The organism is Rhodanobacter panaciterrae (assembly GCF_014651895.1).
In the GTDB taxonomy this organism is placed as follows: Bacteria; Pseudomonadota; Gammaproteobacteria; order Xanthomonadales; family Rhodanobacteraceae; genus Rhodanobacter; species Rhodanobacter panaciterrae.
Window position 1 is genome coordinate 1024061 of the sequence record NZ_BMXT01000001.1, and the last position, 57215, is coordinate 1081275.

A 57215-nucleotide genomic window follows, 5' to 3' on the forward strand; every position below is an offset into this window, starting at 1 on the left:
GTTCGTCGGTGTCGGCGCCAGCCGCGTGCGCGACATGTTCGAACAGGCCAAGAAGCACGCGCCGTGCATCATCTTCATCGACGAGATCGACGCGGTCGGCCGCCATCGCGGTGCCGGCCTCGGTGGCGGTCATGACGAGCGCGAGCAGACGCTGAATCAGTTGCTGGTCGAGATGGATGGTTTCGAGGGCACTGAAGGCATCATCGTGATCGCCGCGACCAACCGTCCCGACGTGCTGGATCCGGCGCTGCTGCGGCCGGGTCGCTTCGACCGTCAGGTCGTGGTGGGTCTGCCCGACGTGCGTGGTCGCGAACAGATCCTCAAGGTGCACATGCGCAAGGTGCCGACCGCCAGCGACGTGAACGCGATGACCATCGCACGCGGTACGCCGGGCTTTTCAGGCGCCGATCTGGCCAACCTGGTCAACGAGGCGGCGCTGTTCGCTGCGCGCGAGAACGCCCGCGAAGTGCGCATGATTCATCTGGACAAGGCGCGCGACAAGATCCTGATGGGCACCGAGCGCCGCTCGATGGCGATGAGCGAAGACGAGAAGAAGCTGACGGCGTATCACGAAGCCGGCCATGCCATCGTCGGCCGGTTGGTGCCCGAGCATGATCCGGTCTACAAGGTCACGATCATTCCGCGTGGGCGTGCGCTTGGCGTCACCATGTACCTGCCTGAAGGTGACAGGTACAGCATCAATCGCGTGGCGATCCAGTCGCAGCTGTGCTCGCTGTACGGTGGTCGCGTGGCCGAGGAGTTGATCTTCGGCGCCGACAAGGTCACCACCGGCGCCTCCAACGATATCGAGCGGGCCACCAAGATGGCGCGCAACATGGCGACCAAGTGGGGTCTGTCCGACGAACTGGGTCCGATCACCTATGGCGAAGACGAGGACGAGGTATTCCTCGGTCGCTCGGTAACCCAGCACAAGAGCATCTCCAACGAGACGGCCAGCAAGATTGACGAAGTGGTACGTGGCATCCTCGATCGCGCCTATGCGCGCAGCAAGGAACTGCTGACGGAGAATCTCGACAAGCTGCATGCGATGGCCGACGCGCTGCTGCAGTATGAAACCATCGACGCGCACCAGATCGACGACATCATGGCTGGTCGCGAACCCGGTCCGCCGGCGGACTGGACCAAGAGCGCTTCGACCGGGGCGACACCGCCTCCGCCGCCGCCAAGGGGAGACGCTGGCTCGACAGTAGGCAAGGTGGGCGATCCAGCACCACAGAGTCGCAGCGGGCTGGAAGGCTGACCCAAATTTGGACGGCCATAACCGTTTCGTCATGAAGTAGCCGAAGAGGGCGGCCGTTGGCCGCCCTCTTCGTGTATTCCGCCAGCAGCTCGTCGCGTGACACGAGCATTGCGCGTGCCTGGCATGGCAAATATCAGGCTGTATTTTTTGCTGTGTGGTGAATCGCCATGAATAATTTTCAAGAAAAGGGTTGACGCACGGGGGCGGAGTCTGAATAATTCCGCTTCTTGCTTCACCGCCTTGATGCCCAGACATCGAAGCGTCGAAGTAAAAAGTTTTTTCAGTGCGCCCGTAGCTCAGTTGGATAGAGTACCTGGCTACGAACTAGGTGGTCGGGAGTTCGAATCTCTCCGGGCGCACCATTTTTATACGGCGAGGCGGGGTGCTTGCACCCCGTTTTGTTTTCACGGAGAAGTGGCTTTTACTCTGTGGAGACGATGATTCAGAAACATGTGGTGTGCTTCGACACGGATTGACTGAGCGAGGCGTCACCCGTAACATTTCAAGGCTCCGGTGCTGCATGACCGGGGATTCGAAAGCGGGGTATAGCTCAGTCTGGTAGAGCGTTGCGTTTGGGACGCAAAAGTCGGGGGTTCGAATCCCTCTGCCCCGACCAGCGACACGTTCTATCGACAGGGACTGCGCCTGTAGCTCAACCGGATAGAGCATCGGCCTTCTAAGCCGACGGTTGCAGGTTCGAGTCCTGTCGGGCGCACCAGTTACAAGATTTATGGTGGGTGTAGCTCAGCTGGTTAGAGTCCCGGATTGTGATTCCGGTTGTCGTGGGTTCGAATCCCATCATCCACCCCAGTTTCAAAACCAGTTTTCCTGGGCCGTTAGCTCAGTTGGTAGAGCAGTTGACTCTTAATCAATTGGTCGAAGGTTCGAATCCTTCACGGCCCACCAACGCAAAGCAAAACGCCGATCGCTCGCGATCGGCGTTTTGCTTTGCGTTGAAAGCACGGGCATGCGGAACAGATGGTGGATCGGGCTACGCCAAGCAGTTCGCCGGTGTTGCTGGAGCATGCGCAACCTCTCTTTCGGCGCGCTTGTGCTGCAAGGTAGTGCAACCGTAAAATGGTCCGCTTTCGTATAAGGGAATCATCGACTTAGACGGATGTGGCTGGAGGGGGTTGATGTGACTGTCCGGTTTCGTTTGGCAGGCCGGAAATTGGCTTCAATGTCCTGTAGTTACGTGCGTTTGATAAGAATGGCAAGGCGATAGTGGCGGAATTGGTAGACGCACTGGATTTAGGTTCCAGCGGGTAACCCCGTGGGGGTTCGAGTCCCCCCTTTCGCACCATGCCCCGGTGGTTTTCCTTGTTTTTTCAGGCGGCGTAGCCGCCATGGCGCCTGTGGCAGGCCCACAACATCAGGTAGTACCAGGAGACGTCATGCAGGTTTCGGTTGAGAACATCGGCACGCTCGAGCGCAAGCTCACGGTGAAATTTCCCGCGGAGCGGTTCGAGACGCAGGTGAGCGCGCGTATTGCGGAAATGGGCCGCACGGTTCGCCTGAAGGGTTTCCGCCCGGGCAAGGTACCGACGACGGTGATCAAGCAGCGCTTCGGCGATCAGGTTCGTGGCGAGGTGCTGTCCGACCTGATCGGCAGCACGTTGCGTGAGGCGGTGGAGCAGGAGAAATTGCAGCCGATCGCGAATCCGGCGATCAACACCACCGGCCGACCGGAAAACGGCGAAATCGCCTACACCGCGACGTTCGAGATCATGCCGGAGTTCCCCGTGGTTGATGTGGCCGCGCTCGAGATCAACCGCCCGTCAGCGGTGGTGACCGATGCCGACATCGACAAGATGCTGGAGACCCTGCGTCAGCAGCGCCGCAGTTTCGACGAGGTCGATCGCGCCTCGGTCGAAGCTGACTTCGTGATGTTCGAATACGCAGCAGAAGCCGGCGACTACCGCTTCCCGGCCGAAGGTCTGGAGCGTGCCGGCAGCGTGCTCGGCTCGGGTACCCTGTTCAAGGCGCTGGACGAGGCACTGGCTGGCCGCAAGGCTGACGACAGCTTCGATACCGAAATCACCTTCCCGGAAGATTTTCGCAACGAACAGCTGGCTGGCAAGACCGCCAAGGTCAGCTTCAAGATCATCAAGGTGCAGGCGCCAAAACTGCCCGAGATCGACGGCGAGTTTGCCAAGTTGTTCGGCATCGACGACGGCAACCTGGAGACCTTCCGCAAGGAAGTTCGCGCAAATCTCGAACGTGAATTGAAGGCGGCGCTGATGGGTCGCCTGAAGTCCGAAGTGGCCGAAAAGCTGGCGGATACGCACGCTGAGCTGGACGTGCCGAAGCTGCTGGTGCAGGGCGAGGCGCGCAACATGGCCGCCGGCAGCGTGCCGCAGGGTCAGCAGCCGCCGCCGCAGTTGATCGAGGCCGCCATGCCGATGGCGCGCAAGCGCGTGATCGCCGGTCTGCTGATGGGCGAGATCGCCCGCAAGCAGGAGATCAAGATCGATCGCAAGCGCATTGCCGAGCAGCTGGCCGCGATCGCCTCGACCTACGAGGAGCCGGAGAAGGTCATTGAACTCTACAACGGCGACCCCCAATTGATGTCTGGGCTGCAGAACCGCGTGATGGAAGATCAGGTGGCCGAGTGGGTGGCGGAGCATGCCAAGACCACCAACCTGGATCTGAGCTTCGATGACGTGATGCGCCCAACCGGTGCCTGATTGATTCAGGCACCAGGTCAATCGGGCTCGATCTGATCGGGCCCGATGCCATACTTCAGGCACATCAACCGGAGAGCTTTAATGGCCATGGATCCGATCCAGAACCTCAATTTGATTCCGATGGTCGTCGAACAGACGGCTCGCGGCGAGCGCTCCTATGACATCTACTCGCGCCTGTTGAAGGAGCGGGTGATCTTCCTGGTCGGCGAAGTCAACGACCAGGTCGCCAACGTGATCGTTGCGCAGATGCTGTTCCTTGAGTCGGAGAATCCGGACAAGGACATCCATTTCTACATCAACAGCCCGGGTGGCGCGGTGACCGCGGGCCTGGCGATCTACGACACCATGCAGTTCATCAAGCCGGACGTCAGCACCATGTGCATCGGTCAGGCGTGCAGCATGGGTTCGCTGCTGTTGACTGCGGGTGCCAAGGGCAAGCGTTTCTCGTTGCCGAACTCCCGCGTGATGATCCACCAGCCCTCTGGCGGCGCGCAGGGGCAGGCGACCGATATCGAGATCCAGGCGCGCGAGATCCTGTACATGCGTCAGCGCCTGAACCAGATCTACGTCGAGCATACCGGTCAGCCGATCGAGAAAATCGAGCTGGACATGGAGCGCGATCGCTTCATGAACGCCGTCGATGCCAAAACGTATGGCCTGATCGACGAAGTGCTCGACAAGCGCGCTGGCGAGACGGTGAAATCGGCCTGATTCCCAGGTTCTACCCCCGAGTCACGAGATGGGCTCTGCGTCTGCAGGCAGACGCGGAGCCCTGTGCTATTCTCGCGACGCATTCAGATTTGTCAGTGGGACCGAAAGTATGAGCGACGACAGGCAGGGGCGTTCCAGCGATAGCGGCAAGATTCTCTATTGCTCCTTCTGCGGCAAGAGCCAGCATGAGGTGCGCAAGCTGATCGCGGGTCCATCCGTGTTCATCTGCGACGAGTGCGTGGAGCTGTGCAACGACATCATCCGCGAGGAACTGGAAGAGAAGGCCGCTTCCGGGCGCACCCAGTTGCCCAAACCGCGTGAGATCCGCGAGTCGCTGGATCAGTACGTGGTCGGTCAGACCCGTGCCAAGAAAGCGCTGGCGGTGGCGGTTTACAACCATTACAAGCGGATCGAGTCGCGCCAGAAGAGCGACGATATCGAGCTGGGCAAATCCAACATCCTGCTGATCGGTCCGACAGGTTCGGGCAAGACGCTGCTGGCCGAAACGCTGGCGCGCCTGCTCAACGTGCCGTTCACGATCGCTGACGCCACCACGCTGACCGAAGCCGGTTACGTGGGTGAGGATGTCGAGAACATCATCCAGAAGCTGCTGCAGAAGTGCGACTACGACGTCGAGAAGGCGCAGTCGGGCATCGTCTACATCGACGAGATCGACAAGATCTCGCGCAAGAGCGAGAACCCGTCGATCACCCGTGACGTGTCGGGCGAAGGCGTGCAGCAGGCGCTGCTGAAGCTGATCGAAGGCACGCTGGCTTCGGTGCCGCCGCAGGGCGGACGCAAGCATCCGCAGCAGGAATTCCTGCAGGTCGACACCAAGAACATCCTGTTTATCTGCGGTGGTGCGTTTGCCGGGCTGGAGAAGGTGATCCAGCAGCGTTCCGAAAATACCGGCATCGGTTTCGGCGCCGAGGTGCGCAGCAAGGAGCGCACCCAGAACCTCGGCAAGGTGCTGGCCGACGTGGAGCCGGCGGATCTGGTGCGTTTCGGCCTGATTCCGGAATTCGTCGGGCGTCTGCCGGTAGTGGCTACGCTGGATGAGTTGGACGAAGCGGCGCTGGTGAAGATTCTTACCGAGCCGAAGAATGCTGTCACCAAGCAGTTCAAGAAATTGTTCGAGATGGAAGAGGTGGAGCTGGAGTTCCGCCCGGAAGCGCTGCAGGCGATCGCCAAGAAGGCGCTCAAGCGCAAGACCGGCGCGCGCGGCCTGCGCACCATTCTGGAGCAGGTGCTGCTCGACACGATGTATGAGCTGCCCTCGCTGGAGCATGTCAGCAAGGTGGTGGTGGACGACGCCGTGATCGACGGTCAGGCCGAGCCTTACCTCATCTACCGCGGCAATCTGCAGCAACGTGTTGCGGGCGACGGCGGCGACGCTGCGGCCTGATCTACCTGTTACTGGTTGCAGTGACGACGGCTCCGGTGATTTCACCGGGGCCGTTCTGCTTCTGGCAACCTGCGCACCTTGACTGAGTGCCGGGTTGCCTCCACTTGACGTGGTAACAGGCCCGGCGCAGTGTCGGGATGAACCCAGATCCGAATTCGAGGGACCCCTCTTCTCATGGCCAAGAACACCCCCAAACCTGTTGCGCTGGACGCCCTGCCGGTGTTGCCGTTGCGCGACGTGGTGGTTTATCCGCATATGGTCATCCCGCTGTTTGTCGGTCGCGACAAATCCATGCGTGCGCTCGAGCGCGCGATGGAAGGCGAACGGCAGATCCTGCTGGTGGCCCAGAAAAGTCCGGATATCGATGACCCGGAGATCGCGGATCTACACCAGGTCGGTACGCTGGCCGGTGTGCTGCAGCTGCTGAAACTGCCTGATGGCACGGTCAAGGTGCTGGTCGAAGGCCAGTCGCGCGTGGCCGTCGAGGACTTCCACGAAGATGGGGGCATGCTGATGGCGCGCTCGCGCCTGATCGAGCCGGTTTACAACGCGAAGGAACGCGAACTCGACGTGGTTTCACGCACGCTGATCTCGTTGTTCGAGCAACTGGTCAAGCAGAGCCGCAAGCTGCCGCCAGAAGTGCTGGCCAGCCTGTCGGGGATCGACGATCCATCGCGCGTTGCCGATTCCATCGCCGCGCACCTTTCCGTGCGCATGGCCGACAAGCAGAAAGTGCTGGAAACCGCCGACGTGGGCCAGCGACTGGAGCTGTTGATCGGACTGGTCGATGGCGAGATGGACCTGCAGCAGGTCGAGAAGCGCATCCGCGGCCGGGTCAAGTCGCAGATGGAGAAGAGCCAGCGCGAGTACTACCTCAACGAGCAGATGAAGGCGATCCAGAAGGAGCTCGGCGACAACGAGGAGGGTCCGAACGAGATCGAGGAACTGCAGAAGAAAATCGAAACCTCCGGCATGCCGAAGGCGGTGCTGACCAAGGCGCGGCAGGAGTTCGGCAAGCTCAAGCAGATGTCGCCGATGTCGGCCGAAGCGACCGTAGTGCGCAACTACCTCGACTGGCTGGTCGGCGTGCCATGGAAGAAGCGCAGCAAGGTGCGCAAGGATCTGCAGATGGCACAGGAAGTGCTCGACGCCGATCACTTCGGGCTGGAGAAGGTCAAGGATCGCATCCTCGAATATCTCGCCGTGCAGCAGCGCGTCTCGGTGATGAAGGGGCCGATCCTGTGCCTGGTCGGTCCGCCCGGCGTGGGCAAGACCTCGCTGGGGCAGTCGATCGCCAAGGCGACCAACCGGAAATTCGTGCGCATGAGCCTGGGGGGTGTGCGCGATGAGGCCGAGATCCGTGGCCATCGGCGCACCTACATCGGCTCAATGCCTGGCCGCATCGTGCAGAACATCAACAAGGTGGGCACCAAGAATCCGTTGTTCGTGCTGGACGAGATCGACAAGATGTCGATGGATTTTCGCGGCGATCCGTCGTCGGCGTTGCTGGAAGTGCTCGATCCGGAGCAAAACCACGCGTTCAACGATCACTACCTCGAGGTCGATCTCGACCTGTCCGAGGTGATGTGGATCGCCACCGCGAACTCGCTGAACATCCCTGGTCCGCTGCTCGACCGCATGGAAGTCATCCGCATCCCCGGCTATACCGAGGACGAGAAGCTCGGCATTGCACAAAAATACCTGCTGTCGAAGCAACTCAAGGCGAATGGCCTGAAGCCTGAAGAGCTCAGCGTGAGCGAAGAGGCGCTGCGCGACATCGTGCGTTACTACACGCGCGAGTCGGGTGTGCGCAGTCTTGAGCGCGAGATCTCCAAGATCTGCCGCAAGGTCGTCAAGGAGTTGACCTTGGCCCAAGTGAAAAAGGCCAAGGCGAAAGCGTCGACCGCCAAGGTCAGCAAGGCGAAGGCCAAGCCGGACGCTGGTCGGGTCAAGGTGGATTCGGCCAATCTGGATCAGTACCTGGGTGTGCGCCGCTTCGATTTCGGTCGCAAGGAACTGCAGAACGAAGTGGGCCTGGTGACCGGGTTGGCCTGGACCCAGGTCGGTGGCGAACTGCTCAGCATCGAAGCCTCGGTAGTGCCCGGCAAGGGCCGATTGGTGAATACCGGTCAGCTTGGCGATGTGATGAAGGAGTCGATCCAGGCGGCGTTGTCGGTCGTGCGTGCACGCGTCGATCAACTCGGTATCGATCCGGAGTTCCACCAGAAACTCGACGTGCACATCCACGTGCCGGAAGGAGCCACACCGAAGGATGGCCCCAGCGCAGGCATTGCGATGTGCACGGCGCTGGTGTCCGTGCTGACCAAGGTGCCGGTGCGTTCCGAAGTGGCGATGACTGGCGAAATCACCTTGCGTGGTCGCGTGTTGCCGATTGGTGGGCTCAAGGAAAAGCTGCTGGCGGCACATCGCGGCGGCATCACCACGGTGATCATTCCGGAGGACAACAAGAAAGATCTGGCCGATATGCCGGCCAACATCACTTCTTCGCTGGAAATCCATCCGGTGCGCTGGATTGACGAAGTGCTGGATATCGCCCTGGAACGTCCGCTGCAGCCAAATCAGGTCAAGGATGAGGCTCCTGCTGCGGTGGCAAGTGATTCAGCGGAAGTGCACTCGCTGACGCATTGATCCGGGCCGCTCGGCATTCGACAGACTTCAAAGATGCCCTGCCTCGCAGGGCATTCTTTTTGCCTTTTTCACCGTCAGTCGGCGAAGTTTTGCCGTAGTCCTCTGGCGCCCGTTTTGCAAGTGATCTCATTGACCGCAGATCTTGCGAAAACGTTGCTGTGGCTTGTGTTGCGGATTCCGGCAAGGCACTGGTATAAAGGCGTTACCGCAGTCCGGCGTTTCTGTCAGCGCAGTGATGCGGGGTTGCGTTACGGCGCCTACCAGAGCCAACCATCCATGCCGGTGTTGTCCCGTCTCCGGACGGAACATGCTGGCGAAATCCGAACAAGGAGTTTTTTCAATGAATAAAACCGATCTGATCAATGCCATTGCCGAAAAGGCCGAGCTGACCAAGGCTGATGCGGGCCGTGCCCTCGAGGCGTATCTGGAGGCTGTGCAGAAGTCGTTGAAGAAGGGCGAGGACGTCTCGGTGGTGGGCTTCGGCACGTTCACTGTGCGCAAGCGCGCTGCCCGTACCGGTCGCAACCCGCGTACCAACGAGGCGATCAAGATCAAGGCGTCGAAAGTGCCCGCGTTCAAGGCTGGCAAGACCCTCAAGGATGCCCTAAACTAAGCGGCTGACGCTTGGTTTCGGGTGCTTAGCTCAGCGGTAGAGCGTCGCCCTTACAAGGCGGTGGTCGTAGGTTCGATCCCTACAGCACCCACCAGAAAAATGCGGAGTGGTAGTTCAGTTGGTTAGAATGCTGGCCTGTCACGCCGGAGGTCGCGGGTTCGAGTCCCGTCCACTCCGCCACAGTTCGCAAGGGCGCCCGTGTGGCGCCCTTGTCATTTGAGCAGGGCGTGTTCGTGTAGCTTCTGAGCGATCGGACACGCGGCTTGCGCCACCCACGCACCACGCGCTTTCAACCACGTTGCGGGAAGATTTCAATGCTGCAGGCAATGCGTAACAAGATGCACGGATGGCCGTCCATCATCCTTCTCGGTCTTTGTGTTTTCGCGATGTCGCTGTTCGGCATGGAGAGCTACTTCACGTCGCGTAACGACACGTTCGTGGCGAAAGTCGGCAAGTTTGAAATCAGCCAGAACGCCTATCAGGATCGGGTGAACCAGTTGCGGCAGCAGATGAGCGCCGAGCAGGGTGAGCATTTCGATGCCAGCATTTTCGAGAAGCCCGAGGCGAAGCAACGCGTGCTCGATGGCATGATCGACCAGCAGCTGCTGCTCCAGGCCAATGCGGATTGGGGCATGCGTGTATCGGATCAGGCGGTGCGTGACTACATTGCCGCGATCCCGGCGTTTCAGGTCAACAACCAGTTTGATTCGACCAGCTATAGCGCATGGCTCAGCAGTCAGCGCAAGACCCCAGGCATGTTCGAGGACGAGGTGCGATCCTCATTGGCGATCCAGCTGTTGCCGGACGCGATCAACGACAGCACCCTCGCCAGCGACGCGCAGGTCGATCAATTCCTGAGCCTGCTTACCCAGCGTCGCGACCTTCGCTACTTCCTGTTGCCGCGGCCCACGCTGGCCGACAGCCAGGTCAGCGATGCCCAGATCGAGACGTATTACAAGGCGCATCTGGCCGACTACATGAATCCCGAGCAGGTCTCGGTGAAGTACATCGAAGTTGTTGGCGCCGACCTCCCGCTGGATGCTGCGCCGAGCGATGACGACCTGAAAAAGCGCTATGCGGACGAAAAGCAGCGTTTCGTGCAGCCGGAACAGCGGCTCGCGTCGCACATCCTGATCAATGTGCCGGCCAATGCCACACCGGAGCAGCAGAAGGCAGCACTGGCCCAGGCCGAAAAAATTGCAGCCGACGCCAATCCAGGTGACTTCGCCAAGCTGGCCGAACAGGATTCACAGGATCTGGGTTCCAAGCGCCAGGGTGGTGATCTGGGCTGGCTGGAAAAGGGCGTGACCGATCCTGCATTTGACACGGCGCTATTTGCCTTGCAGAAGGATCAGATCTCCAAGCCGGTTCTGTCGTCCGATGGTTATCACATCATCTGGTTACGTGATGTGCGCAGCGGTGAGTCCAAGCCGTTTGGCGAAGTACGTGACCAGCTGGCCAAGGAAGCATCGGCTGCCGAGCGCGACCGCAAGTACAACGAAGTCGCCGGCAAGATGTCCGACAACACTTACCAGAATCCGACCTCGCTGGAGCCGGCTTCGGTGGCCTTGAATCTGCCGATCAAGAGCACAGCCCTGTTCTCGCGCAAGGGTGGTGAAGGCATCACCGCGAACCCCAAGTTACTCGCTGCAGCGTTTGGCGACGATGTGCTGGTACAGGGCAACAACTCCAGCTTGATCGACCTGGGCAACAACCACTCGGTGGTAATCCATATCGACAAGCACGTGCCGGCGGCGGCCCGTCCTTTGGCTGAAGTGCACGCTGATGTGCAGAAAAGAATTCTCGACGAGCGCGTCGCGGCGACCGAAAAGAAGCAGGCTGATGATGCACTGGCACGCTTGCGCAAGGGCGAGTCGATGCCGACGGTGGCTGCATCGCTCGGCGCCACGATCACCAGCATGAATGAGGCTGTGCGGCACTCCCAAGTGCCGGCGCCGTTGTTGACGCAAGCGTTCCTGCTGCCGCATCCAGTGGCAGACAAGGCGGAGTTTGCCGCGGTGGATATGCAGGATGGCAGCTATGCCTTGCTCGCCGTGGACAAGGTGCAGGGCGGTGATCTGTCGAAGGTGCCGCCGGAACAGCGCGAGGCACTGCGTCGGCAGATGACTCAGGCCTATGGCTCCGAGACGACACGCGAACTGATTGAGCTGCTCAAGACAAACGTCAAGATCAAGATCAACACGAGCCGGTTGTAAGGGCTGTCGTTGTAATGAGAAACGAAAGGGCGGCCTATGGCCGCCCTTTCGTTTTTGATTCAGATGAGTCGACTCCATTGCTGGCTGAACTAAGTAACAAGATGCGCTACTCAGTTCGCATCACTTACCTGTAGCACCTGGCCAAGCTTCAGCGTGTTTCCGCGCAGATGGTTCCAGCGCTGCAGCTGGGTGACATTTACCGCGTAGTCGTGGGCGATCTGCCACAGGCTGTCGCCTGGTCGGACGGTATGGGTTTTCCGCTGCGTTTTTGCGACTGGCGGTGAAGTCACAGCCATATTCGTAGTGCTGTCACGACGATCATCAGTAGTGGTTGTCTGTGGCTGTGCCAGCAAGGCGTTGCGGAATTGGTCGACGTGACTGGCCGGCAACAGCAGATACGAGGCCGCGCCGGCATCGATCATGTCGCTGCGGAATGCGGCATTGAGATCCTTCAACGTGTTTACTGATATGCCGGCATGATCGGCAGCTCGTGCCATCGGCATCGAATGGGTGATCTTCACCTGCACCAGGTGTTGTTCGTCCGGCAATGTCGGAAGACTGACGTCGAAGCGGGCCGGCTCCCGTACTACGCAGGCCATGGCCAGCAGCTTGGTCAGATGCTCGCGGGTGACGCTGCGAACCGGCCACTTCGGGATCACCGGCTCATCCGCCGGCATGCCATGTTTCTGGATGAATTTCCGCACCGAGAATTCACCGGCGTTGTACGCGTAATCAGCCACTCGCCAGTCATGAAATTGATCGTGATACTGCTTGAGCAGTTTCATCACGGCATTGGCCGCGGCAGGAACATCGAGGCGACCGTCGTAGCGGCCATCGACGCGCAGTCCCATCGATCCGGCGGTGACCGGCATGATCTGCCACATGCCAGCCGGCTGATGGTTGCGGACTGGAGGCGATTGAAAATGACTTTCCACCCACGGCAGCAGCACGAATTCGCCCGCAACGTCGTATTGGGCCGCGACCTGTTGCACGTAGATCAGACGTGGCAGCACTTCCCGCAGTTGATCTTCGAATTGTTGCGGGTTGTGTGTGTAACGCCTGGCCTGGGCCAGCACCGAAGGGTCGGCGTCGCAGTCGGCCATGGCAAAACTGCTGCGCAACTGATCCCACATATTGCCCGACGGTGATACCAGTGGTGGATTAGGGGGTATGACTTCCTCGATCCTGGGAGGGGCAAGCGTCGTCGTCGGTGGTTTGACGATCGGCTGGTACGGTGCGTGTGTCGGTACGCCGGCGCACGCGGCAAGCAGGAGCGGCAGCAGCAGCGGCAAGGGTCGCAGATGCTTCCTCATCCCTGGAATCCATTCTTGGCTTCACGCACCGCTGCAAAACGCGCAGTGCGATCGTCGCCGATGCCTTGCAGCCGGCACCACTCGACAACGGCGTCGGCATCGACGCGCAGGAATGGATTGGTCGCCAGCTCACTGGAGAGTGCTACCGGCAGGGTAGGCTGGAACCGGGCGCGTAATTCGGCGACTTTCAACAGCCGCTGCTGCAGCTCGTGATTGGTCGGTTCGATGGTGCGCGCGAAACGTCCGTTGGCTTCAGTGTATTCGTGGCCTCCGCAAACCAGGGTCTCCCCGGGCAGTGTGGAGAGTCGATCCAGCGAGGCGAGCATCTGGGCTGGCGTGCCTTCGAACAATCGGCCGCAGCCCAGACTGAACAAGGTGTCGCCGCACAGCAGCAAGCCAGCACCGACGTAGGCGATGTGGCTGAGCGTGTGACCGGGAATCGCGATCACCTCGAAGCGGACGCGTGGCAACGTCAGGTCGACCAGGTCGCCGTCGCGCACCTGTTCGGTCGTCTCGACGATGCGTTCATCCACGGGTGCATAGACCGGGACGGCATGCTGCGCGCGCAGCGTGGCAACGCCACCGATGTGATCGTGGTGATGATGGGTCAGCAGAATCGCGCGCAGCGTCAATTGCCGCGCAGTCAACGCCTGCTCGACGACGGCGGCATCGCCCGGATCGACGACGATGGCGTTGCCATCATCGTCATGCAACAGCCAGATGTAGTTGTCGGTCAGTGCCGGTAACGGTATGAGATGCAAGACGAGCTCCGCTGCGTTCATGGAACACCCGACAGGTTGGGTGCTGTTTCCCAGCTCAACGACAGACGCAGCCATCCGGGGCGCGCGTGCAGCGGTCGACTATAAAGTGGCTTTACTGGCCGCTCGTTAGCAGAGCGTTAACAGGCCGAGTCACTGTTCAGCAGCGTGCGACAGTTCCGTCTGACCTGTGATCTGCTGCCAGTAGCCATCAGCCGTTACACTCTCGGCACAGATGGAGAAGTGGGTAAGGCATGCATCATCGCGATGACGACATCTACGCCAGTGCGCCGTTGCGCCGATTGCTGGATGAGCAGACGCGCGTGCTGACACCTGAGCTGCAGCGCTGTTTCGGTACGCATGCGCTGTTGCTGGGTGCGTCCATCGACGATGTGCCGCCAGCGTTGCCGATGCTCGGCTGCTGGACCACCTTGCACTTGGGCAACGGCCGTTATCGGGGTGATCTGCACGCGGCGGCGGATGAGCCGCTGCCGTTCGTCGATGATGCGTTCGAACTGGTGCTGCTGCGGCATGCACTGGAAGTGGCGCCGAGTGCATCGGCCCTGCTTGCTGAAGCCGTTCGTGTACTGGCGCCAGGCGGCGTACTCGCGCTGACCGGCGTGCATCCACTCGGTGGCTGGGCACCGTGGTTCTGCTGGCACGCACGCGGCAAGTCGCAGACATTGCAGATGCCATGGCGGCTGGAGCACAACCTGCAACAGGCGGGGTTGGAGATCGAGCAGGTGCGGCGGATCGGTCGACTGTGGCCGCACCTGACGTCGCCAGGTGCGGCGGCGGCCAACCCATTCGGCGGCGGCTATGTACTGGTCGCACGCAAGCGCCGGCGCATGGCCACGCCGCTGCGGATCAAGCCGGTGCCGGTACGGGTGCCGACCAATAGCCAGCTGTCGCCGGGTACGCGGCGTAGTTCGGCGCTGCGACTTTGAACGGGATACGTGAACAACGATGAGTGAAGTGGAAGCATTTACCGATGGCGCCTGTCTGGGCAATCCAGGCCCGGGTGGCTGGGCCGCGCTATTGCGTGCAAAGGGCAGCGAGCGCGTGGTTGCGGGTGGTGATCCGGATACCACCAATAACCGGATGGAGTTGATGGCAGCGATCGGCGCGCTGGAGGCCTTGAAACGGCCTTGTCAGGTGGTGCTCACCACCGACTCCCGTTATGTGATGCAGGGTATCGAGCAGTGGATGCCGAAGTGGCGCGCCAACGGCTGGCGTACCGCGGACAAGAAGCCGGTGAAGAACCAGGATCTGTGGCAGCGTCTGTCCGATGCGGTCGGCACCCACCAGGTGCGCTGGAAATGGGTGAAAGGCCACAGTGGCCATGCCGAGAACGAACGGGTCGATCAGGCCGCGCGTGAGCAGGCCGAGTTGCTGCGAGGCCGAGCATGAGGCAGATCGTTCTCGATACCGAAACCACCGGCCTGGAAGTGCGCCAAGGCCATCGGCTGGTGGAAATTGCCTGCGTCGAGATGGTCGAGCGCCGGCTTACCGGCCGGCATTACCAGACGTATCTCAACCCGGATCGGGCGATCGATGAGGGCGCCCGCCTGGTGACCGGCATCGAGGACGAGTTCCTGCTCGACAAGCCGCGCTTCGCCGAAGTGGTGGAGGAATTCCTGGCCTTCATCGATGGCGCGGAACTGATCATCCACAACGCCAGTTTCGACATCGGCTTCCTCGACGCCGAACTGGCGCGGCTGGACAACGGTGCTGGTCGTATCGGTGACCGTTGCAGCGTGCTGGATACCCTGGCGCTGGCGCGCGAACGCTATCCCGGCCAACGCAACAGCCTGGACGCCTTGTGCAAGCGGCTTGGCGTGGACAACTCACGGCGCGATCTGCACGGCGGCCTGATCGATGCCCAGTTGCTGGCCGACGTCTATCTGGCGATGACCTCGGGGCAGGGTGCGTTCGACCTGGGCTTTGAAGGCGTCGCCGAGCAACGTCATGCGGTGGTGACTGCGCCGGTGATGCTGCGTACGCGCCCCAGTGTGCTGCATGCTTCGCCGGAGGAGCTGCTGCAGCACGAACGACGGCTGGATGCGCTGGACAAGAGCGCGGATGGCCAGAGTGTATGGCGTCGGCTGAGTTGAACGATGCGGTTGCGGGCTGGACTCAGCAGGAACGCACGATGATCACGCTGATGTTGTCGTCGCCGCCACGGTCGAGTGCGCTCAGCAGCAGTTGATCGACACACTCCTGCGCGGCCAGGTCGGTACGCGCCACCGTGCTTGCGATCGACGCGTCGTCGACGCCTTCGGTCAGTCCATCGCTACACAACAGGAAACTCATGCCGGGCTCCAACGGACCGCGCGCCATGCCGATATGCAGTTGTTCGGTGGCCGTCACGCCCAGTGCCTGGGTAAGCACGTTGCGTTGCGGGTGCTGTGATGCCTGGGCCGGATCCAGTTGGCCAGCCTCGACCAGTGCCTGTACCAGTGAATGGTCATGGCTGATCTGCCGCAAATCCTGCTTCCACATGTAGATCCGGCTGTCGCCCACCCAGGCGACCTCATAGCCGTCGCTGCTTGTCCGAAGTACGGCGATGGTGGTGCCCATCGGCAGGATGTCGGAGCTGTGCCGGGTGTGCGCAAGCAGCCGCTCGGCCGCGCCGTGCACCGCCTCGATCAGGCTGTGCCCGCGAGTGACCAGGTCGACCACGGCATCGCGCACCAGCGCCGATGCCACTTCGCCGTGCTGATGGCCGCCCATGCCATCGGCCACCAGGAACAGGCCGAGTGACGCATCGGCGTAATAGGTGTCCTCATTGCGCGTGCGGCGCAGGCCGACATGCGTTCCGTGTCCGAATTCGATCATGGGTTTTCAGTTGAGACGAGCTGTCGCAGCATGCCGGAAGACATGGTTGTTGTCACGGCAAGTTCGCTCGCGTATTATTCCCGGCTCGCATGAGCCACCATGCAACCCACTGGAGAGGTGGCAGAGTGGTCGAATGTACCTGACTCGAAATCAGGCGTGCGTGTAAGCGCACCGTGGGTTCGAATCCCACCCTCTCCGCCAGAAAAGCAAAACGCCCCCACGTGGGGCGTTTTGCTTTTCTAGTGGTGACGGCGGGGTGAGAACCCACTTTGGGTTCGACAATTTTGTCTGGAACAAAATTGGACAGCCGCAGGCTGGCCCCGTAGCGCGCAGCGCGAAGGGGTTCGGCCCAAGGATGGGCCGAACAATCCCACCCGGTGCCATGATGTCTCGCGTCCACCCGTCGCGTTTGCTTTCCCGCGATCAAAAGAAGGGCCGGGTGATCCCCGGCCCTTTTTCATACTCTGTCGCGGCTACAGCCGCCAGACGATGCCCAGCCGACTCAGCCAGCCTTCTTCTTCGCCAACCGCAACCAAGTATCAACCACCGTATCCGGATTCAGCGACAACGACTCGATCCCTTGCTCCATCAGCCACTCGGCCAGATCCGGATGGTCGCTCGGGCCCTGGCCGCAGATGCCGATGTACTTGCCCTTGGCGCGGGCAGTCTTGATCGCCATCGCCAGCAGCTTCTTCACGGCCGGGTCGCGCTCGTCGAACAGGCTGGCGACGATGCTGGAGTCGCGATCGAGGCCGAGCGTGAGCTGGGTCAGGTCGTTGGAGCCGATCGAGAAGCCGTCGAAGATGTCGAGGAATTCGTCGGCAAGCAGCGCATTCGACGGCACCTCGCACATCATGATGACCTTGAGGTCGTGCTCGCCCTGCTTGAGGCCGTTCTTCGCCAGTACCTCGATCACCTTGCGGCCTTCGCTCAGGGTGCGCACGAACGGGATCATCACCCACACATTGCTGAGGCCCATCACTTCACGTACGCGCTTGACCGCCTTGCACTCCAGCCCGAACGCTTCGGCGAAGCTCGGGTCGACGTAGCGGCTGGCGCCGCGGAAGCCGATCATCGGGTTTTCTTCGTGCGGTTCGTAGCGCGAGCCGCCGAGCAGGCCGGCGTATTCGTTCGACTTGAAGTCGGACAGGCGCACGATCACCGGCTTCGGGTACACCGATGCGGCGATGGTGGCGATGCCTTCGGCCAGGCGATCGACATAGAAGCTCACCGGATCGGCATAGCCGGCGATGCGCTCGTCGATCTTCGCCTTGGTCTCGGCATCCTGCTTGGCGTATTCCAGCAGCGCCTTCGGATGCACGCCGATGTGGCTGGCGATGATCATCTCGAGGCGGGCCAGGCCGATGCCGGCATTCGGCAGCATGCCGAAGTCGAACGCACGCTCCGGGTTCGCCACATTCATCATGATCTTCAGCGGCGCCTCGGGCATGTCACCCAGGTCGGCGGTGACGCGCTCGAACTTCAGGATGCCTTCGTAGATCGTGCCGGTGTCGCCTTCGGCGCAGGACACGGTGACCTCTGCGCCATCGGGGATCAGCTCCAGCGCATTGCCGGTACCGACCACGGCCGGTACGCCGAGCTCGCGCGCGATGATCGCCGCGTGGCAGGTGCGGCCGCCGCGGTTGGTGACGATCGCGGAAGCACGTTTCATCACCGGCTCCCAGTCAGGGTCGGTCATGTCGGCGATCAGCACGTCACCCGGCTGCACCTTGTTCATGTCGGCCAGCGAACGGATCACGCGGGCCTTGCCGGCACCGATCTTCTGGCCGATCGAGCGACCTTCGGCGAGTACCTTGCCCTTCTCGCTGAGGTGGAAGCGTTCCAGCTGGGTCGTGTGCGAGCGCGACTTCACCGTCTCCGGGCGTGCCTGCACGATGTAGATCTTGCCGGTGTTGCCGTCCTTCGCCCACTCGATGTCCATCGGGCGGTCGTAATGCTTTTCAATGATCAGCGACTGACGGGCGAGCTCCTGCACGTCTTCGTCGTTGATGCAGAACTTGTTGCGCATTTCCGCTGGTGTGTCTTCGGTGCGCACGCGTTCGCCGGGCGCGCTGGAATAGACCATGCGCAGCTGCTTGGCACCGAGATTGCGACGCAGCACGGCCGGCTTGCCATCGCGCAGGGTCGGCTTGAACACGTAGAACTCATCCGGATTCACCGCGCCCTGCACGACCATCTCGCCGAGGCCATACGAGCCGGTGACGAACACCACGTCGCGGAAGCCGGACTCGGTGTCCAGCGTGAACAGCACGCCGGACGCGCCCACGTCCGAGCGCACCATCAACTGCACACCGGCGGAGAGAAAGACATCCTCGTGCTTGAAGCCCTGATGCACGCGATAGGCGATCGCGCGATCGTTGTACAGCGAGGCGAAGACTTCCTTCACCTTGTGCAGCACGTCGTCGATGCCGACCACGTTGAGGAAGGTTTCCTGCTGGCCGGCGAACGAGGCGTCCGGCAGATCTTCGGCGGTGGCCGACGAGCGCACGGCGACGGCGATGTCGTCGGCGCCGGCGTCCTTGCACAACTTGATATAAGCCGCGCGGATCGCCTGCTCGAGTTCGGCGGGCAGGGCGGTGTCGACGATCCAGCCACGGATCTCCTTGCCCGCCGCTACCAGGGTATCGACGTCATCGACGTCGAGCGAAGCCAGCCGTTCCTGGATGCGCTTGGCCAGGCCGCTCTTTTCCAGATACTGCTGGAACGCATCGGCGGTGGTGGCGAAGCCCCCTGGCACGGACACGCCCAGCTTGGCGAGGTTGCCGATCATTTCGCCGAGCGAGGCGTTCTTGCCGCCGACCTTGCCCAGGTCAGTCATGCGCAGTTGGTCGAGCCAAAGCACCAGATCGTTCAAGGGTGTCTCCTCAAGAGCTTTCGATGGATAACGGTACGGATGCATCAGGCAGACCGAAAGCGGGCTGCAAAGGACTGGTATTGTCCGCTGCCGATGGTGCGCAGCACAAGAAGACCATTGCCCCGGGAGGTGATTCCAACGGCATACCAGTCAGCCGGCAGTCAATCGGCGACAGCGTTTGGCGCTTGGGTTATGGTGCGAACAAACGCATCCACGCGATCGGGATACTGTATGCAGCGCACGGTTTTCTTCATCTCCGACTCCACTGGTATTACCGCGGAGACGATCGGCAACAGCATCCTGGCGCAGTTCGAGGGCGTGCAGTTCGACAAGCACCGCCTGCCATTCACCGACAGTGCGCACAAGGCGGAGGCGGCCGCGCTGCGCATCAAGACCAATTATGCGCAGAGCGGTCAGCGCCCGATCGTGGTCAATACCATGGCCGAACGCGCGCTGTGCGACATCGTTGCCGCCAGTGGCGCGCTGATGCTGGACGTGTTCGCGCCGTTCATCGGGCCGCTGGAAGAGGAGCTGGCGACCAAGCGTTCGGGTGCGGTCAATCGCTCGCATGGCATGGTCGACTACGCCAAGTACGAGGCGCGCATCAACGCGACCAACTACGCGCTTTCCCACGATGACGGCATGGACGTGGATTATTCCCAGGCCGATCTGATCCTGGTCGGCGTGTCGCGTTCGGGCAAGACGCCCACCTGCCTGTACATGGCCTTGCATTACGGTGTCAGCGCCGCCAACTATCCGCTGACCGACGAGGACCTGGAAAAACTTGAACTGCCGGTGCGTTTGCGCCCGTATCGGGATCGGTTGTTCGGCTTGACCATCGATCCGCAGCGACTGGCGCAGATCCGCGAGCAGCGTCGCGCCGGCAGCCGTTATGCCACCTTGAAGCAATGCCGCTGGGAGCTGGAACAGGCCGATCGGCTGATGCGCCAGGCCGGTATTCCCAGCCTCAACACCACACATGTGTCGATCGAGGAGATCGCCAGCAAGATCTTCGACCGTTTCGGGATCGAGCGGACCATGTTCTGATTAACAACCGGAGATTCCGCGCCCGTCATGAGTGCTGTACTGGACAATCGCCATAGCCTGCTGCCGGGACGCTTCGAGTTCCTGATGGGGCTGTATGCGGAGAACTATCACCGGCTGACGCGGCTGTTCGCGCCGCAGCAACTCGCTCCGGGTCGTTACGTCTCCAATGTCGATGACGGGCTCGCCGTGCATCTGCATGTGCAGGAATGCCATCCGTACACGCTGGAGCTGGAACTCACCTACGACTTCGTCGATGCGCATACGGGCCAGCGCGCGCCGTCGGCGCAGTTGCGCATGTATACCGATGCGCATGTGGCCGAAGCGCTGCATTGCCATCCCGGACGGCATCTGTGGCAGGTGCTCGGCCCGTTTTCGCCGGCACATACCGTGTTCCAGCATCGGCTGCGCATGAACGGATTTCTGTCGCGCTGGCTGGAGTACCTGGCTGAGCAGGGCCATTCCATCGGTACGCTGGAGCCGCAACCGGAGTCGTGCGAGGACGGTCGGGAATAGGGGTTTTATTGAAGAGTGCAGCCATGGATGGCTGCTTTTTGATCTTTGCGCACATGGATGAGCGCACAAATACACCGCAACAAAAAACCCGCACAAGGCGGGCTTTCCGTTTTGTAGTGGCGGAGCGGACGGGACTCGAACCCGCGACCTCCGGCGTGACAGGCCAGCATTCTAACCAACTGAACTACCGCTCCACATTTGTTTACAACTTCCAGCTTTGCGAGCCAACTTGGCGTCCCCACGGGGATTCGAACCCCGGTCGCCACCGTGAAAGGGTGATGTCCTAGGCCTCTAGACGATGGGGACAATTCAAGTTGGTGGAGCCAGGCGGGATCGAACCGCCGACCTCCTGCATGCCATGCAGGCGCTCTCCCAGCTGAGCTATGGCCCCGCCGCTGGAAGCCGCAAAGAATAGGTCCGAGTCCGGTACCCGTCAAGCTTTTTTTCACGTTCGGTGAACGATGGCGGTGAAGTTCATTCGCAGAAGCCGTCGGCGTTCGCGCAGAAGTCGATCGTCGTTCGTTTAAGCTGCGATGACTTGCGTGATTGAAGAGTCGATGCATGCACGAAATCGGTTTCATCCGTGACCTGGCCGTGGTGATGATCGTGGCTGGTGCCACCACGATCCTGTTCCAGCGCCTGCGTCAGCCGGTGTTGCTGGGTTACATCCTTGCCGGCGTGCTGATCGGGCCGCATACGCCGGGCATGCTGGTGGATGACCCGCGTGCGATCGACGACATCTCCAATCTCGGTGTCGTGCTGCTGATGTTCACACTGGGCTTGGAGTTCAGCGTACGCAAGCTGCGTGAGGTCGGCATCGGCGTGCTGGCTGTGGCGGTGGCTGAAGTCGGCTTGATGCTGTGGATCGGCTATGGCATTGGCGGCCTGTTCGGCTGGACTGGCATGGATGCGCTGTTTCTGGGTGCGATCATCTCGCTGTCCTCGACCATGGTGGCGACGCGGACGTTGGCCGAAGGAGGGCAGCGACAGCAGCCGTTCGCCCAGTTGGTGGTGGGTCTGCTGGTCGCCGAGGACATGCTGGCCATCGTCATGCTCACGTTGCTTACCGCCGTGGCGATTGGCGGCTCGGTGCAGGCGGAAGCAGCGTTCACGCTGATCGGCCACCTAGGTCTGTTCGTGGTCGTGGGGATGATTCTCGGTCTGCTGTTGCTGCCGCGGCTGGTGGATTACGTGGCTGGTTTCGGTCGCGACGAAACACTGCTGGTCAGCGTGCTGGGCATCTGTTTCGGCGCCAGTCTGCTGGCGGCCTGGATGGGGTTCAGCGTGGCACTGGGCGCCTTCCTGGCGGGTGCGGTAGTGGCCGAATCGCGCAGCGTGGGACGCGTACTGCATTTGATCGAGCCATTGCGTGACATGTTCGCCGCCCTGTTCTTCGTGGCCATCGGCCTGAAGATCGATCCGGCGATGTTGTTGCAGTACGCGTTGCCAGCACTACTTATCGCGGCGGTGGTAATCATTGGCAAGACGCTGGCGTGCAGCTTGGGCATCTTCGTGGTCGGTCACGACGCACGTACTGCATTGCGCTCGGGGTTGGGCATGGCGCAGATCGGCGAGTTTTCATTCGTGATCGCCACGCTCGGGCTATCGCTCGGCGTGATCAGCCCATTCATTTATCCGATCGCGGTGGCGGTATCGGTGCTGTGCATGGCGGCATCGCCGTATCTGACCCGCTCGGCTGGCGGACTCGCGAATGGCCTGCGCCGAATGACGCCGCGTTCGCTGCAGTTGCTGGCGAGCAGTTACAGCGGCTGGCTGGAGAATCTCAAGCCGGTCAACGAAAACGCCGCTATCGCCGCGATCTTCCGACGGCTGCTGTGGCATATCGCAATCAACATCCTGCTGGTGGTGACGTTGTTCATGATCGGCGCCTACGTCAATGGACACAGCTGGGGCTGGTTCGCGGTCTTCGGCATCCATCGCGATCTGCGCCACACGCTGATCTGGGCATGCGCGCTGTTTCTGTCACTGCCGATGCTGATCGCGATATACCGCAAGGCCGAAGCGCTGGGCATGTTGCTGGCCGAGATTGGCATACGCGAGCGGTTTGCCGGCTCGTATACCCAGGCTATCCGCAACGTGCTGGCCCGGATCATTCCGCTGGTCACCCTGTTGGCGCTGGCGTTGCTGATCAGCGCCCTGGGTTCGACGATCCTGCCGCCGCGCGGCATTGCGCTGTCCCTGATGGTGCTCGGTGTGGTGCTGGCGGTCGTATTGTGGCGCGGTCTGGTGAAGATGCATGCACGTCTGCAGGCCGCGCTGAAGGAAACTCTGGACAAGCCTGGACCGTCCGAACAGGGCCCCGGCTAACCGACGAGGCCGCAGCGACGGTGTGTGAACCTTTCTGCCGGCTGACGGTCAGAGCCCTGAATCGTTGCCAAAGACCGGACAAGCACCGCACAATGCGAGGCCTGCCTCCATCGGGGGGGGCCCGGCCGGCAACGCCGGCATTTCCAAACATGAGGGAGTTACGAATGAAGCATTTTCTGCGTCCCACGCTGACGGCGGTCGCGATGGCCGTTGCGCTGGGCATGACGGCGGGCGTATCTGCCCAGACGGCTGGCGCTGCTGCCGGTACCGTCGACAAAGCCAAGGCCAGCTACGTAGTGGGTTGGGAGATTGCTTCCCAGGTTCCGCCGATCATGCGTGACGAGCTGGACCCGAATGCTGTGGCAAATGCGGTCAAGGCTGCCTTGTCCGGTCAGAAGCCGACCATGAGCGATGCCGAAGCCAAGCAGGTGCACGACGCTTTCATGGCGAAGATCCAAGCCAAGTACCAGGCTGAAATGACCAAGCTCGGCGCCAAGAACAAGGCCGAAGGCGAAGCGTTTCTGGCCAAGAACAAGACCGCTGCGGGCGTGAAGACCACCGCGTCGGGCCTGCAGTACCAGGTGATCAGCCAGGGTACGGGTGCCCGTCCGGGTCCGAACGACACGGTCGAGATCAACTACACCGGTACCTTCGTCGACGGTACGGTGTTCGATGCTTCCGCCAAGCACAATCCGCCGGGCGCTGCCAAGATTCCGTTGGCTGGCGTGATCCCGGGCTTCCGCGAAGGTCTGCAGCTGATGCAGATCGGCGGTCATTACAAGCTGTTCATTCCGTCCTCGCTGGCCTACGGCGCCGAGCCGCAGCCGCCGATGCCGCCGAATGCCACGTTGATCTTCGACGTGACCCTGGTCAGCACCGGCCCGACGCCTGCTGGCGCTGGTGCCCCGGGCGGCAAGTAACTAAGTCAGTCGCGGTTTCACGACCGTGCAAGCCAGAAGGGCGCGAAGCGATTCGCGCCCTTCTGCTTTGTGGGGACCATGCACAGCCTCGCTTGCCCGCTACGCGGTTAGAATAGACGGCTGATGTTTCGAGGGAGTCGCCACAACGATGATGAAGGTCACTATTTTCGGCACCGGCTATGTCGGTCTGGTCACCGGTGCCTGTCTGGCCGAAATGGGCAATCACGTGGTCTGCGTCGATATCGATACGGCCAAGGTCGAACGCCTGAAGCGCGGCGAGATTCCCATCTTCGAGCCGGGCCTGGAGTCGATCGTCCGGCGCAATCACGCCGGTGGTCGACTCGACTTCACTACCGATGCCGCCCCGGCGATTGCGCACGCTGAGGTGGTCTTCATCGCCGTCGGTACGCCGCCGGACGAGGATGGCAGCGCGGATCTGCAGTACGTGTTGGCCGTGGCCGGAACCATCGGCCGGCATCTCGATCGCTACGCCGTGGTGGTGAACAAGTCGACCGTCCCGGTCGGTACCGCCGACCGCGTGCGTGAAGCGGTGGCTGTGGAACTGGCCGCGCGCCACGCTGCGGTCGAGTTCGATGTGGTGTCCAACCCGGAATTCCTGAAGGAAGGCGCGGCAGTGGATGACTGCCTGCGACCGGATCGGATTATCGTGGGTGCCTCCAGCACGCGCGCGGTAGCGGTGTTGCGCAAACTGTATGCGCCGTTCAACCGCAACCACGACCGCATGGTGGTGATGGACGAGCGCTCGGCTGAGCTGACCAAGTACGCCGCCAATGCGATGCTGGCGACCAAGATCAGTTTCATGAACGAGATCGCGAACATCGCCGAGCGAGTCGGTGCCGATGTGGAGCTGGTACGTCAGGGCATCGGCTCGGATCCGCGGATCGGCTATCACTTCATTTACCCCGGCGCCGGTTACGGCGGTTCGTGCTTTCCCAAGGACGTGCAGGCGCTGGAGCGCACGGCGCACAGTTACGGCTACGAAGCGCGTCTGCTCGGTGCGGTCGAGGCGGTCAACCGGCAGCAGAAGACCAAGTTGTTCGAATTGATCTCGTACCACTTCAACGGTGCGCTGGCGGGCAAGACGATCGCGTTGTGGGGACTGGCGTTCAAGCCGAATACCGACGACATGCGCGAGGCCTCCAGCCGCCAGTTGATGGAGGCGTTGTGGAGCGTCGGTGCGAAAGTGCGTGCGTTCGATCCGGAAGCGCGCGAAGAGACCCATCGACTGTACGGTGATCGTGATGATCTGGTGTTGTGCGAGCACGCCAGCGATGCCCTGCACGGTGCTGACGTACTGGCGGTGGTCACCGAATGGAAGGCGTTTCGCAGTCCGGATTTTGCTGCTATCCGTGCCGCGTTGGCCAAGCCGGCGATCTTCGACGGGCGCAACCTGTACGAACCGGCCACGGTGGAGGAGGCCGGTCTGGCCTACTACGGTATAGGCCGTGGTCGCAGCCTGCAGATGCGTCGATGAGTGCTCACAACGAGACGATCGAACAACGGCTCAACGAGATGGAGGTCAAGCTGACCTTCATCGACGATGCGGTGCAGGCGTTGACGACGGCGGATGCCGACCAGTCGCAACGCATTGCTGCGCTGGAGCGGGCGTTGCGCGATCTGCGCGGCGAACTCTCGTCGATGCGCACCGGGCCGGCGGATGAACCGCACAACGAGCCGCCACCTCCGCACTACTGATTCCCATACCGATCACGGAACACCAGCATGGCCGATTCCCTGCGCGATCAGCTGCTCAAGAGCGGCATCGTGAAAGAGGTTCAACAGAACAGGGTTCAACAGGACCGGGCACGCGAGCAGAAACGCCCGCCGTCGCCATCGTCCGGCAAGCCCGCACGCAAGGGCGGCAAGCCGCCTGTGCCGTCGCACGCGGCACGACCGTCGGGACAGAGTCGGGAGGAAATCGATCTGGCCAAGGCCTATGCGATACGCGCGCAGACCGAAGCGAACGAACGCAAGCGGATCGAGCAGGAGGCCGCCGAGCAGGCCAGGTTGCGACGCGAGCGCAAGTTGCAGATCCAGCAATTGCTCGACGGCAAGGCGTTAAACAAGGCCGAGGCCGACCAGCCGCGCAATTTCGAATACGGTGGCAAGATCCGTCGCGTGCATGTCGATGCGGCGCAGTTGGCGGCGCTCAATGCCGGTGAGCTGGGCGTGGTGCAGCAGGCTGGCCGTTATCTGCTGGTCAGTCGCGAGATCGCCGAGCAGGTGCAGGCCATCGATGCGCATCTGGTGGCGCTGCTGGTTGATCCGAATGCGAGTGGCATGGGTGACGATGGCGTGCCGGACGATCTGATGTGGTGACCACGATTCTGGCTCGGGCGTGAAGTCGGGCACCATAAAAAAACGCCCGGCTGTGCCGGGTGTTTTTATTTGAGCGTGTCAGTCCTGCTCAGCTCGCGGAAGCATCCGGTATGTCGAAGCCACTCTGTGCCAGTGCCGGGTGATCCCAGCCGTTCTTCGGGCTGAAGCGTTCGCCATAACGCTGGGCCAACTGTTCCAGTCGGGCCTTGAGCTTGTCGACACCTTCGCTGCGCGCGTACTGGATCGGGCCGCCGCGGAACGGCGCGAAGCCGGTGCCGAAAATCACGCCGGCATCGAGCAGATCGGCATCGTCGACCACACCATCGGCGAGGCAGGCGATCGCCTCGTTGACCATCGGCAGGATCATGCGCTCCTGCAGGTCGGGCGGCGGCATGTAGTCCTTGTCGACTTCAGGCTTCTGCGGCTTGCCGTCCTGCCAGATATACAGGCCCTGGCCGTCCTTCTTGCCGCGCTTGCCGGCTGCGACCTTGTCGTCCAGGCCCGGCGGTACTTCCAGTCCGAGGAATGGTGCGAGCTCCTTGCCGACCGAGGCACAGACGTCCAGTCCGACGGTGTCGGCCAGTTCGATCGGGCCCATCGGCATACCGAATTTCTTCGCTTCGCGGTCCAGCACCGGGCCGGGCACGCCTTCGCTGTACAGGCGCATCGCCTCAAGCAGGTACGGCATCAGGATGCGGTTGACCAGGAAGCCCGGCGTACCCTTCACAACCACCGGCAGTTTGCCGATCGCCTTGCAGAACGCCAGCGCGCGTTTCTCGATGGCCGGGTCGAGCTGGTCGTGGCGCACCACTTCGACCAACGGCATCTGCGCCACCGGATTGAAGAAGTGCAGACCAAGGAAGCGCTGCGGCGCCTTCAGACCTTCGCGCAGTTGATCCAGCGGAATGCTGGAGGTGTTGCTGGCGAGGATCTCGTCGGCCTGGAATTGCGGCTCAATGGTGCCGTAGAGCTCACGTTTGGCTGCGGCGTTCTCGTAGATCGCCTCGATCGCCAGATCGGCGTTGGCGATGCCTTTGCCGTCGACATCGGCGCGCAGGCGACGGACGGTGGCTTCGACCTTCTCTGGTGTCTTCAGCTTCTTTTCGTACAACTGACGGGCACGATCCAGCGCGGGCTGGATGTATTTCATCTCGCGGTCCTGCAGGGTCACGTCGAAGCCCTTGAATGCGGCCCACGCGGCGATGTCGCCACCCATCACGCCGGCACCAACCACATGCACGTGCTTGATGCCAGGATCGGTGCCGCCACCCTGACCCTTCAGTCGCTCCTGCAGGAAGAAGATACGGATCAGGTTCTGCGCGGTCGGCGTCTTCGCCAGCTTCGCCACCGAGCGCGCTTCGAGTTTCAGGCGCTGCTGAATATTGGAGCCGCCGCGCTTCCACACCTCGATCATCGCGAACGGAGCGGGATAGTGTTCCTTGCGGACTTTCGCGGCGGTCTGCTTGTACACCATCGGCGCGAGGATCTGGCGCGCAAGCCAGGTATTGCTGGCCCACGCTTTGGCACGCCGCGCAAAGGGATGGGGTTGCGGACGGCGCAGCAGCAGGCGTGCCTCGACCAGCAATTCCTCCGGACGCGCCACGCGATCGATCACGCCCAGTGCCAGCGCGCGTTTGGCCGACAGCGACTTGCCGGTCAGCATCAACGGCAGTGCTTCGGTGGCACCGATCAGGCGCGGCAGGCGCGCGGTACCACCCCAGCCGGGATGGATGCCGAGCATCACTTCGGGCAGTGCGATCCGGGTTTTGTCGTCGTCAGCCGCGATGCGCTGGCGGCAGGCCAGGACCAGCTCGGTGCCGCCGCCCATGCAGGCGCCGTGTATGGCGGCCACCGTCGGGCAGGGCAGCCGTGCCAGCGATTCATAGACGCGCTGGCCGTGCTCGATGTTCTCCAGCACGGTGTCATGTTTGGCGTACTCGACGAAGGCCTTGATGTCGGCCCCCACCGCAAACCCGGATGGCTTGGCCGAATGGATGATGACGCCGGCCGGCTTCTCGATCGCCAACCGCTCGACGATCTGCTCCAGCTCATCCAGTACCGCGCGCGAGATCGCGTTGACGCCGCTGCCTGCGCGGTCGAGTGCAAGCGTGACAATACCGTCGTCGCTTTCGCTGGTCTTCCAGTGGTTGAAGCGCAATCCTTCGAACATGGGGATAAATGCATGGTGGAGGAGGTCTGAACCATACCGTTCTGCCGCCTTGATTGCGAGTTGTGACGGGCTTGCTTGACCACGCCATGGCACCAGTGTGAAATCGAGCCACCGCAGGGAAATGGTCGGCTTGGCCCGGCTGGGCGGAACATGCGGCCGCGGCATGGGCTGCCGGCTGAACAATGAAGCAACGCACCGTGGTTCAATGGGCCGTGCAATGGCCTGGCAATCCCCGACAAGCCACGCGTTTCATTGCTGGCATGACGATTCATCATGGCACTGCTACCGACGCTACAGGACGGGGACGCAATGACTTCTGCAATGGCCTCCGTTCCACCGCAAGCCGGTGCCGAGATCTTCGAGCGGATTCTGGCGGCTCCCACCGGTCTGGTCGTGCTGGACAGCAAGGATGTCCACGCCCTGATCGAGCAGTTCCGCGCGATCGCCCGGCATACCGGGCAGGCGGTGTATCTGTGGCAGCCCGATACGGGTCTGGGCAGCCTGCGCGACGTGCACGTACGAGTGCCGGACTGCCAGCGCCTGGGCAATGCACTGCGCTACATGAAACAGAGCATGCATTTCGGCGTCTATTTCCTGCTGGGGCTGGAATTGCCGTTGTCGGCGATGGACGCTACCTTGCTGCGCCAACTTGCCCGTGCACCGAAGGAACACCTGCGTCGCGTCGTGCTGATCGATGCACCGGCGTCACTGGCCGAACATCTGGGTGAGCTGGCCGTACGGTTGAGCAGTGAAGACAGCCAGCCGCGGCGCCTGCGCCTGCGCGATGGCCGCTGGCTGGTTTGAGGTGGATACGTCCGTGAATTCCGGCATCCTGGTGGTCGCTGCACAGCGCGAATTGCGCCGCAGCCTGTTCGATGCGCTCGATCAGGCGGGCTATCCGCATATCCTTAGCGCGCGCGATGTGGCGCACGCGGCGATCCTGCTGGAGGGACGGCCGCCGCTGCCGCCGCTGCAGCTGATGGTGGTGGTGCTGGCCGGCGATGAGCAACAGGCCCGGAACAGTTGTGAGCAGCTACGGCGTCTGCCTGGCGGGGCCGATACGCCACTGATCGCCGTACTGGCGGAGGATGCCTCGTTCGGCCCGGCTGATCTGCCGGCGGGGATCGCGGACTGGCTTTCTACCGCCCAGATCGGCAACGAGCTGGTGGCGCGCTGGCGCCGCTCGCAAAGCGGCGACCTGGGCTCGCGCAGGACGACCGTCGCGCCAGCCAGTGATGCACATGAGGATTACCGCTACGTCTTCGAAGAAAGCGACAGCGAGTGGCTGATAGCCGATGCGCAGACTCTCCGCCTGCTCGAGGTCAGCCCGACGCTGGCTCGGCATAGCCGTCTGCACGCCAGTCAGTGGGAAGGGCTGCCACTGTCCGAGGTGTTACGTTTCGAGGGCATTCCGATCGCGCAGGTGCTGGCCGAGGCTGACCGCAGCTGGTATCCATGTCAGCGCAAGTCGGCACAGGGGGTCGACATCGGCCAGGCCAGCGTGAGGCGCATACGGCACGCCGGACGCGATGCGCTGGCGCTGATGTTTCGCAGCGATCGTGCCGATCTGCGCGCCGAGGCGGCCTTGTCGCTGCTGTCGCGGATATTCGCCTCGACCAGCGGCGTCGATGCGCAGATTGCGGCTGGGCGCCTGCTGTTCGACGAATTGGGGCTGGATTATCTCGCCGTCTGGTCGGCGCGTCAGGACGGTGCCGATGCGCCGACCCAGCTGCTGCAGTTGTGGAATGGTGACGATCCGGTGTGGCCGCCAGCGCAGCTGCAGAGTTCCCTGCAGCTGGTGCTGGGCGGCAAGTCGATCCTGTACCGGTCCGATGCGAAGCGGCTGGCGCCGATCGATCCCTTGCTGCAGCAACTCGACCTGTCCGGCTTTGCCGGCTTGCCGCTGTACGACGAGCGTCATACCGTGCTTGGCGCGATGCTGGCCGGCAATCGCAAGAGCTTCGGCGAGATGGGCATCATCGAGCCGGTATTGCGTTGCGCCGCGGCCCGTTTCTCGCAGGTGCTGGAGTTGGGGCGCACGCGCGAGCAGGGCCGTGCCGAAGGCCTGGTCGATGCGTTGACCGGGTTGCCAAACAGGCTGCTGTTCAACGACCGGCTCGACACGATCATTCGCGAGGCAACCCGCAACGGCGAGTGTTTTGCCGTGTTGTTCGTCGATCTCGACCGCTTCAAGGCGATCAACGACACCTACGGTCATGCCGCCGGCGATCAGGTGCTGCGGACAGTTACCCAGCGCCTGTGCGGCAGCATCCGCGCTTCCGACACGGTGGCGCGCTATGCCGGCGACGAGTTCACCATCGTGTTGCGACATATCGTGAAGAACGACGACGTGTCGCGCGTGGCCGAAAAGATCGTGCAGGTGATGGAGACGCCGCTTTATCTCGATGACGGCACCGAATTGCAGGTGACCGTGTCGATGGGACTGAGTTTCTTCCCTGACGATGCGGGCGATGCGCAAACCCTGCTCAAGCATGCCGATGAGGCGATGTATGCGGCCAAGCATCTTGGCCGCAACAACTTCCAGATCTACGAAGTGAGTCCGGAATACGCGCAGGAACACGGCATGGCGTTGAAAAGCCGCTTGCGCCACGCCGAGGGTAATGGCGAATTGCGCGTGGTTTACCAGCCGCAGGTCAACACGGAGACTGAGGACATCGTCGGCATGGAAGCGCTGGTGCGCTGGGAGCATCCCGAGCTGGGCATGATCAGTCCGGCGGTATTCATTCCGCTGGCCGAAGAAACCGGCCTGATCGTCTCGATCGGCGAATGGGTGATGCGCACAGCCTGCCTGCAGGCGAAAGAATGGGAGCAGCGCTATGGGCTGCGCCTGCGTCTGGGCGTGAATCTGTCTGCGGTGCAGTTGATGGAGCCGCAACTGCTGGATACCGTGATCAAAGTGCTGCGCGAAACCGGCCTGGACCCCACCTTGCTCGAGATGGAGATCACCGAAAGCATCAGCATCAAGGCCGCGCCGAACCTGGTGGAGAATTTGCACGCGCTGCACAAGCTGGGCTGCCATATCGCGATCGATGATTTCGGCACCGGCGCTGCGTCGCTGGACTATCTGCGTCGCTTGCCGGCCGACCGGATCAAGATCGATCAGAGTTTCGTGCGCAATATCGGCGTCGACCCCGACGACGAGGCGATCGTGCGCGCCACCATCGAGATGGCCCATCGGCTGAAGCGTGCCGTGGTGGCAGAGGGCGTGGAAATCGAGCAGCACATGCAGTTCCTGCGCACCCATGGCTGCGATGAGCTGCAGGGCTACTTGTTCTGCCGCCCGCTGCAGCCGATCAGTTTCGACAAACTGCTGGCCGAACGGCAACGCCTGCTGGAAGGGCGCGTGGCCGAGCTGGCTTGAGCCGCTAATGGGCGTCCCCATAACAACAAGCATGAGCTCGTGATGGGCTCAGGGGATCGCCTGGCCACACATGACAACCAGCCAACAGGTGGTGCGTTATGGTGAAGGGACGATAACCCACGCATGCTGAACTCGGGCGCCCGACTGTGGTCTGAGCGCCGCGTTCAGTTCAAAACAAGCTCCGCAGCGGATGACGGCATTGACGACGGATACGGCCCGGATGGGCGAAAACGAACTGGATCGCGCGCTGGTCGAGCGGGTCCAGCAGGGAGACAAGCGGGCCTTCGACCTGCTGGTGCGCAAGTACCAGCACAAGGTGATCGGGCTGGTGTCGCGCTATGTGCGCAGCCATGCCGAGTGCGAGGACATCGCACAGGAATCATTCATTCGCGCGTGGCGGGCGATCGGCTCGTTTCGGGGCGACAGCGCCTTCTATACCTGGTTGTACAAGATTGCGGTGAACACCGCCAAGAACCACCTGGTGGCGATGGGCAGGCGTCCCCCGGCCGGCGACATCGACGCCGATGACGCCGAGTTCATGGCCGGTGCCGAGCGCATGCACGACAGCGCCACGCCCGAACGCGAGCTGATGCGCCAGGAAATTGAACAATCCGTGTTTTCCACTGTCCAAGCCTTGCCCGAAGAGCTGCGGACAGCTATCACGCTGCGCGAGGTAGATGGCCTCAGCTACGATGAAATCGCCGAAGCGATGGGCTGCCCGATCGGTACGGTGCGCTCGCGCATCTTCCGGGCACGCGAAGCGATTGACGAAAAACTGCGGCCCCTGTTGTCGGACCGCTGAGGATCAGACATGAATCAGGCAGACATGAACCAGGCGGACTTGAATCCAGATGCTCCGGAAAGCCTTTCCGCCGGCATCGATGGTGAGTTGTCGAAGGAGCAGTTGCGTTTCCTGCTGCGCCGGCTCGATCACGATCCTTCGTTGCAGCAGAGCTGGACTCGTTACCACATCGCGCGCGACAGCCTGCGCCAGCAGTTGCCGCCGCTGGCATCGGCCGGGTTTGCGACACGGGTGATGCAGGCGATTGAGCAGGCGTCGGTGCCAGCCGCGGCGAGATCCAGGCGCAGTCACTGGCTACGCTGGTCGACCGGTGGCGCGATTGCCGCCAGCGTCGCTGCCGCTGCCTTGATGATCGGTCAGCCGGTGGGCGATGCCGAGCGCGTGACGGCGTCAACCATGCAGCAGGCCAACACGGTCGCCGCTGCCGCACCGATCGGCAAGCCGACCGCTCCCGCTGCCGTGCCGCCGTGGTTGAGTGGCAATTCCGCCGGGTTGCTCAGTCAGCAGGCCTCCGCCACGCTGGGTGCGCCATTTGGCCAGAACCAGCCGGCGTATGCGCGTCGTCTGTCGAGCTACCCGTCAATGCACCGCTATCGCACGCTCGACAACAACGACGGCAGCTATTTGCTGCTGCTCGATCCGGAACAACAAGTTCCGGGCACCTCGCGTCAGGCTGCCGCCGTCGCGCAATAAGGCGAGTTCGCGTGTGATTGCCCGCGACTCGTTTTCCCACTGGTTTCGTCGTCATCGGCCCGTTGCATGGACCGATGGCAGGCGTGCGTGCGGATTCACAGCGACGCGCCATCGTTGAAGTCATTCCATCAGCCTGGAGTCTTGCCGGCTGAGTCAACCAAGGAGGAGTCATGAAACAATCCATCTTGCGTACCCTGACGTGCTGTGCCTTGTTGGGTCTGGCCAGTGTCAGTGGGGTGCAGGCGCAGACGACGGCCGCGGCAGCATTGCCGGATTTCACCGGCATCGTGCAGAAAAACGCACCTGCGGTGGTGCATATCGAGGCCAAGTACAGCGGCGAAAAGCAGGCTGCGAACCGCGATGCGCGCAACAGCACGATGCCCGGACAAGGCATGCCTGACGATCCGCAGGCCGAGATGCTGCGGCGTTTCTTCGGCATGCCGATGATGCCGTCACCGCAGGAGCAGAAGCACACCTCGCTGGGCTCGGGCTTCATCATTTCCAGCGATGGCTACATCCTGACCAACAATCACGTGGTCGATCATGCGGACAAGATCAGCGTGCGCCTGCAGGATCGGCGCACGCTGACCGCCAAGGTGATCGGCACCGATCCCACCTACGACATCGCCGTGCTCAAGGTCGATGCCGGTGGCAGCCTGCCGGCGGTGAGCCTCGGCGATTCGCGCAGCCTGAAGCCGGGCCAGTGGGTGCTGGCGATCGGCTCGCCGTTCGGTTTCGACTACACCGTGACCCAGGGCATCGTCAGCGCAGTCGGGCGCAGCCTGGGCGAACGCGATCAGGCGTATACCTCGTTCATCCAGACCGATGTGCCGATCAACCGCGGCAATTCCGGCGGTCCGCTGTTTGACCTGCAGGGCCGCGTGGTCGGCGTCAATTCGCAGATCTATTCCAATACCGGCGATTACATGGGCGTGTCGTTCTCGATCCCGATCGACGTGGCGATGAATGCCGTGCAGCAGATCAAGAGCAAGGGCTACGTGTCGCGCGGCCAGCTCGGCGTGACGATGGGGCCAGTCAGCGACGACATGGTCAAGGCGTTCAAGCTCGACAACGGTGCGGGTGCCGCCGTGGTCGATGTCAGTCCGGACAGCGGTGCGGCCAAGGCGGGCATCCAAGCTGGCGACATCATCCTGTCCTACAACGGTCAGCCGTTACAGCAGGCGGCGGATCTGCCGCCGCTGGTCGGCATGACCAAGCCGGGCAGGAAGGTTCCGGTGGAGATCCTGCGCAACGGCAAGAAGCAGACGCTGGACGTCACCGTCAGTGAGGCCTCGCGCGATCAGGCTGCGGTGAACAACAAGCGGAGCGCCATGCCGCCATCGAGCCAAAGCGGTTCGACGGCACTGGGCCTGACCGTGCAATCGCTGGACAACGACACCCGCAAGCAGCTGGGATTGAAGTCGGGGCAGGGTGTGGTGATTGGCGACGTCACCGGCCCGGTGGCGGCACAGGCTGGTTTGCAGGCCGGTGATGTGGTCCTGATGGTCAACCAGCAGAAGATCGGCACCGTGGCCGAATTCCAGGCGGCGACCAGGGAAGTGAAGCCTGGCAGTACAGTGCTGTTGCTGGTGCGTCGTGGCGACCAGAGCAACTTTATCGGCCTGACAGTACCGGAAGGCAAGTAATCGGCTGGGTCGACCACGGTCAGCGGAGCGCGGCACGGGGGGCGTCCACGTCGGATGGCACCCGTGCCGCATCTTGGTCGTGCGGTGGCAAGGGCGGGTTCCATGCGATAATGACGGGTTAGCATTACCCCTTGGTGATGTGTTGCTGCGCATGGTGCGCGGCAGTGAAACCCAAGCTCGACAGGCCGCCAGCGTTCCATGGAATTGATCCGCAACTTCTCCATCATTGCCCATATCGACCACGGCAAGTCGACCCTCGCCGATCGCATCATCCAGATCTGCGGCGGCCTGGCCGATCGCGAAATGGAAGCCCAGGTGCTGGACAACAACCCGATCGAGCGCGAACGCGGCATCACGATCAAGGCGCAGTCGGTGTCGTTGCCGTACACCGCGCGTGACGGCAAGACCTACCAGCTGAATTTCATCGACACCCCGGGACACGTCGATTTCTCCTATGAAGTCAGCCGTTCGCTGGCTGCTTGCGAAGGCGCGCTGCTGGTGGTCGACGCGGCGCAAGGCGTCGAGGCGCAGTCCGTGGCCAACTGCTACACCGCGGTGGAGCAGGGGCTGGAAGTGGTGCCGGTGATCAACAAGATCGATCTGCCCACCGCCGACGTCGAAAAAGTGAAGCTTGAGATCGAGGCGGTGATCGGTGTCGATGCCACCGACGCGGTGGCGATCAGCGCCAAGACCGGCCTGAACGTGGTCGAGGTGCTGGAGGCGATCATCGCGCGTATCCCGCCGCCGAAGCCGCGCGATACCGACCGCCTGCAGGCGCTGATCATCGATTCCTGGTTCGACAATTACCTCGGCGTGGTTTCGCTGGTGCGTGTCATGCAGGGCGAGATCAAGCCCGGTGACAAGCTGCTGGTGATGTCGACGGGCCGTACCCACGAGGTCGGCGACGTCGGTGTGTTCACGCCCAAGCGCAAGAAGCTCGACAAGCTCGGTGCCGGCGAAGTCGGCTGGATCAACGCCTCGATCAAGGACGTGCATGGCGCGCCGGTCGGCGATACGTTGACCCATGCCGGCAAGCCCGCCGACAAGCCGCTGCCCGGCTTCCAAACGATGCAGCCGCGCGTGTTCGCCGGCCTGTTCCCGGTATCCTCGGATGATTACCCCGCGATGCGCGAGGCGCTGGACAAGCTGCGCCTCAACGATGCGGCGCTGTTCTTCGAACCGGAGTCGTCGGAAGCGATGGGCTTCGGTTTCCGCTGCGGCTTCCTCGGCATGCTGCACATGGAGATCGTGCAGGAGCGGCTGGAGCGCGAATACGATCTGAACCTGATCACCACCGCGCCGACCGTGGTGTACGAGGTGCTCAAGACCGACGGTTCGATCCTGATGCTGGACAACCCGGCCAAGCTGCCGACCAACTCCAGCCTGGTGCAGGAAATCCGCGAGCCGATCATCGTCGCCAATATCCTCACGCCGCCGGAATACATCGGCAACGTGATTACCCTGTGTGAAGAGAAGCGCGGTGTACAGCGCTCGATTCAGTACCTGGCCACCCAGGTGCAGATCAGCTACGAGATGCCGCTGGCCGAAGTGGTGATGGACTTCTTCGACCGGCTCAAATCCGTCTCGCGCGGCTATGCCTCGATGGACTACCACTTCGAGCGCTTCGAAGCCGGTCCGTTCGTGCGTACCGACGTGCTGATCAACGGCGAGCGCGTCGACGCGCTGAGCCTGATCCTGCATCGCAGCCATGCCGACCGCAAAGGTCGCGAACTGGTCGAGCGGATGAAGGATCTGATCCCGCGCCAGCAGTTCGACGTGGCGATTCAGGCCGCCATCGGCGCGCAGATCATCGCGCGCTCCACCGTGAAAGCCCTGCGCAAGAATGTTCTGGCCAAGTGCTACGGCGGCGATGTCAGCCGCAAGAAGAAGCTCCTGGAGAAGCAGAAGGAAGGCAAGAAGCGGATGAAGCAGGTCGGCCGGGTGGAGATTCCGCAGGAAGCCTTCCTGGCTGTGCTGAAGGTGGACAAATAACACATGCGATCAGCGATGATCCGTCTGGCAACCTGGAGTTAAGGCATGGAATTCGATTTTTCGGCGATTCTGCTTGGCCTCACCGTGCTGTTCGGCGTGGTGTGGGGCCTGGATCGCCTGTTCTTGTACAAGAAGCGCAAAACGCGCCTCGACGCAGCGGGCGATGAGTATCGCGATCCGGTGCCGGTGGACTGGGCCCGCTCGTTGTTTCCGGTGGTGCTGGTGGTGCTACTGCTGCGCTCGTTCGTGGCCGAACCCTTCCGGATTCCATCGGGTTCGATGATGCCGACGCTGGACGTGGGCGATTTCATCCTGGTCAACAAGTTCGCTTACGGCCTGCGCATGCCGGCGTTCAACAACAAGTTCGTGAGCATGGGCGAGCCCAAGCGCGGCGACGTGGTGGTGTTCCGCTGGCCTGGTTATACCTGCCATCAGGCCGATGGCTCGGTCGTGCACGGCGGCAATCAGGATTGCAGCATTCCTGTGCCCAACCAGAACTGGATCAAGCGGGTGATCGGTCTGCCGGGCGACACCATCGAGGTCCATGACAGCCAGATCGTTATTGACGGCAAACCGGTCGTCGCTGAGGAAATAGGTCCGTTCGTGGGCAATCATGCGCGTCACGCCGACGAGGAACTGCTGTCCTACGGCGCCATGATCTGGAAGGAACGCCTGGGCCCGGTGGACCACCTGATCGCGCGCATGCCGAACCGGATGGCAACGCCGTCGGTTCCCAATGCGAACATGCCGTCAGTGGTGCCGGACAATTGCTACCTGGTGATGGGCGATGATCGCGAGAACAGTGAGGACAGCCGTTGGTGGGGCTGCATGCCGGAGAAAAACCTGGCCGGCAAGGCGTTCCTGATCTGGATGAGCTGGAAGGGCTGGGGTACCGGCGGTGTGGACTTTTCGCGGATTGGAACCGTGATCCACTGAGCTGTTGATCGGCCAAAGCGTGACGGGGTCGATTGCCCCGTACGCAGGATCGTCAACAGTGCGAGAATTTGCAGGCACAATCGGCGCACCGGCTGGATCGAGCGGGCGATCGGCAAAGCAATCCATAAACGATGGGCACGCCGCACAGGCGGCATAGCGAGGGGACTATGAAATCGAAGCAGTCGGGCGTCACCCTGATCGGGTTCCTGTTCATCATGGCCATCGTGGGCTTTTTCGCCTTCATGGGGATGAAACTGTTTCCGTCGTATTCGGAATACATGGGCGTAGTCAAGGCGATGAACCAGGTCGCCACCGAGGGCACCAACGGCAAGTCACTGGACGAGATCCGCCGCGGCCTGATGTTCAAGATGAATTTCCAGTATGTCGACGACGCCACCATCAAGCCGGCCAACATCACCATCAAGCGTGATGCCGGCGGTGCCAATCAGTTGCAGGTCGCCTACGACAAGCAGATTCCGTTCATGTACAACATCGACTTCCTGCTGCACTTCAACAAGAGCGTGCCGCTGCAGGGCAATGTGGAACAGTAACTTTTGAAGCTGAATTACCGTTTTCGCGATCCGGCGCTGGCGCAGCTGGCGCTGACCCACCGCAGCATCGGCAAACCGAACAACGAGCGCTTAGAGTTTCTCGGCGACGCGCTGCTGGGCGCGATCATCGCCGAGTTGCTGTACGAGGTTCACCCGAAGTCCAACGAAGGTGAGCTGTCGCGGCTGCGCGCGCAGTTGGTCAATGGTCAGGCACTGGCGGTGGTCGCGCGCGAACTGGAGCTGGGCGATGAGTTGAAACTCGGTCCCGGCGAGCTGAAGACCGGCGGTTTCCGGCGTGATTCGATTCTGGCCGACGCATTCGAGGCGCTGGTCGCCGCGGTATATCTGGATGGCGGTTTCGACGCCTGCCGCGACACCGTTCGCGAGCTGTTCGGCGAGCGTATAGCGGCGTTGCGGCGCTCCTCCAAGGACGCCAAGACCCGACTGCAGGAACATCTGCAGGCAGGCGGCTGGCCGCTGCCGCAGTACGAGCTGACCGCCAGCCATGGCGAGGATCACGCCAAGACCTTCGATGTCAGCTGCACGATCGACGAGCCGTTGCCGCTCACGGCCGAGGCCCGCGGCGGCAGTCGTCGCGCCGCCGAGCAGGATGCGGCCGAGATCGTGCTGAACCAGCTGCTGGAGCAGCAGCACAAACCCTGATCCGGATCGCTGCCTCGGGTCCCGATTCTTCCGTTTTCATCCATGCGCCAGCTGGGCTGCGGCCCGCCGCGGCATGCGCGCGAGCCCGCCGATAGCATGCCGCTTCCGGCGAAGCACTACACTTGCCATCCGACTTGTCGAGCACATCACGTCATGAACCACGAACTGGATCCCGCCGCCGGCAGCTTGCCGCATGAGAATTTCCGCTGCGGCACGGTCGCCCTGGCCGGGCGTCCCAATGTGGGCAAGTCGACCCTGCTCAATGCGCTGATCGGATATCGTCTGTCGATCATCAGCCCGCGGCCGCAGACCACCCGCCATCGCATCCTCGGCATCAACACCACCGAGGCCGGGCAGATCATGTACGTCGATACGCCGGGACTGCATCGCGGCGCCAAGCGGGCGATGAACCGCAGTCTCAATCGCGCCGCGCGCTCGGCGATCAGCGATGTCGACCTGGTGGTTCAGGTGATCGAGGCCGGCCGCTTCACCGACGAGGACGAGGCACTGTATGCCGCGCTGGTCGAGCAGTCGTCGCCGCGTTTGCTGGTGATCAACAAGGTCGATCTGAACAAGGACAAGACGGTGATGCTGCCGTTCGTGGCCGAGCTGGTGGCGAAGCACAGCTACGACGAAATCCATTACGTCAGCGCGCTCAAGGAGCAGGGCCTGAAGGAACTGGAACAGGCGATCCTGAAACGTCTCCCCGTGGCGCCGCCGGTATACGGCGAAGACGAAGTCACCGACCGCAGCGAGCGTTTCCTTGCCGCCGAGATGGTGCGCGAACAGCTGATGCTGCGGCTCGATCAGGAGCTGCCCTACGCGACCACGGTGGAGATCGAGCAATTCAGCGACCGCCCCGACGGCATCGCCGAAATTCACGCGATCATCTGGGTCGAGCGCGCGGGGCAGAAGGCGATCGTGATCGGCAACGGTGGCGCCCAGCTCAAGGCCATTGGCACCAGTGCGCGACGCCACATGGAGCGCATGTTCGAGCGCAAGGTGTTCCTCAAGCTGTGGGTGAAGGTGCGCGAGGGCTGGGTTGACGATGAGAACATGCTGAAGAAATTCGGCTATACGGACTAAGCACAGGAAGTCGGGATTCGCCACGACCGCGCCTGGCTTTTCCGATTCATCCTTGTCGATTCCACCGCATGCGCCTTGAACAGCAACCCGCCTACGTCCTGCACGCGCGGCCTTACCGCGAGACGTCGCTGTTGCTGGAATGCCTGACCCGCGAACATGGCCGACTCGGCGTGGTGGCCCGCGGTGTGCGTGGCGAACGCGCGCGCTTGCGCCGGGCCCAGTTGGAACCGTTCCAGCCGCTGGCGATGGATCTGCTGTTGCGTGGCGAGATGGCCACGCTGACCGCGATTGAAGCGGTGGGAACGCCGATGCGCCTGTCAGGCGATGCTGGTCTGGCCGGGCTGTATCTCAACGAACTGGTGGTGCGCCTGACTGGTCGGCAGGATCCGTTTCCGCTGCTGTTCGACGCCTATGCACAGACCCTGGCACGGCTGACCGCCGGCGAATCGCTGGCGTGGAGCCTGCGCCGCTTCGAGCGCGACCTGCTGGAGGCGATCGGTTACGGCCTGCAGCTGCAATACGACTCGGCTACCGGAGAAGCTCTGATACCGGAGGCGTCTTATCGCTATCGAGTCGAGCAAGGTGCCGTGCGTTGTGCAGTCGGCAGCACGCTCGCCCTGCGCGGCAGCGATTTGCTGGCGCTGGAGCAGGACGAGATGCCAGACAACGTCGGCCTGAAAGCGCTGCGCGACATGATGCGCGAGGTCATCCGCTTCCATCTGGGCGGCGGCGAATTGCGCGCCTGGCGGGTTTTGGCGATGGCGGTTTCGCGGCAACCAACGGACCGTTAGCGATCCAGTGCCTGCAGGGTCGCCAGCAGTGCCTTGCGGAATCTTGCCAGTGCAGCCGGGGTCGCGCCGTGGTGCGACAGCTGTTGCTGCAGCAGAATGGTTTGCGACGACAGCGAGGCAGCACCGCAGAAGCCGCAGGATGAGCGCAGCCGGTGCAGTCGCTCGCTGAAGCCAGCAGGGTCCTGGCTCAGCGAGTCCAGTTCCTGATGGAGCAGGGCCAGCTCCTCGCGCAACAGCAGGCGCAGCGCGCGCATGGTGGTGGCGTCGCCGCTGGTGCTCAGCGCGGCGCGGTCGTCGAGCACGCAGGCGTCGAACCGATCCGGCTGCACCAGCGCCAGCATGCGCCGCAGATCGGCCAGTCCGCAGGGTTTGAGCAGGATCTCGCTGAAACCGGCGTCGAGCAGTGGCTGACGGTCGCCCGGCCCCAGTTCGGCCGTGGTGGCCACCGCGATGCTGTCCGCCGAACCTGCCTGCGCGTCGTCACGCAGCGAGCCGAGTATCTGCAAAGCGCCGGCACCCGGCATGCGGCAGTCCAGCAACAACAGGTCAAAAGTCTCGCTGCGTGCGCGTTCCAGCGCCGCCATGCCGTCCGTGCAGGTTTCCGCCTGGGCGCCCAGCGAGCGCAGCCCATCGCACAGGAAACGGCAGCTGCCGGGGTCGTCGTCGGCCACCAGTACGCGCGGCTGGGTGGCATCGGCAGGGGCGAAATCGGGCTCGGTGTGAGGGCTGGTCATGACGAAATCCTTGTCGTTCAGCTTAATTTGGCAGAATGGCGCGACATGCGCCCGACATCAAGCCATCTTTTGCTGTGCTGCTGCCTCCTGCTGGGGATCGGCTGGACGCTGCCTGCGCGGGCGGATGTGCTGTTGACAGCGAAGTCGATCAGTCTTCCCGGCGTGAGGTTGCAGGCGGTGACCGTCAGGCTCGGCGAGGACGCTGCCGGCGGACTTCAGCTGCAATTGCGTGCTGGTCAGGCGGATGTGCCGGCGATGGGTTGGCGTCGTCTGGGCCTGAGCCTCGATGGCAACTTGCAACGGGATGATCGCCGGCGCTGGATTCTCGACAGCACGGTGCGTCTGGCCGGTGCACCGGGTGGGGCGCTCAGCGATGCCCATGTGAACATCCAGATCAGCGGGGCGGCGAATACCCTGCTGATCGATATCCTGCAGGGCAAGACACATGCGAGTGCCGCGTTGCCGCTGGATCAACCCACGCACGCACAGATCCGCCTGAACAATCTTCCCGCCGGCTGGTTGCAGGGATTGCTCGGCACGGTCTGGTCAGGCCGTCCCACCAGCGGCCGGCTGGATGCCGAGCTGGCATTGGATCTGCGCGATCCCGGCCTGCAGTCCTCCGGACAATTCACGCTCAGTGGCGCGGGTTTCGATACTCCAGTCGGGACTCTGGCAGGGCAGGGGTTGAACGGTACGGGTCGGTTCGAGCTCGACACCACCGGTGGGCCGGCCCGAATCGATCTGGATGCCAGCCTGCACGGCGGCGAGCTGTTGCTCGGACCGCTGTATGCCAAGTTGCCGGATCATCCGGTGCAGCTTGGCCTGCGTGCCGATGCGCAGAACGGTGCCTTCGAATTGAGCCGTCTGCATATCAATGACGCCGATGCGTTGCAGCTCGATGGTGCACTGGCATTCGATGCGAAAGGCGAGCTGAAAACGCTGAAGCTGGATCACTTGCATGCGAGTTTCCCGGCGGCCTACCAGCGCTATGGCCAGGCCTGGCTGACCACGCTCGGTCTGCACAACATGCGTATCGCCGGCCAACTGAGTGGCAGCCTGGATCTGCGCGCCGATGGCCCACACAGTTTCGCGTTCACGACCGACAGCCTCGACATGGCTGATGCGGATGGGCGACTGGCGGTCGACAACTTGCACGGTGGATTGGACTGGGCGAGCGAGGGCGAACGCCCAGCGACCACGCTGGGCTGGCGCAGCCTGCAGTTCTATCGAGTGTCCAACGGTGCCGCGCAATCGCAATGGCAGAGTCATGCTGGCACGCTCAGTCTGCAGCAACCGCTAGTGGTGCCAGTGCTGAAAGGCCAACTGCGTATCGGTGATCTGGATTGGCGCCCGGCGGCGGCGAAAGGCCAGCGATTGTCGACGTCAGCGGTGCTGACCGGGGTCGACATGGCTGCCTTCAGCACAGCCATGGGTTGGCCGGCCTTTCCCGGCACGCTGGGCGGCGCGATTCCCTCGCTGCGCTGGGTCGACGACCGTTTCGAACTACAGGGTGGGCTGTCGGCCAGCCTGTTTGGCGGCTTCGTCGACATCACCCGGCTTTCGCTGCAGCAGCCGTTCGGGCCGAACCCGGTGCTGAATGGCGACATCGCCATGAAGCAGCTGGATCTGGCGGCAATCACCAGCGTGTTCGATTTCGGCAGTATCAGCGGGCGGCTCGACGGCTCGATCAACGACCTGCGGCTGGTCAACTGGAACCCGGTTGCGTTCAAGGCAAATCTGCTCGCCGGCAGCGGCGGGCGGATCAGCCAGCGCGCGGTGAACAACCTCACCGCCGTCGGTGGCGGCGGGATTGCCGCCGGCCTGCAAGGTGCCGTGCTGAAATTGTTCAAGACCTTCGGCTACAAACAGATCGGCCTCAATTGCACATTGCAGGGCACGGTCTGCCAGATGAGTGGTCTGGAGCCGACTGCCGACGGCTACACTATCGTCGAAGGCAGCGGCTTGCCACGCCTGCAGGTGATCGGCCATCAGACCCAGGTCGATTGGCCGACCCTGTTGCGGCGCCTGCACGATGCCATCACTGGAACGGCTCCGGAAATTCACTGACCGGGTACGAGTTGTCTGCTGTTTTCCTCATGTTTTCACTGCGGAGTCCGTCATGCACAAGCTCGTCTACGTGATCCTGACCTCACTGGCCGTGGCGTTGGTCGGCTGCGTCACCATCAACGTGTACTTCCCCGAGGCGGCAGCACAGAAGGCCGCTGACCAGTTCATCGGCAATGTGCTGGATAGCGCCACTCCCGCCGCCACGCCGGCACCGAAAGAGCCGCCGCCGGCGCCGAAGAATGATGCCCAGCAGCCCTCCGCGACCCTGCTCGATCTGCTGATTCCGGCGGCCTACGCGGCCGATGTGCCGAACATCCGTGTCCAGACCAGTGCCACCGAAGCGATTCGCGGACGCATGCACGATCGCTTCCAGGGGCCGCTGGGTGAGCTACTGGACAGCGGCGCGGTCGGTTTCACCAACGATGGCATGGTGGCCATGCGTGACGCTGCCAAGGTGCCACTGAGCCAGCGCGCGCAGGCCAATGCCACCGTCGCCGACGAAAACCGTGACCGCACGGCGCTGTACGCCGAAATCGCCAACGCCAACAATCACCCGGAGTGGGCGCCGCAGATCCGCGCCACCTTCGCCAAGAGCTGGATCGAAAAGGCCCGTGCCGGCTGGTATTACCAGAACGCTGGCGGCGCCTGGCAACAGAAATAAGCTTTTCAGTCGCGGCGACGCCTCCGGGCGTCGTCGTGGCCGATCTGGGATAATCGGCGGCCAGCCCCAGCGGCCTCAACCGTCCGAGCCTCATGTCCCGATCCAACTCCGTTCCGTCGACTCCGTTCGAAGCCCACATCACCGACCTCGGCCATGACGGTCGCGGCGTGGCCCGCATCGACGGCAAGACGGTGTTCGTCAGCGGTGCACTGCTGGGCGAACAGGTACTGGCCAAGCTGCGCAAACGTCATCGCCATTTCGACGAGGCCGACGTCGTCGAGGTGATCGTGCCGTCGCCGCACCGGGTCGAGCCGCGCTGCCAGCATTTCGCGCATTGCAGCGGCTGCTCGCTGCAGCATCTGGATGCCGAGTCGCAGATCGCGGCGAAGCAGCGTGTGCTGGCGGAAAATTTCGAGCGCATCGGCAAGGTCACGCCGCAGCTGTGGCTGCCGCCGCTCACCGGCGAGCCGTGGGGTTACCGGCGCAAGGGCCGCCTGTCGGTACGCAACGTGATGAAGAAGGGCCGCGTGCTGGTCGGTTTCCGCGAAGAGCAGAACCCGCGCTTCGTCGCCGAGATCCAGCAGTGCGAAGTGATGCATCCGGCGCTGGGTCCCAAGGTCGGTCTGCTCGCCGACCTGCTCAGCGGCATGGACGCGGTCGACAGCATCCCGCAGATCGAATTCGCCGCCGGCGACGAGCTGATGGCCTTGGTGTTCCGCCATATGCAGCCACTGAGCGAGCGCGATCTGGCCGCACTGACCGCGTTCGGCCAGCAGCACGGGCTGGCGATCTACCTGCAGCCGGGCGGCAACAGCAGCGTGCATCCGCTGTGGCCGGAGAACCCGCGGCTGGCGTTCCGCATCGCCAGTGGCGACGCAGCCGTCGCCGACGTCGAGCTGGAGTTCCAGCCGCTCGACTTCGTGCAGGTCAACGCCGACATGAACCAGCGCATGATGGCGCGCACGCTCGAACTGCTCGATCCGCAGCCGACCGATCGCGTGCTGGATCTGTTCTGCGGCCTCGGCAATTTCACCTTGCCAATCGCCCGTCGCGTGGCCGAAGTGGTTGGTGTGGAAGGTGAACATGGCCTGGTCGAGCGTGCCGCGCAGAACGCCGCGCGCAACGGCATCGACAACGCGCGCTTCCATGTGGCGAATCTGTTCGAGGATCAGCGCGCTGCCGACTGGGCACGCCAGCCATGGGACAAGATGCTGCTCGATCCGCCGCGCGCCGGTGCCGACAAGGTGCTGGAGTATCTGCCGCACAAGCAGACGCGCCGCATCGTCTACGTCTCCTGCCATCCGGCTTCGCTGGCGCGCGACGCCGGCATCCTAGTCAACCAGCACGGCTTCAAACTGAAGTCGGCCGGCGTGATGGACATGTTCCCGCATACCGCGCACGTCGAATCGATCGCGTTGTTCGAAAGATGAAAATTGAAATCGAACGCAAATTCCTGCTCGCCAGCGAAGGCTGGCGCACCGCCATCGAACGCAGCGAGCCGATCGCGCAAGGCTATCTGGTCGGCGCGCAGGCGCTGCGCGATGGCAGTGCGCGTGCTTCGGTGCGCGCCCGCCTGGCCGGCGAGCTGGCGTGGCTCAATATCAAGGCGGCCACCCCGGGTATCGCTCGCGCCGAGTTCGAATATCCGATACCGGTGGCCGATGCCAAGGCGTTGCTGGCCAGTCTGTGCGATGGCGTGCTGGAAAAGGTGCGCCACCATGTGCGGGTCGACGGCGTGCTGTTCGAGGTCGATGAGTTCGAGGGCGACAACCACGGACTGATCGTCGCCGAAGTGGAGCTGCCGGCGGTCGATGCGCCATTCCCGCGTCCGGCATGGCTGGGCCGCGAAGTGAGCGCGCTGACGCGCTACTACAACGTCAACCTGATCGCGCATCCGTACCGGCAGTGGTCGCCGGCCGAGCGCGCTGCCGAGGATGCCGCATGCTGATGATCGGCGTGGCCGCGCTGGAGCTGGCCGAACACGAGAAGCGCTGGCTCACCGCACCAGGCGTCGCCGGCGTGCTGTTGTTCGCGCGCAACTACCAGTCGCGCGAGCAACTGATCGCGCTGTGCGATGCGATCCGCGAGGTCGGTGGCGATGGGCTGCTGATCGCGGTCGATCAGGAAGGCGGTCCGGTGCAGCGTTTCCGCGACGGCTTCACTCGGCTGCCACCGCTGGCGGCGATCGGCGCGGCGTACGAGCGTGACCCGATCGACGCGGTACGGCTGGCCGAGGAACACGCCTGGGTGATGGCCAGTGAGCTGCGCGCCAGCGGGGTCGATTTCAGTTTCGCGCCGGTAGTCGATCTGGCCCGCGGCAATGCGGCGATCGGCCCGCGCGCGTTCCACGCCGATCCGGCGGTGACCGCCGAGCTGGGGCAGGCCTACGTGCGCGGCATGCATCTGGGCGGCATGGCGGCGGTGCTGAAGCACTTCCCCGGACATGGCTCGGTCGCTACCGATACGCACAAGGCGCAGGCGATCGACCCGCGCGGTCTCGACGAGATTCGTCGTGACGATCTGCAGCCGTTTGCCGAGTGCATCGAGGCGCGGGTCGAGGCGGTGATGATGGCGCACGTGACTTATCCGGCGGTGGACAGCCAGCCGGCCGGCTATTCGAAAGTGTGGATCGAACAAATCCTGCGCGGCGAACTGGGTTTCACCGGCGCGGTGATCAGCGACGACATCAGCATGGCCGCGGCCGGTGCTGCCGGCAGCGTCGGCGAGCGCGTACGTGCGCATCTGGACGCCGGCTGCGATCTGGTGCTGGCCTGTTTCCCCGACGTGGTGGACGAGGCGATTGCCGCGATGCCGGGCGATGCGCTGCCGATGCCGCCGCAACTGGCCGCCCTGCGTGGAGCGCTGGGTGCGAGCTGGGACAGCCTCACCAATAACCCGCAACGCGATCGCTTCGTCGCGCGCATCACGGCCTTGCACGCCGATCAAGGAATCGCATGAATACTCCAATGCCATCACTGGCCGATGCGCTGGCGCAGTCGGATCTTCTGCACGAGCGCGGCGAACTGGAAACCGTGATCGCCGACATGGGCCGCCGGATCGACGCCGCGTTGGACGGCGAGCGCGCGGTGTTCCTCACCGTGATGAACGGCGCACTGATCTTCGCCGGCCAGCTGGCGTTGGCGATTCGCACTGATCTCGAGTTTGACTACGTGCATGCGACGCGCTACCGCGGCGCCACCTCCGGCAGCGACCTGCACTGGTTGCGTGAGCCGGCGGTGCCGCTGGCTGGTCGCGTGGTGCTGCTGGTCGACGACATCCTCGACGAAGGCCACACGCTGAAGGCGGTGCGTGAAGATTGCTATGCGCGCGGCGCGAAGAAAGTGCTGATCGCCAGCCTGTGCACCAAGCGGCACGATCGCCTGGTCGAAGGCATCGCCTCCGATTTCAACGGCGTCGAGCTGCCGGACCGCTACGTGTTCGGCTACGGCATGGATTACCACGAGCAGGGCCGCAATCTGCCGGCTATCTACGCGCTGAAGTAGCTCCGCTCGTACAAACAGAACAGGAACATCGTGCATGAACATCCTCGGCATCTCCGGCAGCCTGCGCGCCGCCTCCTTCAACACCGCCCTGTTGCACGCCGCGCAGGAACTGGCGCCAGCCGGCATGTCCATCACGATCCATCGACTGCATGACCTGCCGTTGTTCGACCAGGACGTCGAGGAGCAGGGCGATCCCACATCCGTCGTCGCCCTGAAACAGGCGATCGATCAGGCCGACGGCTTGCTACTGGCTTGCCCTGAATACAACGGCGGCGTCACCGGTGTGCTGAAGAACGCCATCGACTGGGCATCGCGACCGGGGCGGGATCGCAAGACGGCAGCGCTGGCCGGCAAGATCGTCTGCATCGCCGGCGCCAGCCCCGGCATTACCGGCACGGTGCGCGCGCAGGACCAGTTGCGCCTGATCCTGCGCCGCGCCGGCGCACAGACGGAGCCGCAGGGCGAGGTGCTGGTGTTCCAGGCGCATACCAAGATCGTCGACGGTCACCTGGCCGACGAGCGCACCCGTGACGCATTGGCTCGCCATCTGCAAAGCTATGCCACCCGGCTCGCCGCCCTGCGTGGCTGAGCGCACCACTCCGAACCCCAGCTCTATTGAGAGCATGACCCATCGAGAGCAGGATTGACCCGTGAATATTGATCTGGCCGTGATCGGCGGCAGCGGCCTGTACAACTTGCCCGGCCTTGAGAACGCGTCGCGCCATAGCGTGGACACACCCTACGGCCGCGCGTCCGGCGACGTGGTGATGGGTGACTTCGCGGGCAAGCGCCTTGCGTTCCTGGCACGCCACGGCGAAAGCCACACCTTGCCGCCGCATCGCGTGAACTACCGCGCCAACCTGTGGGCGCTGCACAGTCTCGGCGCGCGCCGGGTGATCGGCGTCAATGCGGTCGGTGGTATCCGTGGCGACATGGGGCCGCGGGTGATCGTGGTGCCCGACCAGCTGATCGACTACACCCACGGTCGTTACACCAGCTTCTGCGATGTCGACGGCGCCGAGGTGAAGCACATCGACTTCAGCGAGCCGTACACCGAGTCGCTGCGTCAGCGCTTGCTGGCAGCAGCACGCGCGGCGGACATCGCGGTGATCGGCGGCGGCTGTTACGGCGCCACGCAGGGGCCGCGGCTGGAAACCCGTGCCGAGATCGCCCGCATGAAGCGCGACGGCTGCGATCTGGTTGGCATGACCGGCATGCCCGAGGCCGCATTGGCGCGCGAGCTGACGCTCGAATACGCGTGTCTGGCGCTGGTCGCGAACTTTGCCGCCGGTTGCGGCGACGAGGCCGAGATCAGCATCGAGGAAATCTTCGCGCATCTGGCAGCAGCCACCGCCGAAGTGCCGCGCATCCTCGCCGCCATGCTGAAAAGCTGAGCGCGGCGTCCGGCTTTGCATGGCCCAGGTATCTCTCATATTGCGCTGGGCCTTCACATATTGCTACTTTTCGCCAGCCAGGGCGGCGAACCGAGGGGAGCACGTGGTTCAGCGCGAAGCCTGGCGCACCCATTCCATGGATCCAGAGGTTCGCGCAATGAGTTTCGGTACGGTCAAATGGTTCAACGACGCCAAGGGTTTCGGCTTCATCTCACCTGAGGACGGCGGGGCGGACGTCTTCGTCCATTTTTCGGCGATCACCAGCAAGGGCTTTCGCAGCCTGCAGGAAGGTCAGCGCGTGAAGTTCGACATCACCCAGGGCCCGAAGGGCGCCCAGGCGTCGGCGGTCGAAGCCGCCTGATCAGCCAGGCAGCGTTGTACAGCAAGAATGAAACCCCGCATCCTGTGCGGGGTTTTTGCTTTGTGAGCTGGAGAAAGTGATGACTGATCGCAGGCGTTTCCTCAAGGCTTCCGTACTGGGCGCTTCCGCTTCGATACTGGCCTGGGGCGGCAAGCTGGCCGCCGGACCAATAAACCGAAGTGGCAAGCTGGCCGCCGGACCGGCACCCCGAACGCCGCCAACGACAGTGGCACGGGTAGTCTCGACCTGGGACTTCGGTATCGCCGCGAACCAGGCGGCATGGACGATCCTCGGCAAGGGCGGCCATGCGCTGGATGCGGTCGAGTTCGGCGTGCAGGTGCCCGAGTCGGACCTGAAGAATCACAGCGTCGGCAGGGCCGGCTATCCCGATCGCGACGGCCACGTCAGCCTCGACGCCAGCATCATGGATGCCGACGGCAACTGCGGTGCGGTCGCCGCCCTCGAACATATCGCCCATCCGATCTCGGTTGCGCGCCGGGTGATGGAGCGCACGCCGCACGTGCTGCTGGTCGGCGAAGGCGCGTTGCAGTTCGCGCTGGAGCAGGGCTTCAAGAAGGAGGAGTTGCTGACGCCGGAGTCCGAAATGGCCTGGCACGAATGGCTGAAGACGGCGAAGTACCAACCCTCGATCAACAGCGAAGTGCACGACTACGGCAAGGGCGGCAGCACCGGCATGCCCGGCGGCGCCAACAACCACGACACCATCGGCATGCTGGCGATCGACGCACAGGGCCGCCTGGCCGGCGCCTGCACCACCAGCGGCATGGCGTGGAAGATGCGCGGCCGCGTCGGCGACAGCCCGATCATCGGCGCCGGCTTGTACGTGGACGGCGAGATCGGCGGCGCCACCTCCACCGGCGTCGGCGAGGAAGTGATCCGCAACGCCGGCAGCTTCCTCGTGGTCGAGCTGATGCGCCAGGGACGCACTCCGCACGAAGCCTGCAAGGAAGCGGTGATGCGCATCGTCAAGAAGCGCCGCGAAGCCTCCAAGACCCTGCAGGTCGGCTTCCTGGCGCTGAACCGCGCGGGCGAAGTCGGCGCGTATGCGATCCAGCACGGCTTCTCCTACGCCGTGTGCGACGCGAAGAAACAGGATGGCCTGATTCCCTCGCAAAGCGTCTACACCACGAGCTATTCGTGATACTGGAAATCGCTGCCAACTCGGTCGCGTCCGCACTGGCCGCCCAACAGGGCGGAGCAGGGCGGGTTGAACTCTGCACCGCGCTGGAACTGGGCGGCCTCACGCCGTCGCACGCGCAGATCGCGCTGGCGCGCGAGCGCCTGCACATCCCGCTGTACGTGCTGATCCGCCCACGTGCCGGCGACTTCCTCTACAGCGACCTCGAATGCGAGGTCATGCAGCGCGACATCGAGAACTGCATGGCGCTGGGCTGCGACGGCGTGGTGTTCGGCATGCTCGATGCCGATGGCAAGGTTGACATGCCACGCTGCCGCGCACTGATCGCTGCCACCGGCAACATGGGCGTCACCTTCCATCGCGCCTTCGACCTCACGCGTAATTCGCTGTCGTCATTGGACGACCTGATCGAACTCGGTTGCGAACGCGTGCTGACCTCGGGCGGGCAGGCCAGTGCACTGGAGGGAGCCGCGCTGATTCGTCAATGGGTCGAACGCTCAGCCGGTCGCATCACCGTGATGCCGGGCGCAGGCGTGGACGCGGGAAATATCGGCAAGTTGCGCGAGATCACCGGTGCGAGCGAGTTCCATGCATCGGCAAAACGCCAGCATCCATCCGGTATGCGATGGCAGCCAGAATTGCTGAAGGACATGCAGGGTGGAGAACTGCGTAGCGATGTCGAACAGATACGAAGCATCGCCGCCGCTTTGAACAGCCCGGGACACTGAGTGCGATCATTTGACTATGCGATCAGGCCGTTTGTCAGGCCGAAGCAGAAACCGCGGGGTACACGATGAACATGCTGTTGTGGGTGCTGCAGATCCTCGCCGCGCTACTGTACGGATCGTCGGGCGTCATGAAGGTTTTCATGTTCGACAAGATCAGCCATGACGTGCCGTCCTTCGGCGCGTTGCCGCGCGGAGCATGGACGACGCTGGGCATCGTGGAACTCGTGTGCACGGTCGGGCTCATCGTCCCGGCCGCGTTCCATTGGCAACCGCAGCTGACGATCGTGGCTGCCGCGATGCTGGCGGTCGAGAGCCTGGTGTTCGTCGGCGTGCACGTCAAATATCGCGAGACCACATCGATCATCATGAGCGGCGTGCTGGGCCTCGTCATGGCATTCATCGCGTATGGTCGTCTGGTTCCTACGCCATTCGTGTGAACTCCAGACCAGACCAGACGTTACACCGAGCAACGGGGATAGCCATGCATAGATGGTATTCAAGACCGGTCCTCTTCGTCAGCGACGTGAATCGTGCGCTGCACTTCTATGTCGACATGCTCGGTTTCGAAAAGGCGTGGCACGAAGGCGATGGGCAGGGCAAGGTATGTCAGGTGGCCCGCGCGGGCTGCGAGATCATCCTTTGCGAGGATGCTGGACGTAGCGACAAGGCGCGCCTGTTTGTAGAGCTCACTCGCGATGGCATTGTGGATTTCAAGCGCGAAATGGCCGAGCGCTCCATCCCCGGCAAGAATTCCTGGTGGGGCTACGATGTGATTCAGATTGATGATCCCGATGGCAACGAACTGCTCTTTCCGCTAACGCAAAACGGTGGCGAAACAAGTGATGCGGCGTAGCTATTCGGTCGGACGGATCACTGCGGTGAGGCCGCAACGAATATCCACACACACATCGACACATAGGAGAGAACCGTGAGCAAACAAATATTCGTCAACCTCCCGGTCGCCGACCTGCCGAAGTCCATTGCCTTCTTCGAGGCACTCGGTTTTTCACGGAACCCGCAGTTCGGCGATGACTCTGGCGCATGCATCGTCGTCAGCGACACGATTTTCGTGATGTTGGCCACGCACGCCAGGTTTCGTGAGTTCACGCCCAAAGCCATTTGCGACACGAGCAAGGCCGTCGAGGTTTTGCTCAACCTCCATTGCGAGAGTCGTGAAGAGGTAGATGGTCTCGTGGCCAAGGCGCTCGCTGCGGGCGGTTCGACCTACGACAAGCCGGAAGATCTGGGCTTCATGTACTCGCACAGCTTTGTCGACCCGGACGGCCATGGGTGGGGGCTCTTCCACATGAGCGCCATGCTGGCAGAGAAGTGATCCGCGTGGATCAAACACGAGACTATGCGGGCTAGTCATTCGTTCAAGGCGGGCAGCTTCGGCGCCGCTTAACTCCAGCATTAGTTCTAGGGGATAGTTCGATGCGTTTTGCAATTCTGATCGTCGCTGCAGCGACTGCCGTCTTTTCGGTTTCCGTGCTTGCCGCTGGCGAGGGTGACCTCAAGGTGAGCACCTCGCAAATTGTCGGCCTTACCAAATTTCTGGAGGAGCAACCACGCAGCGAGCATGCTCCGCCTATTCGCGCATTGATGTACGACTGGGAAGACAAGACAAAAGACGTGGTGGATTACGTGTGCCCCGGCGTTCTGGCACCTTTGCCAAATGATGGTGTGCCGAACGCACCGGAGTTGCTGGCGCAGTTCATTTTTGGCAGTGCCGCTTTTCAAATCGCAAATCCCTCGCAAAAGGGCGCGCTTCAGCCAAGCCAACTGGCTGGTATGCGCAGCATGCTCAAGGTCTATCAGGTACTCCTCGCCAGTGATCCCAAGGCCCGCATTCCTCGATTCGATGAGCTTCTGGCCAAGGAGGCAGACGGGTCGCTCCCTGCTTATCTTGAACCCGTAGTGACAGCAGAGTGCAAGCAATAGCGGGTTGACCAGGCAAGTGCCTGACGCCTCGTTCAAGATGGACGGCTACGCCGTCACCAAAGTCCAGCGTTGGCGCCGCGAACTGCATGCGCCGTTTACGACGAAGTGAGATGACATGAGCAACGCTAGTGCTGTTTTCTGCGCCATCTATCGCTGGCGCCTGCACCCGGGGGCCGAGCAAGGCTTTATCGAGGCCTGGTCGCGGGTGACTCCATTGCTGGTGAGCGAACGAGGCTCACTGGGCTCACGTCTGCATCGTGGGCCCGACGATATTTGGTACAGCTACACCCAGTGGCCATCGGCCGAGGCAAAGGCGGAAGGTCTGGCTCGTCCCTCGGTCGATCCGGAAGCCTGGGCCCAGCTGCGTGAGGCCATTGCCGAAAGCCTGCCGGAAATAATCCTCGAGCCGGTAGCGGACTTCCTCGTCCCGCTTGCGCATGATGGCGCTTGAGCACCCGGCCTTCCGTAGCAGCAACTGCGATCCCGACCGTTGCCCCCTTTGTGGGTCCGCCGAGATGACGAACTAAGAAACGAACCACTCGAAGCTCGGTATCGTCTCCGTTTGAACTTCTGAGCGCCAATTCCGTCGGGCAAGTCTCGCGATCAAGCAGGAACGTACGTCAACCGAATCAGGTCATCGGCGATTAAATCGCTGGCGACCAGGTGGAGCGGCGGCCGGGGGCCGGCGAAGAATGGCGTGCCACCACCAAGCACGACGGGGCGGAGGTAGAGTTGATACTCATCGATAAGACCGGCGTCGGTCAGGCTTTGCGCCAGGACTGGTCCGCCAACTTGAATCTCGCCAGCCAGCTCAGCCTTCAGCCCGCGTATCACCATCTCGAAGTCATCCGAGACAAGGGTGGCGTTGGGGCCAACTGACTTGAGGGAACGCGACACGACCCACTTCGGCAAGCTTCGCCATGCCACCGCGAAGTCGCGATCCTCCGCGTCCCAATCAGGAAGATCTTCGTCCCAATAACGCATGATCTCGTACATGTGGCGACCGTAGACGACTCCCGTCAGGCCACGCACCAGCTCGATGAAGTGGCGGAAGGCCGCGAGCGGAGGCGGCCCAAGTTTCATGTGGTCGACGTAGCCATCGAGGGACTGGCTCAATCCGTAGACAAGTTTTGCCATGCTGCAAATCTCCCTTCCACGTTCTTCAGAATAGCTTGAGCCGACTGTCGCGCGGAGGTGAGGTTGAACACCATCTGCGCGCCGCATCGTCGGTGTGGCCAATAACCCGAGGTCCGTTTCCCCAATCCCGAGATTGAACCTTAGACACTACCCGAAGCTCCCTACGGCAGCGCATGGCCCCTCAGCTTGGTTAAGATGGCGAATTGCCGAACAGCAGCAGGAGCCACCCGAGTGATCATCAAGCCCAAAGTCCGCGGATTCATCTGCATCACCGCCCATCCGGTCGGTTGCGAACACAACGTGCTCGACCAGATCAAGGTCACCCAGGCCGCGGGTCATGCGGCAGGCAACGGCCCGAAGCGCGTGCTGGTGATCGGCGCCTCTACCGGCTACGGCCTGGCCTCGCGCATCACCGCCGCGTTCGGCTATGGCGCGGCCACGCTCGGTGTGTTCTTCGAGAAGCCCAGCAGCGCGGAGAAGACCGGCACCGCCGGCTGGTACAACTCCGCCGCGTTCGACAAGGCGGCCAAGCAGGCCGGCCTGTACAGCAAGTCGATCAACGGCGACGCGTTCGCCAACGAAACCCGCGCCCGCGCGATCGAGATCATCAAGAACGAAATGGGCGGCCCGATCGACCTGGTGGTCTATTCGCTGGCCTCGCCCGTGCGCAAGCTGCCGGACACCGGCGAAGTGGTGCGCTCGGCGCTCAAGACCATCGGCCAGCCGTTCACCAACACCTCGGTCGACACCAACAAGGACACCGTGATCGAGGCCACCATCGAGCCGGCCACCGAGCAGGAAATCAAGGACACCGTCACCGTCATGGGCGGCGAGGACTGGGCGCTGTGGATCGACGCGCTGAGCGCCGCCGGCGTGCTGGCCGAGCACGCCAAGACCGTCGCCTACAGCTACATCGGCACCGAGATCACCTGGCCGATGTACTGGCACGGCACCCTGGGCCAGGCCAAGCAGCACCTCGACAACACCGCCAAGCAACTGCGCAGCCGCCACCCCGGCCTCGACGCCTACGTCGGCGTGATGAAGTCCGTCGTCACCCAGGCCAGCGCCGCCATCCCGGTGATCCCGCTGTACGTGTCCATCGCCTTCAAGATCATGAAGGAGAAAGGCATCCATGAAGGCCCGATCGAACAAGCCAACCGCCTGTTCCACGATCGCCTCTACCGCGCCGACGGCGCCCCCGCACCCACCGACGACGAAGGCCGCCTGCGCCTGGACGACTGGGAACTGCGCGACGACGTGCAGATCCCCTGCAAGACCCTCTGGCCCACCGTCACCACCGAAAACCTCAAGCAGATCACCGACTACGCCGGCTACAAGCACGAGTTCCTGCAGCTGTTCGGGTTTGATCGGGCGGACGTGGACTATGACGCCGAGGTGGACGCGGATCGGCGGTTTGATTGCATCGAACTTTGATATCGCGCAAGTCGCCGTCGTAGCTACGTAGCTGAGGAGGAAACTTGGGCATTGAAGCCGTCATTGCCGCGGAGCGGCAGCGTTATGTGGATTTCTACGCTGAGACGAAGGCGAGGCTGACTGCCAGCGGTAGTGATGTGGTCGGAGAGCTGCTGATATCCATCAACAACGACGAGATCCCCTATCCATATCGCTACGTTCGAGCTGACATCGTGTCAAAGGGTGATGACGGTGCTCCGCAGCTAAGCGAAGTTCGCATTGATACCGACCCTGCGTTCGAAGCAACGGGATACAACTTCGGTGCCTTCCAGGTAGAGGTCTATCCGTTCACCTGGTGCAGTGTGCAAGTGGTGTTCGACAAGCCACCGAAGAGCGAGAGCCAGATCGAGGATTGGATCACTCGCAGGCTCGATGTCGATGATCGTGGAGGCACGGGGCTAGACGGACTGAGTGGGGCAGTCCACTCGTTCAGTCCCGTCGAGTCGAATGGGGAGTGGTGGTTCCTGACCGCTGATTTCGGAACGGCGCCAGCAGATGCGCTGATTGAGTTCATTGAGCTCTTGGCATCGCAAGGCATGTCTAAAATCGTTCTGAAAGCTGGGTAGAAGTTTTGGATGCGATACCGAGACAGACTCGCTCACCATTGTGAGAAAGTGAACCTGACCTCGTTCGTGGCGCGCTATTGAATCGGGCTTATAGGACTCATTGCTATGCCAAACTCTCCACCACGTGCCCACGCATACCAAGTTGACTTCGCCCTCCATACACTCGGATGGAAGGCATTTCAGGACTTGTGCGCCCAAGTATGCGAGGAAGCGTTTGGTCGTACTGTGTCCATTTACAGGGAAGCACAAGATGGTGGGCAAGACGCTGTATTCCTCTTACCCACGAAGGATGGCCACGCAGAAGC

Annotated in this window: 53 protein-coding genes and 12 tRNA genes (1 of these 65 cut by a window edge); 55 read left to right on the forward strand and 10 right to left on the reverse strand. The window is 62.6% G+C overall.

The genetic code is table 11. The features are described 5' to 3' along the window. The 15 genes from ftsH to IE071_RS04830 all read left to right on the forward strand — a co-directional run. On the forward strand, positions 1–1261 hold the 3' portion of the coding sequence (gene ftsH, locus IE071_RS04760; protein ID WP_189439981.1) for an ATP-dependent zinc metalloprotease FtsH. 698 nt of this gene lie to the left of the window's left edge; the window shows 1261 of its 1959 coding nt (coding positions 699–1959); its start codon lies off the left edge, out of view; the stop codon is at positions 1259–1261. 285 nt (positions 1262–1546) lie between these two features. Then, positions 1547–1623 (forward strand) — tRNA-Arg (locus IE071_RS04765). A 177-nt stretch (positions 1624–1800) separates the two neighbouring features. Beyond that, positions 1801–1877, forward strand: a tRNA-Pro gene (locus IE071_RS04770). Positions 1878–1902: 25 nt separating this feature from the next. Further along, positions 1903–1979, forward strand: a tRNA-Arg gene (locus IE071_RS04775). A 15-nt stretch (positions 1980–1994) separates the two neighbouring features. Beyond that, positions 1995–2071 (forward strand) — tRNA-His (locus IE071_RS04780). Between the two features lie 20 nt (positions 2072–2091). Continuing rightward, a tRNA-Lys gene (locus IE071_RS04785) sits at positions 2092–2167 on the forward strand. A 312-nt stretch (positions 2168–2479) separates the two neighbouring features. After that, a tRNA-Leu gene (locus IE071_RS04790) sits at positions 2480–2564 on the forward strand. 91 nt (positions 2565–2655) lie between these two features. Beyond that, on the forward strand, positions 2656–3948 hold the full coding sequence (gene tig / locus IE071_RS04795) for a trigger factor (protein WP_189439982.1): 1293 nt from the start codon (positions 2656–2658) through the stop codon (positions 3946–3948). A gap of 81 nt (positions 3949–4029) precedes the next feature. Next, positions 4030–4659, forward strand: coding sequence for an ATP-dependent Clp endopeptidase proteolytic subunit ClpP (clpP, locus tag IE071_RS04800; RefSeq protein WP_189439983.1), 630 nt, complete (start codon positions 4030–4032; stop codon positions 4657–4659). 109 nt (positions 4660–4768) lie between these two features. Continuing rightward, positions 4769–6064, forward strand: coding sequence for an ATP-dependent Clp protease ATP-binding subunit ClpX (gene clpX / locus IE071_RS04805; protein WP_189439984.1), 1296 nt, complete (start codon positions 4769–4771; stop codon positions 6062–6064). A gap of 174 nt (positions 6065–6238) precedes the next feature. After that, positions 6239–8713: an endopeptidase La gene (lon, locus tag IE071_RS04810; protein ID WP_189439985.1), complete on the forward strand. Its 2475-nt coding sequence runs from the start codon at positions 6239–6241 to the stop codon at positions 8711–8713. 340 nt (positions 8714–9053) lie between these two features. Further along, on the forward strand, positions 9054–9326 hold the full coding sequence (locus IE071_RS04815) for an HU family DNA-binding protein (protein ID WP_072756969.1): 273 nt from the start codon (positions 9054–9056) through the stop codon (positions 9324–9326). 19 nt (positions 9327–9345) lie between these two features. Next, positions 9346–9420 (forward strand) — tRNA-Val (locus IE071_RS04820). Between the two features lie 9 nt (positions 9421–9429). Continuing rightward, positions 9430–9506, forward strand: a tRNA-Asp gene (locus tag IE071_RS04825). Positions 9507–9640: 134 nt separating this feature from the next. Then, positions 9641–11542, forward strand: coding sequence for a SurA N-terminal domain-containing protein (locus tag IE071_RS04830; protein WP_189439986.1), 1902 nt, complete (start codon positions 9641–9643; stop codon positions 11540–11542). A 110-nt stretch (positions 11543–11652) separates the two neighbouring features. On the opposite strand, the gene IE071_RS04835 is transcribed toward IE071_RS04830, so the two are convergent. Together IE071_RS04835 and gloB are read right to left on the reverse strand one after the other, a co-directional pair. Further along, on the reverse strand, positions 11653–12645 hold the full coding sequence (locus IE071_RS04835) for a transglycosylase SLT domain-containing protein (RefSeq protein WP_189440907.1): 993 nt from the start codon (positions 12643–12645) through the stop codon (positions 11653–11655). Between the two features lie 206 nt (positions 12646–12851). Beyond that, positions 12852–13616, reverse strand: coding sequence for a hydroxyacylglutathione hydrolase (gene gloB, locus IE071_RS04840; protein ID WP_189439987.1), 765 nt, complete (start codon positions 13614–13616; stop codon positions 12852–12854). 251 nt (positions 13617–13867) lie between these two features. Here gloB and IE071_RS04845 point away from each other — a divergent pair, with 251 nt between their 5' ends. From IE071_RS04845 to dnaQ, 3 genes are read left to right on the forward strand one after another with little or no spacing between them, the layout of a single operon-like run. Continuing rightward, a complete protein-coding gene (locus IE071_RS04845; RefSeq protein ID WP_189439988.1) occupies positions 13868–14560 on the forward strand; it encodes a class I SAM-dependent methyltransferase in 693 nt (230 codons plus the stop codon). A gap of 19 nt (positions 14561–14579) precedes the next feature. Further along, positions 14580–15023, forward strand: a complete 444-nt coding sequence (rnhA, locus tag IE071_RS04850) for a ribonuclease HI (RefSeq protein WP_189439989.1) — start codon at positions 14580–14582, stop codon at positions 15021–15023. Further along, a complete protein-coding gene (gene dnaQ, locus IE071_RS04855; RefSeq protein WP_189439990.1) occupies positions 15020–15727 on the forward strand; it encodes a DNA polymerase III subunit epsilon in 708 nt (235 codons plus the stop codon). Before rnhA ends, dnaQ begins: the two co-directional genes overlap by 4 nt. 22 nt (positions 15728–15749) lie before the next feature. On the opposite strand, the gene IE071_RS04860 is transcribed toward dnaQ, so the two are convergent. Then, complete coding sequence (locus IE071_RS04860; RefSeq protein WP_189439991.1) at positions 15750–16451, reverse strand: PP2C family protein-serine/threonine phosphatase; 702 nt, start codon at positions 16449–16451, stop codon at positions 15750–15752. 111 nt (positions 16452–16562) lie between these two features. On the opposite strand from IE071_RS04860, the gene IE071_RS04865 reads away from it, so the two are divergent. Then, positions 16563–16652 (forward strand) — tRNA-Ser (locus tag IE071_RS04865). A gap of 301 nt (positions 16653–16953) precedes the next feature. On the opposite strand, the gene ppsA is transcribed toward IE071_RS04865, so the two are convergent. Beyond that, positions 16954–19326 carry a phosphoenolpyruvate synthase gene (ppsA, locus tag IE071_RS04870; protein ID WP_189439992.1) on the reverse strand — a complete coding sequence of 791 codons (2373 nt, stop codon included), beginning with the start codon at positions 19324–19326 and terminating at the stop codon, positions 16954–16956. Between the two features lie 231 nt (positions 19327–19557). Here ppsA and ppsR point away from each other — a divergent pair, with 231 nt between their 5' ends. Together ppsR and IE071_RS04880 are read left to right on the forward strand one after the other, a co-directional pair. Beyond that, entirely contained in the window at positions 19558–20373 is an 816-nt protein-coding gene (ppsR, locus tag IE071_RS04875) for a posphoenolpyruvate synthetase regulatory kinase/phosphorylase PpsR (protein WP_189439993.1), read from the forward strand. Between the two features lie 27 nt (positions 20374–20400). Continuing rightward, the gene (locus tag IE071_RS04880) at positions 20401–20886 is read left to right on the forward strand and encodes a DUF1249 domain-containing protein (RefSeq protein WP_189439994.1); all 486 of its coding nucleotides are present in this window, start codon (positions 20401–20403) and stop codon (positions 20884–20886) included. A 117-nt stretch (positions 20887–21003) separates the two neighbouring features. Here IE071_RS04880 and IE071_RS04885 read toward each other — a convergent pair. From IE071_RS04885 to IE071_RS04895, 3 genes are all read right to left on the reverse strand, one after another. Then, positions 21004–21080 (reverse strand) — tRNA-Asp (locus IE071_RS04885). Positions 21081–21116: 36 nt separating this feature from the next. Then, positions 21117–21192: transfer RNA gene (locus IE071_RS04890), tRNA-Glu, on the reverse strand. 9 nt (positions 21193–21201) lie between these two features. After that, positions 21202–21277: transfer RNA gene (locus IE071_RS04895), tRNA-Ala, on the reverse strand. Positions 21278–21447: 170 nt separating this feature from the next. Between IE071_RS04895 and IE071_RS04900 the strand changes: the two genes are divergently transcribed. The 5 genes from IE071_RS04900 (at position 21448) to IE071_RS04920 (ending at position 26474) form a co-directional block, all read left to right on the forward strand. Continuing rightward, positions 21448–23214: a cation:proton antiporter gene (locus IE071_RS04900; protein WP_189439995.1), complete on the forward strand. Its 1767-nt coding sequence runs from the start codon at positions 21448–21450 to the stop codon at positions 23212–23214. 164 nt (positions 23215–23378) lie between these two features. Then, the gene (locus IE071_RS04905; protein ID WP_189439996.1) at positions 23379–24134 is read left to right on the forward strand and encodes an FKBP-type peptidyl-prolyl cis-trans isomerase; all 756 of its coding nucleotides are present in this window, start codon (positions 23379–23381) and stop codon (positions 24132–24134) included. A 151-nt stretch (positions 24135–24285) separates the two neighbouring features. Then, positions 24286–25629 (forward strand): UDP-glucose dehydrogenase family protein, encoded by a 1344-nt coding sequence (locus tag IE071_RS04910; RefSeq protein WP_189440908.1) that lies wholly within the window; start codon positions 24286–24288, stop codon positions 25627–25629. Further along, positions 25626–25850 carry a SlyX family protein gene (locus tag IE071_RS04915; protein WP_189439997.1) on the forward strand — a complete coding sequence of 75 codons (225 nt, stop codon included), beginning with the start codon at positions 25626–25628 and terminating at the stop codon, positions 25848–25850. Before IE071_RS04910 ends, IE071_RS04915 begins: the two co-directional genes overlap by 4 nt. 27 nt (positions 25851–25877) lie before the next feature. Further along, positions 25878–26474, forward strand: coding sequence for a DUF2058 domain-containing protein (locus IE071_RS04920; protein ID WP_189439998.1), 597 nt, complete (start codon positions 25878–25880; stop codon positions 26472–26474). 88 nt (positions 26475–26562) lie between these two features. Here the strand turns inward: IE071_RS04920 and IE071_RS04925 are convergent, their stop codons facing one another. Continuing rightward, a complete protein-coding gene (locus IE071_RS04925; RefSeq protein ID WP_189439999.1) occupies positions 26563–28644 on the reverse strand; it encodes a 3-hydroxyacyl-CoA dehydrogenase NAD-binding domain-containing protein in 2082 nt (693 codons plus the stop codon). Positions 28645–28953: 309 nt separating this feature from the next. Between IE071_RS04925 and IE071_RS04930 the strand changes: the two genes are divergently transcribed. From IE071_RS04930 to recO, 11 genes are all read left to right on the forward strand, one after another. After that, the gene (locus tag IE071_RS04930) at positions 28954–29448 is read left to right on the forward strand and encodes a hypothetical protein (RefSeq protein WP_189440000.1); all 495 of its coding nucleotides are present in this window, start codon (positions 28954–28956) and stop codon (positions 29446–29448) included. 13 nt (positions 29449–29461) lie between these two features. After that, positions 29462–32026, forward strand: a complete 2565-nt coding sequence (locus IE071_RS04935; protein WP_189440001.1) for a putative bifunctional diguanylate cyclase/phosphodiesterase — start codon at positions 29462–29464, stop codon at positions 32024–32026. A gap of 220 nt (positions 32027–32246) precedes the next feature. Continuing rightward, positions 32247–32828: an RNA polymerase sigma factor RpoE gene (rpoE, locus tag IE071_RS04940; RefSeq protein ID WP_189440002.1), complete on the forward strand. Its 582-nt coding sequence runs from the start codon at positions 32247–32249 to the stop codon at positions 32826–32828. A gap of 9 nt (positions 32829–32837) precedes the next feature. Then, on the forward strand, positions 32838–33521 hold the full coding sequence (locus IE071_RS04945) for a sigma-E factor negative regulatory protein (protein WP_229792754.1): 684 nt from the start codon (positions 32838–32840) through the stop codon (positions 33519–33521). A gap of 170 nt (positions 33522–33691) precedes the next feature. Next, a complete protein-coding gene (locus IE071_RS04950; RefSeq protein ID WP_189440003.1) occupies positions 33692–35167 on the forward strand; it encodes a DegQ family serine endoprotease in 1476 nt (491 codons plus the stop codon). 198 nt (positions 35168–35365) lie between these two features. Continuing rightward, positions 35366–37159, forward strand: coding sequence for a translation elongation factor 4 (gene lepA / locus IE071_RS04955; protein ID WP_189440004.1), 1794 nt, complete (start codon positions 35366–35368; stop codon positions 37157–37159). A 45-nt stretch (positions 37160–37204) separates the two neighbouring features. Beyond that, the gene (gene lepB, locus IE071_RS04960; RefSeq protein ID WP_189440005.1) at positions 37205–38095 is read left to right on the forward strand and encodes a signal peptidase I; all 891 of its coding nucleotides are present in this window, start codon (positions 37205–37207) and stop codon (positions 38093–38095) included. Between the two features lie 167 nt (positions 38096–38262). After that, positions 38263–38646 (forward strand): DUF4845 domain-containing protein, encoded by a 384-nt coding sequence (locus tag IE071_RS04965; protein ID WP_189440006.1) that lies wholly within the window; start codon positions 38263–38265, stop codon positions 38644–38646. 3 nt (positions 38647–38649) lie between these two features. Then, positions 38650–39309, forward strand: coding sequence for a ribonuclease III (rnc, locus tag IE071_RS04970; RefSeq protein WP_189440007.1), 660 nt, complete (start codon positions 38650–38652; stop codon positions 39307–39309). A gap of 153 nt (positions 39310–39462) precedes the next feature. Further along, complete coding sequence (gene era / locus IE071_RS04975; RefSeq protein ID WP_189440008.1) at positions 39463–40395, forward strand: GTPase Era; 933 nt, start codon at positions 39463–39465, stop codon at positions 40393–40395. 68 nt (positions 40396–40463) lie between these two features. Further along, positions 40464–41186: a DNA repair protein RecO gene (recO, locus tag IE071_RS04980; protein ID WP_189440009.1), complete on the forward strand. Its 723-nt coding sequence runs from the start codon at positions 40464–40466 to the stop codon at positions 41184–41186. Here recO and IE071_RS04985 read toward each other — a convergent pair. Continuing rightward, complete coding sequence (locus IE071_RS04985) at positions 41183–41920, reverse strand: response regulator (protein WP_189440010.1); 738 nt, start codon at positions 41918–41920, stop codon at positions 41183–41185. The two genes, recO and IE071_RS04985, sit on opposite strands and share 4 nt — an antisense overlap. A 45-nt stretch (positions 41921–41965) precedes the next feature. On the opposite strand from IE071_RS04985, the gene IE071_RS04990 reads away from it, so the two are divergent. From IE071_RS04990 to IE071_RS05065, 16 genes are all read left to right on the forward strand, one after another. Further along, positions 41966–43987, forward strand: coding sequence for a translocation/assembly module TamB domain-containing protein (locus tag IE071_RS04990; RefSeq protein WP_189440011.1), 2022 nt, complete (start codon positions 41966–41968; stop codon positions 43985–43987). Positions 43988–44039: 52 nt separating this feature from the next. Further along, positions 44040–44648, forward strand: coding sequence for a YdbL family probable chaperone protein (locus IE071_RS04995; RefSeq protein WP_189440012.1), 609 nt, complete (start codon positions 44040–44042; stop codon positions 44646–44648). Between the two features lie 92 nt (positions 44649–44740). Beyond that, positions 44741–46078 (forward strand): 23S rRNA (uracil(1939)-C(5))-methyltransferase RlmD, encoded by a 1338-nt coding sequence (gene rlmD / locus IE071_RS05000; RefSeq protein ID WP_189440013.1) that lies wholly within the window; start codon positions 44741–44743, stop codon positions 46076–46078. Then, complete coding sequence (locus tag IE071_RS05005; protein ID WP_189440014.1) at positions 46075–46596, forward strand: CYTH domain-containing protein; 522 nt, start codon at positions 46075–46077, stop codon at positions 46594–46596. Before rlmD ends, IE071_RS05005 begins: the two co-directional genes overlap by 4 nt. Further along, a complete protein-coding gene (gene nagZ / locus IE071_RS05010; RefSeq protein ID WP_189440015.1) occupies positions 46590–47606 on the forward strand; it encodes a beta-N-acetylhexosaminidase in 1017 nt (338 codons plus the stop codon). The genes IE071_RS05005 and nagZ overlap by 7 nt, the downstream gene beginning before the upstream one ends. Beyond that, positions 47603–48151: a hypoxanthine-guanine phosphoribosyltransferase gene (locus IE071_RS05015; protein ID WP_189440016.1), complete on the forward strand. Its 549-nt coding sequence runs from the start codon at positions 47603–47605 to the stop codon at positions 48149–48151. Before nagZ ends, IE071_RS05015 begins: the two co-directional genes overlap by 4 nt. A gap of 34 nt (positions 48152–48185) precedes the next feature. After that, entirely contained in the window at positions 48186–48740 is a 555-nt protein-coding gene (locus IE071_RS05020; protein ID WP_189440017.1) for an NADPH-dependent FMN reductase, read from the forward strand. Positions 48741–48801: 61 nt separating this feature from the next. Next, positions 48802–49545, forward strand: coding sequence for an S-methyl-5'-thioinosine phosphorylase (locus IE071_RS05025; protein WP_189440018.1), 744 nt, complete (start codon positions 48802–48804; stop codon positions 49543–49545). A gap of 157 nt (positions 49546–49702) precedes the next feature. Beyond that, positions 49703–49906 (forward strand): cold-shock protein, encoded by a 204-nt coding sequence (locus IE071_RS05030; RefSeq protein WP_072756936.1) that lies wholly within the window; start codon positions 49703–49705, stop codon positions 49904–49906. Positions 49907–49985: 79 nt separating this feature from the next. Beyond that, entirely contained in the window at positions 49986–51068 is a 1083-nt protein-coding gene (locus tag IE071_RS05035) for a glycosylasparaginase (RefSeq protein ID WP_189440019.1), read from the forward strand. Continuing rightward, complete coding sequence (locus IE071_RS05040) at positions 51065–51793, forward strand: copper homeostasis protein CutC (protein WP_189440020.1); 729 nt, start codon at positions 51065–51067, stop codon at positions 51791–51793. Before IE071_RS05035 ends, IE071_RS05040 begins: the two co-directional genes overlap by 4 nt. A gap of 83 nt (positions 51794–51876) precedes the next feature. Further along, positions 51877–52230, forward strand: coding sequence for a DoxX family protein (locus tag IE071_RS05045; protein ID WP_229792830.1), 354 nt, complete (start codon positions 51877–51879; stop codon positions 52228–52230). Between the two features lie 44 nt (positions 52231–52274). Next, positions 52275–52646, forward strand: coding sequence for a glyoxalase superfamily protein (locus IE071_RS05050; RefSeq protein WP_268244952.1), 372 nt, complete (start codon positions 52275–52277; stop codon positions 52644–52646). Between the two features lie 75 nt (positions 52647–52721). After that, positions 52722–53126: a VOC family protein gene (locus IE071_RS05055; protein WP_189440023.1), complete on the forward strand. Its 405-nt coding sequence runs from the start codon at positions 52722–52724 to the stop codon at positions 53124–53126. A 101-nt stretch (positions 53127–53227) separates the two neighbouring features. Further along, on the forward strand, positions 53228–53734 hold the full coding sequence (locus IE071_RS05060) for a hypothetical protein (RefSeq protein ID WP_189440024.1): 507 nt from the start codon (positions 53228–53230) through the stop codon (positions 53732–53734). A gap of 115 nt (positions 53735–53849) precedes the next feature. Then, positions 53850–54185 carry an antibiotic biosynthesis monooxygenase family protein gene (locus IE071_RS05065; RefSeq protein ID WP_189440025.1) on the forward strand — a complete coding sequence of 112 codons (336 nt, stop codon included), beginning with the start codon at positions 53850–53852 and terminating at the stop codon, positions 54183–54185. Positions 54186–54337: 152 nt separating this feature from the next. Here IE071_RS05065 and IE071_RS05070 read toward each other — a convergent pair whose 3' ends face one another. Continuing rightward, positions 54338–54871, reverse strand: coding sequence for a dihydrofolate reductase family protein (locus IE071_RS05070; RefSeq protein ID WP_189440026.1), 534 nt, complete (start codon positions 54869–54871; stop codon positions 54338–54340). A 231-nt stretch (positions 54872–55102) separates the two neighbouring features. Here IE071_RS05070 and fabV point away from each other — a divergent pair, with 231 nt between their 5' ends. Together fabV and IE071_RS05080 are read left to right on the forward strand one after the other, a co-directional pair. Then, complete coding sequence (gene fabV / locus IE071_RS05075) at positions 55103–56305, forward strand: enoyl-ACP reductase FabV (protein WP_189440027.1); 1203 nt, start codon at positions 55103–55105, stop codon at positions 56303–56305. A 44-nt stretch (positions 56306–56349) separates the two neighbouring features. Next, a complete protein-coding gene (locus IE071_RS05080; protein ID WP_189440973.1) occupies positions 56350–56910 on the forward strand; it encodes a hypothetical protein in 561 nt (186 codons plus the stop codon). The last annotated feature ends 305 nt before the right edge of the window (positions 56911–57215 follow it).

Bases quoted from the DNA above. Each gene is read 5' to 3' on its own strand.
- tig (WP_189439982.1), top strand. From the start codon at position 2,656: ATGCAGGTTTCGGTTGAGAACATCGGCACGCTCGAGCGCAAGCTCACG.
- clpP (WP_189439983.1), top strand. From the start codon at position 4,030: ATGGCCATGGATCCGATCCAGAACCTCAATTTGATTCCGATGGTCGTC.
- clpX (WP_189439984.1), top strand. From the start codon at position 4,769: ATGAGCGACGACAGGCAGGGGCGTTCCAGCGATAGCGGCAAGATTCTC.
- lon (WP_189439985.1), top strand. From the start codon at position 6,239: ATGGCCAAGAACACCCCCAAACCTGTTGCGCTGGACGCCCTGCCGGTG.
- IE071_RS04815 (WP_072756969.1), top strand. From the start codon at position 9,054: ATGAATAAAACCGATCTGATCAATGCCATTGCCGAAAAGGCCGAGCTG.
- IE071_RS04830 (WP_189439986.1), top strand. From the start codon at position 9,641: ATGCTGCAGGCAATGCGTAACAAGATGCACGGATGGCCGTCCATCATC.
- IE071_RS04835 (WP_189440907.1), bottom strand. From the start codon at position 12,645: ATGGCCGACTGCGACGCCGACCCTTCGGTGCTGGCCCAGGCCAGGCGT.
- IE071_RS04845 (WP_189439988.1), top strand. From the start codon at position 13,868: ATGCATCATCGCGATGACGACATCTACGCCAGTGCGCCGTTGCGCCGA.
- rnhA (WP_189439989.1), top strand. From the start codon at position 14,580: ATGAGTGAAGTGGAAGCATTTACCGATGGCGCCTGTCTGGGCAATCCA.
- dnaQ (WP_189439990.1), top strand. From the start codon at position 15,020: ATGAGGCAGATCGTTCTCGATACCGAAACCACCGGCCTGGAAGTGCGC.
- IE071_RS04860 (WP_189439991.1), bottom strand. From the start codon at position 16,451: ATGATCGAATTCGGACACGGAACGCATGTCGGCCTGCGCCGCACGCGC.
- ppsR (WP_189439993.1), top strand. From the start codon at position 19,558: ATGCAGCGCACGGTTTTCTTCATCTCCGACTCCACTGGTATTACCGCG.
- IE071_RS04880 (WP_189439994.1), top strand. From the start codon at position 20,401: ATGAGTGCTGTACTGGACAATCGCCATAGCCTGCTGCCGGGACGCTTC.
- IE071_RS04900 (WP_189439995.1), top strand. From the start codon at position 21,448: ATGCACGAAATCGGTTTCATCCGTGACCTGGCCGTGGTGATGATCGTG.
- IE071_RS04905 (WP_189439996.1), top strand. From the start codon at position 23,379: ATGAAGCATTTTCTGCGTCCCACGCTGACGGCGGTCGCGATGGCCGTT.
- IE071_RS04910 (WP_189440908.1), top strand. From the start codon at position 24,286: ATGAAGGTCACTATTTTCGGCACCGGCTATGTCGGTCTGGTCACCGGT.
- IE071_RS04915 (WP_189439997.1), top strand. From the start codon at position 25,626: ATGAGTGCTCACAACGAGACGATCGAACAACGGCTCAACGAGATGGAG.
- IE071_RS04920 (WP_189439998.1), top strand. From the start codon at position 25,878: ATGGCCGATTCCCTGCGCGATCAGCTGCTCAAGAGCGGCATCGTGAAA.
- IE071_RS04925 (WP_189439999.1), bottom strand. From the start codon at position 28,644: ATGTTCGAAGGATTGCGCTTCAACCACTGGAAGACCAGCGAAAGCGAC.
- IE071_RS04930 (WP_189440000.1), top strand. From the start codon at position 28,954: ATGACTTCTGCAATGGCCTCCGTTCCACCGCAAGCCGGTGCCGAGATC.
- rpoE (WP_189440002.1), top strand. From the start codon at position 32,247: ATGGGCGAAAACGAACTGGATCGCGCGCTGGTCGAGCGGGTCCAGCAG.
- IE071_RS04945 (WP_229792754.1), top strand. From the start codon at position 32,838: ATGAATCAGGCAGACATGAACCAGGCGGACTTGAATCCAGATGCTCCG.
- IE071_RS04950 (WP_189440003.1), top strand. From the start codon at position 33,692: ATGAAACAATCCATCTTGCGTACCCTGACGTGCTGTGCCTTGTTGGGT.
- lepA (WP_189440004.1), top strand. From the start codon at position 35,366: ATGGAATTGATCCGCAACTTCTCCATCATTGCCCATATCGACCACGGC.
- lepB (WP_189440005.1), top strand. From the start codon at position 37,205: ATGGAATTCGATTTTTCGGCGATTCTGCTTGGCCTCACCGTGCTGTTC.
- IE071_RS04965 (WP_189440006.1), top strand. From the start codon at position 38,263: ATGAAATCGAAGCAGTCGGGCGTCACCCTGATCGGGTTCCTGTTCATC.
- era (WP_189440008.1), top strand. From the start codon at position 39,463: ATGAACCACGAACTGGATCCCGCCGCCGGCAGCTTGCCGCATGAGAAT.
- recO (WP_189440009.1), top strand. From the start codon at position 40,464: ATGCGCCTTGAACAGCAACCCGCCTACGTCCTGCACGCGCGGCCTTAC.
- IE071_RS04985 (WP_189440010.1), bottom strand. From the start codon at position 41,920: ATGACCAGCCCTCACACCGAGCCCGATTTCGCCCCTGCCGATGCCACC.
- IE071_RS04990 (WP_189440011.1), top strand. From the start codon at position 41,966: ATGCGCCCGACATCAAGCCATCTTTTGCTGTGCTGCTGCCTCCTGCTG.
- IE071_RS04995 (WP_189440012.1), top strand. From the start codon at position 44,040: ATGCACAAGCTCGTCTACGTGATCCTGACCTCACTGGCCGTGGCGTTG.
- rlmD (WP_189440013.1), top strand. From the start codon at position 44,741: ATGTCCCGATCCAACTCCGTTCCGTCGACTCCGTTCGAAGCCCACATC.
- IE071_RS05005 (WP_189440014.1), top strand. From the start codon at position 46,075: ATGAAAATTGAAATCGAACGCAAATTCCTGCTCGCCAGCGAAGGCTGG.
- nagZ (WP_189440015.1), top strand. From the start codon at position 46,590: ATGCTGATGATCGGCGTGGCCGCGCTGGAGCTGGCCGAACACGAGAAG.
- IE071_RS05015 (WP_189440016.1), top strand. From the start codon at position 47,603: ATGAATACTCCAATGCCATCACTGGCCGATGCGCTGGCGCAGTCGGAT.
- IE071_RS05020 (WP_189440017.1), top strand. From the start codon at position 48,186: ATGAACATCCTCGGCATCTCCGGCAGCCTGCGCGCCGCCTCCTTCAAC.
- IE071_RS05030 (WP_072756936.1), top strand. From the start codon at position 49,703: ATGAGTTTCGGTACGGTCAAATGGTTCAACGACGCCAAGGGTTTCGGC.
- IE071_RS05035 (WP_189440019.1), top strand. From the start codon at position 49,986: ATGACTGATCGCAGGCGTTTCCTCAAGGCTTCCGTACTGGGCGCTTCC.
- IE071_RS05050 (WP_268244952.1), top strand. From the start codon at position 52,275: ATGCATAGATGGTATTCAAGACCGGTCCTCTTCGTCAGCGACGTGAAT.
- IE071_RS05060 (WP_189440024.1), top strand. From the start codon at position 53,228: ATGCGTTTTGCAATTCTGATCGTCGCTGCAGCGACTGCCGTCTTTTCG.
- IE071_RS05065 (WP_189440025.1), top strand. From the start codon at position 53,850: ATGAGCAACGCTAGTGCTGTTTTCTGCGCCATCTATCGCTGGCGCCTG.
- IE071_RS05070 (WP_189440026.1), bottom strand. From the start codon at position 54,871: ATGGCAAAACTTGTCTACGGATTGAGCCAGTCCCTCGATGGCTACGTC.